Source organism: Microbacterium sp. che218 (assembly GCF_040436305.1).
Lineage (GTDB): Bacteria > Actinomycetota > Actinomycetes > Actinomycetales > Microbacteriaceae > Microbacterium > Microbacterium algihabitans.
On sequence record NZ_AP031501.1, the window covers coordinates 229,613 to 285,377 of the forward strand.

At 70.0% G+C, this 55,765-nt stretch carries 55 protein-coding genes, 3 tRNA genes, 1 other RNA gene and 1 pseudogene (1 of these 60 only partly in view); 42 read left to right on the forward strand and 18 right to left on the reverse strand.

Translation table 11 applies throughout. The features are described from left to right. Both ABXS86_RS00985 and ABXS86_RS00990 read right to left on the reverse strand, forming a co-directional pair. On the reverse strand, positions 1–223 hold the start of the coding sequence (locus tag ABXS86_RS00985; protein WP_353665344.1) for a M20/M25/M40 family metallo-hydrolase. The gene continues 1,583 nt to the left of window position 1, outside the view; the window shows 223 of its 1,806 coding nt (coding positions 1–223); the start codon lies at positions 221–223; its stop codon lies off the left edge, out of view. 262 nt (positions 224–485) lie between these two features. Continuing rightward, positions 486–1,724 (reverse strand): MFS transporter, encoded by a 1,239-nt coding sequence (locus tag ABXS86_RS00990; protein WP_353666215.1) that lies wholly within the window; start codon positions 1,722–1,724, stop codon positions 486–488. Positions 1,725–1,795: 71 nt separating this feature from the next. Here ABXS86_RS00990 and prfB point away from each other — a divergent pair, with 71 nt between their 5' ends. From prfB to smpB, 4 genes are all read left to right on the forward strand, one after another. Next, positions 1,796–2,908: a peptide chain release factor 2 gene (gene prfB, locus ABXS86_RS00995; protein WP_144834772.1), complete on the forward strand. Its 1,113-nt coding sequence runs from the start codon at positions 1,796–1,798 to the stop codon at positions 2,906–2,908. 128 nt (positions 2,909–3,036) lie between these two features. Next, positions 3,037–4,113 carry a cell division ATP-binding protein FtsE gene (gene ftsE / locus ABXS86_RS01000; protein ID WP_353665345.1) on the forward strand — a complete coding sequence of 359 codons (1,077 nt, stop codon included), beginning with the start codon at positions 3,037–3,039 and terminating at the stop codon, positions 4,111–4,113. Then, the gene (ftsX, locus tag ABXS86_RS01005; RefSeq protein ID WP_154096439.1) at positions 4,110–5,027 is read left to right on the forward strand and encodes a permease-like cell division protein FtsX; all 918 of its coding nucleotides are present in this window, start codon (positions 4,110–4,112) and stop codon (positions 5,025–5,027) included. The genes ftsE and ftsX overlap by 4 nt, the downstream gene beginning before the upstream one ends. Positions 5,028–5,103: 76 nt before the next feature. After that, positions 5,104–5,580 carry an SsrA-binding protein SmpB gene (gene smpB / locus ABXS86_RS01010; protein ID WP_144834778.1) on the forward strand — a complete coding sequence of 159 codons (477 nt, stop codon included), beginning with the start codon at positions 5,104–5,106 and terminating at the stop codon, positions 5,578–5,580. A 21-nt stretch (positions 5,581–5,601) separates the two neighbouring features. Here smpB and ABXS86_RS01015 read toward each other — a convergent pair whose 3' ends face one another. Beyond that, positions 5,602–6,258, reverse strand: a complete 657-nt coding sequence (locus ABXS86_RS01015) for an SIMPL domain-containing protein (RefSeq protein WP_353665346.1) — start codon at positions 6,256–6,258, stop codon at positions 5,602–5,604. A 1,046-nt stretch (positions 6,259–7,304) separates the two neighbouring features. Between ABXS86_RS01015 and ssrA the strand changes: the two genes are divergently transcribed. Then, positions 7,305–7,674: a transfer-messenger RNA gene (gene ssrA, locus ABXS86_RS01020) on the forward strand. Positions 7,675–7,750: 76 nt separating this feature from the next. Here ssrA and ABXS86_RS01025 read toward each other — a convergent pair. After that, positions 7,751–8,290: a YaeQ family protein gene (locus ABXS86_RS01025; protein ID WP_307211878.1), complete on the reverse strand. Its 540-nt coding sequence runs from the start codon at positions 8,288–8,290 to the stop codon at positions 7,751–7,753. 63 nt (positions 8,291–8,353) lie between these two features. Here ABXS86_RS01025 and ABXS86_RS01030 point away from each other — a divergent pair, with 63 nt between their 5' ends. Beyond that, the gene (locus tag ABXS86_RS01030) at positions 8,354–8,620 is read left to right on the forward strand and encodes a hypothetical protein (RefSeq protein ID WP_353665347.1); all 267 of its coding nucleotides are present in this window, start codon (positions 8,354–8,356) and stop codon (positions 8,618–8,620) included. A 64-nt stretch (positions 8,621–8,684) separates the two neighbouring features. Here the strand turns inward: ABXS86_RS01030 and ABXS86_RS01035 are convergent, their stop codons facing one another. Together ABXS86_RS01035 and ABXS86_RS01040 are read right to left on the reverse strand one after the other, a co-directional pair. Beyond that, a complete protein-coding gene (locus ABXS86_RS01035) occupies positions 8,685–9,275 on the reverse strand; it encodes a hypothetical protein (RefSeq protein WP_353665348.1) in 591 nt (196 codons plus the stop codon). Beyond that, positions 9,272–10,114, reverse strand: a complete 843-nt coding sequence (locus ABXS86_RS01040) for an inositol monophosphatase family protein (protein ID WP_409988229.1) — start codon at positions 10,112–10,114, stop codon at positions 9,272–9,274. The genes ABXS86_RS01035 and ABXS86_RS01040 overlap by 4 nt, the downstream gene beginning before the upstream one ends. A gap of 103 nt (positions 10,115–10,217) precedes the next feature. On the opposite strand from ABXS86_RS01040, the gene ABXS86_RS01045 reads away from it, so the two are divergent. Both ABXS86_RS01045 and ABXS86_RS01050 read left to right on the forward strand, forming a co-directional pair. Beyond that, a tRNA-Lys gene (locus ABXS86_RS01045) sits at positions 10,218–10,293 on the forward strand. Between the two features lie 145 nt (positions 10,294–10,438). Then, positions 10,439–10,630 carry a hypothetical protein gene (locus ABXS86_RS01050; protein WP_307211685.1) on the forward strand — a complete coding sequence of 64 codons (192 nt, stop codon included), beginning with the start codon at positions 10,439–10,441 and terminating at the stop codon, positions 10,628–10,630. Positions 10,631–11,084: 454 nt separating this feature from the next. Here the strand turns inward: ABXS86_RS01050 and ABXS86_RS01055 are convergent, their stop codons facing one another. Continuing rightward, on the reverse strand, positions 11,085–11,519 hold the full coding sequence (locus tag ABXS86_RS01055) for a hypothetical protein (RefSeq protein ID WP_307211683.1): 435 nt from the start codon (positions 11,517–11,519) through the stop codon (positions 11,085–11,087). 113 nt (positions 11,520–11,632) lie between these two features. On the opposite strand from ABXS86_RS01055, the gene ABXS86_RS01060 reads away from it, so the two are divergent. Next, on the forward strand, positions 11,633–11,935 hold the full coding sequence (locus tag ABXS86_RS01060; protein WP_353665349.1) for a hypothetical protein: 303 nt from the start codon (positions 11,633–11,635) through the stop codon (positions 11,933–11,935). Between the two features lie 616 nt (positions 11,936–12,551). Here the strand turns inward: ABXS86_RS01060 and ABXS86_RS01065 are convergent. Then, positions 12,552–12,725, reverse strand: a complete 174-nt coding sequence (locus ABXS86_RS01065; protein WP_353665350.1) for a hypothetical protein — start codon at positions 12,723–12,725, stop codon at positions 12,552–12,554. A 427-nt stretch (positions 12,726–13,152) separates the two neighbouring features. Here ABXS86_RS01065 and ABXS86_RS01070 point away from each other — a divergent pair, with 427 nt between their 5' ends. Beyond that, positions 13,153–13,689 carry an NUDIX hydrolase gene (locus ABXS86_RS01070; RefSeq protein ID WP_307211673.1) on the forward strand — a complete coding sequence of 179 codons (537 nt, stop codon included), beginning with the start codon at positions 13,153–13,155 and terminating at the stop codon, positions 13,687–13,689. Positions 13,690–13,741: 52 nt separating this feature from the next. Next, positions 13,742–14,632, forward strand: coding sequence for an alpha/beta fold hydrolase (locus tag ABXS86_RS01075; protein WP_353665351.1), 891 nt, complete (start codon positions 13,742–13,744; stop codon positions 14,630–14,632). Between the two features lie 5 nt (positions 14,633–14,637). Here ABXS86_RS01075 and ABXS86_RS01080 read toward each other — a convergent pair whose 3' ends face one another. From ABXS86_RS01080 to ABXS86_RS01090, 3 genes are all read right to left on the reverse strand, one after another. Next, positions 14,638–15,885 (reverse strand): MFS transporter, encoded by a 1,248-nt coding sequence (locus ABXS86_RS01080; protein ID WP_353665352.1) that lies wholly within the window; start codon positions 15,883–15,885, stop codon positions 14,638–14,640. Continuing rightward, positions 15,882–16,400: a MarR family winged helix-turn-helix transcriptional regulator gene (locus tag ABXS86_RS01085; RefSeq protein ID WP_353665353.1), complete on the reverse strand. Its 519-nt coding sequence runs from the start codon at positions 16,398–16,400 to the stop codon at positions 15,882–15,884. The genes ABXS86_RS01080 and ABXS86_RS01085 overlap by 4 nt, the downstream gene beginning before the upstream one ends. Positions 16,401–16,481: 81 nt before the next feature. Then, entirely contained in the window at positions 16,482–17,330 is an 849-nt protein-coding gene (locus ABXS86_RS01090; protein WP_409988230.1) for an IclR family transcriptional regulator, read from the reverse strand. Positions 17,331–17,433: 103 nt separating this feature from the next. Here ABXS86_RS01090 and ABXS86_RS01095 point away from each other — a divergent pair, with 103 nt between their 5' ends. The 3 genes from ABXS86_RS01095 to ABXS86_RS01105 all read left to right on the forward strand — a co-directional run bounded on the left by ABXS86_RS01095 (position 17,434) and on the right by ABXS86_RS01105 (position 20,285). Further along, entirely contained in the window at positions 17,434–18,207 is a 774-nt protein-coding gene (locus ABXS86_RS01095; RefSeq protein ID WP_353665354.1) for a CoA transferase subunit A, read from the forward strand. Between the two features lie 222 nt (positions 18,208–18,429). Then, a complete protein-coding gene (locus tag ABXS86_RS01100) occupies positions 18,430–19,083 on the forward strand; it encodes a CoA transferase subunit B (protein ID WP_307211662.1) in 654 nt (217 codons plus the stop codon). Further along, entirely contained in the window at positions 19,080–20,285 is a 1,206-nt protein-coding gene (locus tag ABXS86_RS01105) for an acetyl-CoA C-acetyltransferase (protein ID WP_353665355.1), read from the forward strand. Before ABXS86_RS01100 ends, ABXS86_RS01105 begins: the two co-directional genes overlap by 4 nt. 70 nt (positions 20,286–20,355) lie before the next feature. On the opposite strand, the gene ABXS86_RS01110 is transcribed toward ABXS86_RS01105, so the two are convergent. Continuing rightward, the gene (locus ABXS86_RS01110; protein WP_307211659.1) at positions 20,356–20,610 is read right to left on the reverse strand and encodes a hypothetical protein; all 255 of its coding nucleotides are present in this window, start codon (positions 20,608–20,610) and stop codon (positions 20,356–20,358) included. A 154-nt stretch (positions 20,611–20,764) separates the two neighbouring features. Here ABXS86_RS01110 and otsA point away from each other — a divergent pair, with 154 nt between their 5' ends. The 9 genes and pseudogenes from otsA (at position 20,765) to serA (ending at position 31,471) form a co-directional block, all read left to right on the forward strand. Beyond that, positions 20,765–22,252, forward strand: coding sequence for an alpha,alpha-trehalose-phosphate synthase (UDP-forming) (gene otsA / locus ABXS86_RS01115; protein ID WP_307211655.1), 1,488 nt, complete (start codon positions 20,765–20,767; stop codon positions 22,250–22,252). Positions 22,253–22,301: 49 nt separating this feature from the next. Next, on the forward strand, positions 22,302–23,081 hold the full coding sequence (otsB, locus tag ABXS86_RS01120; protein ID WP_353665356.1) for a trehalose-phosphatase: 780 nt from the start codon (positions 22,302–22,304) through the stop codon (positions 23,079–23,081). 93 nt (positions 23,082–23,174) lie between these two features. Beyond that, positions 23,175–24,893 carry a dihydroxy-acid dehydratase gene (gene ilvD / locus ABXS86_RS01125; RefSeq protein ID WP_144834816.1) on the forward strand — a complete coding sequence of 573 codons (1,719 nt, stop codon included), beginning with the start codon at positions 23,175–23,177 and terminating at the stop codon, positions 24,891–24,893. Between the two features lie 46 nt (positions 24,894–24,939). Then, positions 24,940–26,748, forward strand: a complete 1,809-nt coding sequence (locus ABXS86_RS01130) for an acetolactate synthase large subunit (protein WP_154096454.1) — start codon at positions 24,940–24,942, stop codon at positions 26,746–26,748. A 1-nt stretch (position 26,749) separates the two neighbouring features. Further along, a complete protein-coding gene (gene ilvN, locus ABXS86_RS01135; protein ID WP_144834820.1) occupies positions 26,750–27,259 on the forward strand; it encodes an acetolactate synthase small subunit in 510 nt (169 codons plus the stop codon). A 133-nt stretch (positions 27,260–27,392) separates the two neighbouring features. Further along, a pseudogene (ilvC, locus tag ABXS86_RS01140) lies at positions 27,393–28,439 on the forward strand (ketol-acid reductoisomerase); the annotation flags it as partial. Between the two features lie 142 nt (positions 28,440–28,581). Beyond that, on the forward strand, positions 28,582–29,169 hold the full coding sequence (locus tag ABXS86_RS01145) for a hypothetical protein (RefSeq protein WP_353665357.1): 588 nt from the start codon (positions 28,582–28,584) through the stop codon (positions 29,167–29,169). Continuing rightward, on the forward strand, positions 29,166–29,504 hold the full coding sequence (locus ABXS86_RS01150; RefSeq protein ID WP_316001217.1) for a bacitracin resistance protein: 339 nt from the start codon (positions 29,166–29,168) through the stop codon (positions 29,502–29,504). Before ABXS86_RS01145 ends, ABXS86_RS01150 begins: the two co-directional genes overlap by 4 nt. Before the next feature lie 362 nt (positions 29,505–29,866). Next, on the forward strand, positions 29,867–31,471 hold the full coding sequence (gene serA / locus ABXS86_RS01155; protein ID WP_353665358.1) for a phosphoglycerate dehydrogenase: 1,605 nt from the start codon (positions 29,867–29,869) through the stop codon (positions 31,469–31,471). A 118-nt stretch (positions 31,472–31,589) separates the two neighbouring features. On the opposite strand, the gene ABXS86_RS01160 is transcribed toward serA, so the two are convergent. Continuing rightward, positions 31,590–32,132: a TetR/AcrR family transcriptional regulator gene (locus tag ABXS86_RS01160; protein ID WP_144834830.1), complete on the reverse strand. Its 543-nt coding sequence runs from the start codon at positions 32,130–32,132 to the stop codon at positions 31,590–31,592. Positions 32,133–32,213: 81 nt separating this feature from the next. On the opposite strand from ABXS86_RS01160, the gene ABXS86_RS01165 reads away from it, so the two are divergent. The 5 genes from ABXS86_RS01165 (at position 32,214) to ABXS86_RS01185 (ending at position 38,265) form a co-directional block, all read left to right on the forward strand. Next, complete coding sequence (locus ABXS86_RS01165) at positions 32,214–33,752, forward strand: MFS transporter (RefSeq protein ID WP_144834833.1); 1,539 nt, start codon at positions 32,214–32,216, stop codon at positions 33,750–33,752. 24 nt (positions 33,753–33,776) lie between these two features. Continuing rightward, a complete protein-coding gene (locus ABXS86_RS01170) occupies positions 33,777–34,826 on the forward strand; it encodes a 3-isopropylmalate dehydrogenase (protein ID WP_316001215.1) in 1,050 nt (349 codons plus the stop codon). 54 nt (positions 34,827–34,880) lie between these two features. After that, positions 34,881–35,987 carry a branched-chain amino acid aminotransferase gene (locus ABXS86_RS01175; protein ID WP_307211630.1) on the forward strand — a complete coding sequence of 369 codons (1,107 nt, stop codon included), beginning with the start codon at positions 34,881–34,883 and terminating at the stop codon, positions 35,985–35,987. Positions 35,988–36,248: 261 nt separating this feature from the next. Next, positions 36,249–37,016, forward strand: a complete 768-nt coding sequence (locus ABXS86_RS01180) for a fumarylacetoacetate hydrolase family protein (protein ID WP_144834839.1) — start codon at positions 36,249–36,251, stop codon at positions 37,014–37,016. After that, the gene (locus ABXS86_RS01185) at positions 37,009–38,265 is read left to right on the forward strand and encodes an MFS transporter (RefSeq protein WP_353665359.1); all 1,257 of its coding nucleotides are present in this window, start codon (positions 37,009–37,011) and stop codon (positions 38,263–38,265) included. The genes ABXS86_RS01180 and ABXS86_RS01185 overlap by 8 nt, the downstream gene beginning before the upstream one ends. A 307-nt stretch (positions 38,266–38,572) precedes the next feature. Here ABXS86_RS01185 and ABXS86_RS01190 read toward each other — a convergent pair whose 3' ends face one another. Continuing rightward, positions 38,573–39,661: an aminotransferase class V-fold PLP-dependent enzyme gene (locus ABXS86_RS01190; protein ID WP_353665360.1), complete on the reverse strand. Its 1,089-nt coding sequence runs from the start codon at positions 39,659–39,661 to the stop codon at positions 38,573–38,575. An 80-nt stretch (positions 39,662–39,741) separates the two neighbouring features. Here ABXS86_RS01190 and ABXS86_RS01195 point away from each other — a divergent pair, with 80 nt between their 5' ends. From ABXS86_RS01195 to ABXS86_RS01215, 5 genes are all read left to right on the forward strand, one after another. Further along, complete coding sequence (locus ABXS86_RS01195) at positions 39,742–40,704, forward strand: LysR family transcriptional regulator (protein ID WP_353665361.1); 963 nt, start codon at positions 39,742–39,744, stop codon at positions 40,702–40,704. 10 nt (positions 40,705–40,714) lie between these two features. Next, complete coding sequence (gltX, locus tag ABXS86_RS01200; protein ID WP_353665362.1) at positions 40,715–42,229, forward strand: glutamate--tRNA ligase; 1,515 nt, start codon at positions 40,715–40,717, stop codon at positions 42,227–42,229. 261 nt (positions 42,230–42,490) lie between these two features. Then, positions 42,491–42,562: transfer RNA gene (locus tag ABXS86_RS01205), tRNA-Gln, on the forward strand. Positions 42,563–42,695: 133 nt separating this feature from the next. Further along, entirely contained in the window at positions 42,696–42,890 is a 195-nt protein-coding gene (locus ABXS86_RS01210; protein WP_251506635.1) for a hypothetical protein, read from the forward strand. Further along, positions 42,887–43,312, forward strand: coding sequence for a hypothetical protein (locus ABXS86_RS01215; RefSeq protein ID WP_353665363.1), 426 nt, complete (start codon positions 42,887–42,889; stop codon positions 43,310–43,312). The genes ABXS86_RS01210 and ABXS86_RS01215 overlap by 4 nt, the downstream gene beginning before the upstream one ends. Positions 43,313–43,325: 13 nt before the next feature. On the opposite strand, the gene ABXS86_RS01220 is transcribed toward ABXS86_RS01215, so the two are convergent. After that, a complete protein-coding gene (locus ABXS86_RS01220) occupies positions 43,326–44,027 on the reverse strand; it encodes a GntR family transcriptional regulator (RefSeq protein ID WP_353665364.1) in 702 nt (233 codons plus the stop codon). 130 nt (positions 44,028–44,157) lie between these two features. Between ABXS86_RS01220 and ABXS86_RS01225 the strand changes: the two genes are divergently transcribed. The 7 genes from ABXS86_RS01225 (at position 44,158) to ABXS86_RS01255 (ending at position 51,357) form a co-directional block, all read left to right on the forward strand. Beyond that, a complete protein-coding gene (locus ABXS86_RS01225; protein ID WP_353665365.1) occupies positions 44,158–45,246 on the forward strand; it encodes an urea carboxylase-associated family protein in 1,089 nt (362 codons plus the stop codon). After that, positions 45,239–45,886, forward strand: a complete 648-nt coding sequence (locus ABXS86_RS01230; RefSeq protein ID WP_353665366.1) for a flavin reductase family protein — start codon at positions 45,239–45,241, stop codon at positions 45,884–45,886. The genes ABXS86_RS01225 and ABXS86_RS01230 overlap by 8 nt, the downstream gene beginning before the upstream one ends. Positions 45,887–45,914: 28 nt before the next feature. Next, positions 45,915–47,090 (forward strand): ABC transporter substrate-binding protein, encoded by a 1,176-nt coding sequence (locus tag ABXS86_RS01235; protein ID WP_353665367.1) that lies wholly within the window; start codon positions 45,915–45,917, stop codon positions 47,088–47,090. A gap of 127 nt (positions 47,091–47,217) precedes the next feature. Beyond that, positions 47,218–48,003, forward strand: a complete 786-nt coding sequence (locus ABXS86_RS01240; RefSeq protein ID WP_353665368.1) for a DeoR/GlpR family DNA-binding transcription regulator — start codon at positions 47,218–47,220, stop codon at positions 48,001–48,003. Then, positions 48,000–48,965 carry a 1-phosphofructokinase family hexose kinase gene (locus ABXS86_RS01245; RefSeq protein WP_353665369.1) on the forward strand — a complete coding sequence of 322 codons (966 nt, stop codon included), beginning with the start codon at positions 48,000–48,002 and terminating at the stop codon, positions 48,963–48,965. The genes ABXS86_RS01240 and ABXS86_RS01245 overlap by 4 nt, the downstream gene beginning before the upstream one ends. A 17-nt stretch (positions 48,966–48,982) precedes the next feature. Further along, a complete protein-coding gene (locus ABXS86_RS01250) occupies positions 48,983–51,058 on the forward strand; it encodes a fructose-specific PTS transporter subunit EIIC (RefSeq protein ID WP_353665370.1) in 2,076 nt (691 codons plus the stop codon). 29 nt (positions 51,059–51,087) lie between these two features. After that, positions 51,088–51,357: an HPr family phosphocarrier protein gene (locus ABXS86_RS01255; protein WP_144834863.1), complete on the forward strand. Its 270-nt coding sequence runs from the start codon at positions 51,088–51,090 to the stop codon at positions 51,355–51,357. A 94-nt stretch (positions 51,358–51,451) separates the two neighbouring features. Here ABXS86_RS01255 and ABXS86_RS01260 read toward each other — a convergent pair whose 3' ends face one another. Continuing rightward, entirely contained in the window at positions 51,452–52,090 is a 639-nt protein-coding gene (locus tag ABXS86_RS01260; RefSeq protein ID WP_353665371.1) for an MBL fold metallo-hydrolase, read from the reverse strand. A gap of 186 nt (positions 52,091–52,276) precedes the next feature. Between ABXS86_RS01260 and ABXS86_RS01265 the strand changes: the two genes are divergently transcribed. After that, positions 52,277–52,352, forward strand: a tRNA-Glu gene (locus ABXS86_RS01265). 227 nt (positions 52,353–52,579) lie between these two features. On the opposite strand, the gene ABXS86_RS01270 is transcribed toward ABXS86_RS01265, so the two are convergent. Both ABXS86_RS01270 and ABXS86_RS01275 read right to left on the reverse strand, forming a co-directional pair. Further along, entirely contained in the window at positions 52,580–53,671 is a 1,092-nt protein-coding gene (locus ABXS86_RS01270) for a DUF4349 domain-containing protein (RefSeq protein ID WP_353665372.1), read from the reverse strand. After that, a complete protein-coding gene (locus ABXS86_RS01275) occupies positions 53,668–54,222 on the reverse strand; it encodes an RNA polymerase sigma factor (RefSeq protein ID WP_251506653.1) in 555 nt (184 codons plus the stop codon). Before ABXS86_RS01275 ends, ABXS86_RS01270 begins: the two co-directional genes overlap by 4 nt. A 178-nt stretch (positions 54,223–54,400) precedes the next feature. Between ABXS86_RS01275 and ABXS86_RS01280 the strand changes: the two genes are divergently transcribed. Continuing rightward, a complete protein-coding gene (locus tag ABXS86_RS01280) occupies positions 54,401–55,465 on the forward strand; it encodes a TerC family protein (RefSeq protein ID WP_353665373.1) in 1,065 nt (354 codons plus the stop codon). Positions 55,466–55,765 lie beyond the last annotated feature (300 nt).

Here is a 55,765-nt window from a genome sequence, read left to right on the forward strand (position 1 = left end):
AGCCGTCGTCGGCGAACGACTCGCTGATGCGCGCCAGCTCGGTCAGGTGGGTCATGACGTCGGCGCCGGTGAGGCCGAGGTCTTCCGGGGAATCGCCCGGCGCGGCGGCAGCGAACGCGGCCGGCGCCGACAGCAGGGCGCCGCCGACGAGGGCACCCGCGGCGAGCACCGCGGAGGCGCGACGGGCGCGGGAGGGAGGGGAATGCAGGGTGTATCGGGGCACGTCGAAGGCACCTCTCTGCGGGCGTCGACGCCCGCATCATCCAGGGGGAATGACACGCTGCTTCAGAGGGAAGCGAACGTTCGATGATTCTCATAGGGAATCGACAGATCCGGCAAGAGTCGCCGGAATGTTTACGGCGACGTAACACGAGCGGGACTCCGCGGAGGGTCGTCGCGGCGCGCGTGAGGGGTCACTTCGTGTCGCCTGGACGGGTCCGGAAGCGACCAAAAGTGACCCCTCACGCGATGAGAGGAAAGGCGGGTCAGCGGCTGCGGGGGACGTACCGAGGGACCCAGCGGATGAAACCCGCCGCGCCCAGTACGGCGATGACACCCATCGCGCCCACGCCCACCGACAGCGAGACCGCGGCCGTCAGGGCCGACACGATCAGCGGGGCGATGGCGCCGCCGGCATCCGTCAACGTGCGCCACGATCCGAGGAACGCGGCGGGTTCGGTGGGCGGCGCGATGTCGGCGCCGAGGGTGAGCAGAATGCCGCTCGACAGGCCGTTGCCGACCCCCAGTACCGCCGCGAACATGGCGTACCACATGGCCGCCGAGCCCAGCTCGTGCGTGAAGGACAGCGCGAGGAAGCCCGCACCCATCAGCACCATCGCGGGCAGGGCCGCCCACAGGCGTCCGAAGCGGTCCATCACCTGGCCGCTCGCGTAGAACAGGGCGAAGTCGATCGCGCCCGAGACGCCGACGACCACGGCGATCGTGCCGGCGTCGAGCCCGAGCGACACGCCCCACAGGGGCAGCACCACCTGGCGGGCCGAGCGCACGGCCGACAGCGACGCCGCCGCGAGGCCCAATCGCGCGAGCACGCCGCGGAAACGCCACATCGTGCGGAACACCCCCTCGCGTTCGACGGTCGGGATCGCGCCGGTGACGGGTTCGCCGGTGTCTTCGGCATCGCGGGAATCGCCGGCGCCGCGGCGCGTGGGGGAGCCCGCGCCCACCGGCACGGCCTTCTCGGGATCGGGTCCGAAGAACACCAGCAGGATCGTGGCGACCTGGCACACGGCGAAGAAGACGATGGATGCCGTCTCGTCGCCGAAGATCGCCAGCAGGCCCGCCGAGATGAACGGGCCGACGAACATGCCGAGGCGGAACGTGCCGCCCAGCAGCGACAGCGCGCGGGCTCGGAAGGTCAGCGGCACGCGCGTGGTCATGAACGAGTGACGCGCGAGCGCGAACGACGCCGCGCAGAAGCCGATGAGGAACACCGCCGCGGTGAAGAACGCCAGCGACTGCGCGAACACGATGCCGGTCAGGCCGGCCAGCACGACGATGCCGGCCACGCCCATCGTGATGCGCTCGCCGAAGCGGGCGACCGCCCACCCGGCGGGGATGTTGCCGCAGAGCTGGCCGACGACCAAGGCCGCGGCCACGAGGGCGGCGAGTGCGACGTCGGCGCCGAGGCGGTTCGCGATCACCGGGATGAGCGGGATCACCGCGCCCTCGCCGAGGGCGAACAACAGGGTGGGGCCGTAGATCATCGGTGCGAAGCGCACCAGCACGTTCCGGGGAGAGTCGGCTGTCACTGTCTCCACGATAGGCTTGATGTCAAATGCTCGAACTCGATTTGACCGCCGACATCCAGGCGCTGCGCTCGACCTTCGCCGATATCCAGGCCGTGGTCGACGTCGACGCACTCAAAGCCGACATCGATCGCCTCAGCGAAGAGGCCGGTGCCCCCGACCTCTGGGACGACGTCGACAAGGCCCAGAAAGTCACCAGCAGCCTGAGCCACAAGCAGGCCGAGCTCAAGCGCGTCTCGGAGATCGAGCAGCGCCTCGACGACCTCGAGGTGCTCGTCGAACTCGCCATCGAGATGGAAGACGACGAGTCGGCCGACGAAGCGCGCCGCGAGCTCGCTTCGCTGAAAGACGTGATCGGCCAGCTCGAGGTGCAGACCCTCCTCGACGGCGAGTACGACCCGCGCTCCGCGGTCGTCACGATCCGCTCCGGCGCGGGCGGCGACGACGCCACCGACTTCGCCGAGATGCTGCTGCGCATGTACCTGCGCTGGGCCGAGCGTCACAAGTACCCCGTCAAGGTCATGGACACCTCCTACGCCGAAGGCGCCGGCATCAAGTCGGCCACCTTCGAGGTCGACGTGCCCTACGCCTACGGCACGCTGTCGGTCGAGGCCGGCACGCACCGCCTCGCGCGCATCAGCCCCTTCGGCGGCGCCGACAAGCGCCAGACGAGCTTCGCGGCCGTCGAGGTCATCCCCGTCATGGAAGAAGCCGTCGAGGTCGAGGTGCCCGAGGGCGACATCCGCGTCGACGTCTTCCGTTCGTCGGGCCCCGGTGGCCAGTCGGTCAACACGACCGACTCCGCCGTGCGCATCACTCACCTTCCGACCGGTCTCGTCGTCTCGATGCAGAACGAGAAGTCGCAGATCCAGAACCGCGCGGCCGCCATGCGCGTGCTGCAGACCCGCCTTCTGCTGCTCAAGCGCGAAGAAGAAGCGGCCAAGAAGAAGGAGCTCGCGGGCACGATCACCGCGAGCTGGGGCGACCAGATGCGCTCGTACTTCCTGTACGGACAGCAACTGGTGAAAGACCTCCGCACCGGGTACGAAGTCGGCAACCCGGCTGTCGTGTTCGACGGTGACCTCGACGGGCTGATTGCGGCCGGCATCCGCTGGCGCAAGCGCAAGGACGACGACGACTGAGCGGTCTTTCCGCGCGAGCCTGAGCCCTGCGGATGCCGATGACCTCGGCATCCATAGGGCTCTCTCGGTTTCACGACACGGCGCGTCCTGACGGCCTGCTCGAAGCCCGCGCTTAGGCTCATCGAGCCATGATCCGGTTCGAGAACGTCACCAAGCGGTATCGCGGCACCGCGAAGCCCGCCCTCAACGCCGTCGACTTCGAGGTGCAGCGCGGGGAATTCGTCTTCCTCGTCGGAGCCTCGGGCTCGGGAAAGTCGTCGTGCCTGCAGCTCATCCTGCGCGCCGAGACCCCTAGCGAGGGGCGCGTCGTCGTGCTCGGTCGCGACCTGCGCCGCCTGTCGAACCGCAAGGTGCCGTATTTCCGGCGCCACATCGGTTCGGTCTTCCAGGACTTCCGTCTGCTGCCGAACAAGACCGTGCACCATAACGTCGCCTTCACGCTGCAGGTGACCGGCGCCTCGCGCGGGTTCATCCAGCAGGCCGTGCCCGAGGTGCTGGCGCTCGTCGGTCTCGACGGCAAAGAGAAGCGTCTGCCGCACGAGCTCTCCGGCGGTGAGCAGCAGCGCGTGGCGATCGCCCGTGCGCTCGTCAACCGTCCGCAGGTGCTGCTGGCCGACGAGCCGACCGGAAACCTCGACCCCGGCACCTCGATCGACATCATGCGCCTGCTCGCGCGCATCAACGCCGGCGGCACGACCGTTGTCATGGCCACGCACGAGGCCGGCTTCGTCGACCAGATGCAGCGCCGCGTGATCGAGCTGCGCGGCGGCGAGATGGTGCGCGACGAGCGTCACGGCGGCTACGGCGACACGTCGAGCCTTCCGCGCCTCGCCCCCGAGGTCGAGCGCGGAGCTGCGGCCGTCGCCGCCCTCACCGCGGTGCTCGAAGTTCAGCGAGAGGTGACGGGGCTCACGGGCCCGGTCGAGCCGCTTCGCGTTCCGGATGCCGAGCGGCCCGCCGCAGGGCAGGCTCCGGCCGCCGCTGCGCCGACGTCGGCGGCACGCGAGAACGCCGAGCCGCGCGAAGAGGCCGCGCCCGCGGCATCCGCCCCCGCCGTCACGCAGCAGAACGCCGAGCGCGAGCCGGGCACCAACACACGTTCCATTCCGGTCACCCGCCCCGACGTCGACGCCCTCGGTCTCGCCGACCGGCTCGGACTCGGAGGATCGAAAGACCGCCACGACGAAGTAGGACCCACGTCATGAGGTTCGGTCTTATCCTCTCCGAGGCCTTCACGGGCCTGCGGCGCAACGCGTCGATGGTCATCTCGGTCATCCTCGTGACCTTCGTGTCGCTGACCTTCGTCGGCGCCGCGATGCTCATGCAGATGCAGATCGGCAAGATGCAGTCGTACTGGGCCGACCGCGCCCAGGTGGCGGTGTTCATGTGCGCCTCGGTGTCGGACGTGCCGACCTGCACCACCGGGCAGGCGGCCACACAAGACCAGATCGACGCCGTCAAGGCGACGCTCGACGGTGAGGCGCTCGCGCCCCTCATCCGCGACTACACCTTCTCGACCAGCGAGGAGGTGTTCGACAGCGCCAAGAGCCAGCTGCCCGACAGCATCCTCGGCGTCGTGTCGGCCGACTCGTTCAACGCGACGTTCAACATCAATCTCGTCGACTCGAGTCAGTCCGACGTGATCTCCGAGGCGTTCAGCGGCCAAGCGGGCGTCGAGGAGGTGACCGATCAGATGCAGTACCTCGAGCCCCTGTTCCAGGCGTTGACGGTCGCGACCTACGTCGCCGTCGGCATCGCCGGTCTCATGCTCATCGCGGCGGTGCTGCTGATCGCGACCACCATCCGCCTGTCGGCGTTCGCGCGACGGCGGGAGCTCGGCATCATGCGCCTGGTCGGTGCCTCGAACCGCTTCATCCAGACGCCGTTCATCGTCGAGGGCGTGCTCGCCGCGCTCATCGGCTCGGCGCTCGCGAGCGTCGCGGTGTGGGCGATCGTCGGCGTCGGGGTCAACCAGTACCTGCGGGACCGCATCAGCTTCATCACCTCATGGGTCACCCTGGGCGATGTCGCGTTCGTGATCCCCGCGATCGTGGTGATCGGCGTTCTGCTCGCGGCGCTCAGCGCGAGCTTCGCGATCCGCCGCTGGCTGCGCGCCTAGCACGCAGCCGTCTCGGCGTCTGCCGTGCGATAGACTGTAGGGCTCTGTGTGCCCTTGATCATGAGGAGGTGGCACCATGCCTCGTGAGCAAGGTGAAAAGCTCATCGCGTCGAACAAGAAGGCGCGTCACGACTACGCCATCGAGAAGACGTACGAAGCCGGTCTCGTGCTGACCGGCACCGAAGTGAAGTCGCTGCGCCAGGGGCGTGCGAACCTCACCGACGGGTACGCCTACATCGACGGCGGTCAGGCGTTCCTCGACGCCGTGCACATCCCCGAGTACTCGCAGGGTCACTGGACCAACCACTCGGCCAAGCGCACGCGCAAGCTCCTCCTGCACAAGGAAGAGATCGTGAAGCTCTCGCACGCCGTCTCGGCCGGCGGATACACGCTGGTGCCGCTGCGGCTGTACTTCCTCGACGGCAAGGCCAAGGTCGAGATCGCGGTCGCCAAGGGCAAGCGCGAGTTCGAGAAGCGTCAGACGATCCGCGAGCGCGAAGACAAGCGCGAGGCCGAGCGCGCGATGCGCACGAAGAACCGCCTGGGCGACTGAGCTCGAACGCGGCTCTCGCCGTCACTCCGCGCGGAAGCGTCCCTCGACGACCGAGGTCACGACGATCTCGGACGGCTGCAGGCTGAACGAGGGTCCGCCGGCGTGGTCGGCCGACATCATGCGCGCCGCCAGCGGGTGCTGTGCCTCGGGCCGGGTCGCGAGCAATCCGGCATCCGCCACCTCCACCGGAGACACGGATGCCAAGCCCAGGGCATCCGCATACGCACTGGCGCGCTCGACGGCGACGCCGACCGCGGCCGCGGCCACCTCGCGTTCGACGCGGGCGCGCGTGGTGGGGGAGAGGCGCCACTCGACAGCGGTGACCTGCACGTCGTCGGACTCGGCGACATCGCCGAGCCACCACGACAGGGCGCCCGCGTCGATGAAGGTCGCGGAGAGCTCCACGCTGGCGTGATGCACGAGGGGGAGCTGCGCGCCGTCGTGGTTCCACGGGCGGTCGGACCACACCGACACGCGCGCGCTCGACCACTCCGACACCTCGCCCGAACGCAGGTGCGCGACCAGTCCGTCTTGCACGACGGCGGCGCGTTCCTGCGCCCGCTCGACGACCTGCCCGCGGGCGGGGCCGTCGGTGGTGACGGTGACGCGGACGGCGGCCTCCTCGGCGCGCACGCGCGCCTCGCTCTCGCCTCGGACGGTGATGACGACGGCAGTCATGGCGCGAGCATACGGGACCGACCCAGGTCTCTGAGCTTGTCGAGGGGCCGGTAGCCGCGGCGTGCCGGTGGCTTCGACAGGCTCAGCCACCTTTCCGAGGTACCCGCGGCGTGCCGGTGGCTTCGACAGGCTCAGCCACCTTCCGGAGGTACCCGCGATGTCGCGGTGGCTTCGACAGGCTCAGCCACCTTCCGGAGGTACCCGCGGCGTCCCGGTGGCTTCGACAGGCTCAGCCACCTCGCCCCCCAGGTCCCTGAGCTCGTCGAAGGGACCGGTACCCGCGATGTCCCGGTGGCTTCGACAGGCTCAGCCACCTCGCCCCCCAGGTCCCTGAGCTTGTCGAAGGGACCGGTACCCGCGGCGTCGCGGTGGCTTCGACAGGCTCAGCCATCTTCCCGAGGTACCCGCGGTGTGCCGGTGGCTTCGACAGGCTCAGCCACCTCGCCCCCCAGGTCCCTGAGCTTGTCGAAGGGACCGGTACCGACGATGTTCCGGTGGCTTCGACAGGCTCAGCCACCTTCCGGAGGTACCCGCGGTGTTCCGGTGGCTTAGACAGGCTCAGCCACCTTCTTGAGGCACCCGCGGCGTCGCGGTGGCTTCGACAGGCTCAGCCACCTTCCGGAGGTACCCGCGGTGTGCCGGTGGCTTCGACGGGCTCAGCCACCTCGCCCCCCAGGTCCCTGAGCTTGTCGAAGGGACCGGTACCCGCGATGTCCCGGTGGCTTCGACAGGCTCAGCCACCTCGCCCCCAGGTCCCTGAGCTTGTCGAAGGGACCGGTACCCGCGGTGTGCCGGTGGCTTCGACAGGCTCAGCCACCTTCCGGAGGTACCCGCGGCGTGCCGGTGGCTTCGACAGGCTCAGCCACCTTCCGGAGGTACCCGCGGTGTCCCGGTGGCTTCGACAGGCTCAGCCACCTTTCCGCTTCCCGTGCGACGGCGGGAATCACCGGGCCACGCGATCCGTTATAGACTGGGACGCTCGGGTGCTTCGGCCCCGAGGTGGTAACTCAACAGCGTGACGATGGTCGCTCCTTCACGGAGTTCCCGGGGCTGATCGGTTTCGACAGCGCCTGCGAACCCGCGAGAAGCGGGCCGAGGATGTGGGGTTATCTCGTAAACGCTCCCTGCAAAACAATAAGTGCCAATGCTAAGCGCACTGACTTCGCCCTCGCTGCGTAAGCGAGCCCGATAGTCCGTCAGGCCGTGTGCGACCCCGCCACGGAATCTGGCGTCATTTAGGGGTCTTGCTGTGTGACGGCGTCTGGACGTCACGCGGGACTTTTCCCAGGCTGGGCTTGTCGACTTAGGTGTCTGTGACAAAGGTCGGAGCCGAGTAGAACGTCTGCACAGACTGCGCCCGGAGAAAACGCGGAGACCCAGCGTTGGACGGGGGTTCGATTCCCCCCAGCTCCACGAACCATCGTCACGTGAGAAAGCCCCCATCTTCGCCCGTTTCGGCGAGGGTGGGGGCTTTCTTGGTTTCTGTGCAGGCTCAGCCGGCGGTGCGCGTGAAGACGTCGGTCTCGCCCGAGACGCCGTTGAGCTCGAGGTAGATGCGGCCCTCGGTGCGGGTGAGGGTGGCGGTGTTGCGGCGCTCGATGGCATCCGCGAGCTTCTCGACGAACCCGGGCTCGAAGCTGTGCAGCAGCACCTCGTCGGCGCGGTGGATGCGCTTGCCGGCCCACGGGGCGGCGACCTTCTCGGGGTCTCGGTGCGTGTAGATCGCGACGCGCTCGGCCTTCATGCTGCCGGTGTGCAGGCGCGCGGCATCCGGAGCCCCGACCTCGACCCACGCCACCAGGGCGCCGGTCAGGTCGCGCACCATCACGGCGGGCTCGTCGGTCGCGGCGACGCCCTCGCTGAAGCCGATGCCCTCTTCGTACTCGAGGCAGTACGCGAGCACGCGCGTCAGCATGTACGGAGCGGTCTCAGACGGATGACGAGCCACGCGCAGCTGCAGTTCGTCGTAGACACCGCGGTCGACGTCGGAGAGTTGCACCGTGAAGGTGTGAATGGTCGAGCCGATAGCCACGATCCTCGAGCCTACGCGAGCGGATCGTGGCGCGACGCCGGGCGGTGCGTCTAGCGTCGAGGGATGCCTGATCCTCGCGCGCGGCGCATCGACGTCGGTCCGTTCCACCTGCTGCCGACGCCGGATGCCGAGACGTGGACGGCGACGGCACGGGGCGCCTCCGACGCGGAGCCGGTCGAGATCACGGCGCAGTGGACCGCCTGGGTCGCCTTCGCGCAGCGCGTATTGCAGGCCGACGCGCTCTGGCGCGACGTCGAGGCGCGCGGCGACGCGTGGGACGAGGGATTCTCTGCAGCGCGCGACGCCGGGGCGACGAACCCGTACCGGTGAGTCCCGAGCCTCGCATGAGGTGAGGTCTCGGCATCCGGGATCTTCTTCTCCGGATGCCGGTGGCTCAGGACGCGCGCGGGCTGTCGACCAGCAGGAGGCTTTGGCGGGTGTCGGCGAACTTCACGAAGCCGTCGCCGAAGAGGTAGGTGAGGCCGTAGCCGTCGACGCCGCGTCCGTTCAGCCAGTCGGGGTTCTCGGTGACGTACGTGCCGTCGGAGTCCTTCTCGACCTTCCAGCCGGCCGCGGTGAGGTCGCTCACGGCCTGGGCGGCGGTCGAGTCGTCGATGGGTGCCCAGCCGAAGATCTGCACGCGGTCGGACGCGATGCTCTGGTCGCCCCACTTGCACTGGATGCCGCCGTCGAGCGGCGTCGCGCCGACGCGGAGTTGATCCTCCTGCGATGTCCACCCGACGCTTGTGAAGTTGTCGACCAGAGTCTTGGGAATGATGTTCTCGCAGGTCGGTGCGATCGAGGGTTCGTCTTCGGGCTCCGGCGAGTCGGTAGGCGCGCTGCCGTCGACCGCCGGTCCGCTCGCGGTGGCGGCGACGCTGGGCGCGGTCTCGGGGGCGCCGGATGCCGAGCACCCCGCCAGAGCGAGGGCGGTGGCGACGGCCAGGGCGGTGATCGCCGCGGCGTGCGGTGCGCGGCGGGTCATCGGGCGTCGTCCTCGTGCAGCAGGTCGAGGAAGGCGTCGTGCAGCACGCCGTTGGTCGCCAGCGACGACTCGGCGTCGAGACGGTCGGACCCGTCGAACGCGCTGAAGGTCCCGCCGGCCTCGCGCACGATCGGGGCGATCGCGGCGATGTCGTACTCCTTGACGCCGAACTCCGCGACGAGCTCGAGACGCCCCTCGGCGAGCCACATGTAGGGGAGGGCGTCGCCGTACCCGCGATCGCGCCACACCGCGCGAGCGAGCTTCTCGAGGGTGGGGAGGAGGTCGACGTCGTCCCACTGCTCGATGCTCTGGAAGCTGATGCTCGAGGCCGAGACGTCGTCGATCGCCGAGACGTGGATGCGGCGGGTCTCACCGGTCGTCGTGGTGGTCCAAGCGCCCTGACCGGTGGCTGCCCACCAGCGTCGGCCGAGGGCCGGCTGGCTGACGACGCCGACCTGCGGCACGCCGTCGACCGTGAGGGCGATGAGGGTCGCCCAGACGGGGATTCCGCGCATGTAGTTGTGCGTGCCGTCGATCGGGTCGATCACCCAGCGGCGCGCGGTGTCGCCCGAGGTGCCGTACTCCTCACCGAGCACGGAGTCGGCGGGGCGCTCGGTCTCGAGGATCTGGCGGATCGCACGCTCGGTCGCGAGGTCGGCCTCGGTCACGTGCGTGCGGTCGGGCTTGGTGTCGATGCGCAGGTCGGACGCGTCGAAGCGCTGCATCGCCACCGCGTCGGCGGCGTCGGCGATGCGGAGGGCCAGGGCGAGGTCGTCGGCGAAGGCACCGGTGGGGGTGCTGTCGGGGGAGGACGCGGCGGGCTGATCAGAGCGGGACACGGCCCCAGGATAACCGGCGATGCTGAGCCGATTTGGTGTGCTCGCGTCACGCCTGGTAACGTCATTCCTCGGCGCGGGGAGCGAAACTCCGGCCGAAAGATACGCACCTCTAGCTCAATCGGCAGAGCAACTGACTCTTAATCAGTGGGTTCTGGGTTCAAGTCCCAGGGGGTGCACCAGCTAGATCCCCGGTTTCTCCGAGCACTTCGGAGGGCCGGGGATCTTCTCGTTTCACGGCGTGGGTGGGGACGACAGCGCAACCCCTCCCACCTCGCCCTGTGCGCTGGTAGCTTCGGCGACCGGGGGGCAGAGAAGAGGCACGTTGTGCACGAATCCGAGCCCATCAGCTGGAGCAGCATCTCAGGACTGACGGACCGCGAGCGAGAGCTCGGCAGGTTCATGTTCGGCGACGTCGATCTGCGCGGAATCGCGTTGGTCGGTGTCACGGTCAACGGGCAGCAACTCCCCGACATCGTTCATGGCCAGGTCCAGCGGTCGGAGCGGCGCGCCAGTTAGCACGTCGAACGACCCCGGCGTCCCATACCCAGGGGCGTCGGGGGCGTTTCGTCTTTTCAGGGCGGCCAATGGCCTATTCTCAGCACAACGGCTCGCGGGGCCTTTCTCGCCTGGAATGGCGCGGGTGCAAGGGGGGCCACATGTGGGGAATGCCGAAACCGCCGCCCCAGGCGACGTGGAAGAAAGTCGAGGACGACTTCGTTCTCGGCGCGTGCACTTATCGATTGTTCGGTTTCATGTCGCGCGGGGCAGACGGTATCTGGACCGCCTTCGACGACGATTCCGAACCCCTCGGATCATTTGTCGATCAGCGTGACGGAATGGCCGTTCTCTGGACTCACCACGAACCCGAGCATCTCGCGACGTGTGCCGCGGTCAGAGCGCCGAATTGGCGAGCGCCGCACCTGAGAAAGCGCGCCAGCGAAACGCTCCCCACGAACGCCCCGCTCGAGTCCTAGCCCGCTGCCGGCTTTCGCGTCGTGGCGTGGCTCGTCCGCGAACCGCCCTCGGGCGCCCGGTGTTGGCCACTTCGACGATCCCAATCGAGGGACTTGTACTGGAGGAAGGTACACAGGTTGCTCGCGATGACGAGCTCCGCGGCCAGGCTGGCGATGTCGTGTACGGACAGCGCGAGATCGGTCGGCTGCTCGGTGACCGTTAGCTCCCAGGTCGGATCGTCGTATCCGCGCGGCCTCATGTAGATGGACGGTGACGCGTTTCGCAGGTTCAGGATGACCAGACCGGTGTCGTCTACGCCGTTGTCTTCTTGCGGCGGGATGGTGATCTTCCCGGCGATGCAGTGTTCCTGCTCCTCGAACTCACGGACCCACGATTCGAGCTGAGCTCGCGAGCGTCGAGGCGGGGACTCTTCGATAGGTGCATCGGTCACGCTGCGAGCATACGACTGACCGGTTCGTCGGCGTCGGCCACGTAGTGTCCCTCGTGGGGTCTCCCCGAACAACCCCGGCCCCACCCGCAGCGTCGCAGCCTAGCGTTCATCCCATGGCGCACTCTATAGAGCGAGTACACGTCACCATCGACGGTGTGACGCACGCGCTCGCGCCGCTCGAGAACGCCGACGACCTGCGTCGCCAGATCCTCTCGGCGGTTCACGCTCAGGGTGGGTTCCTCACCGTCACCACCGACGACGGGCGGAAGATGAGCATCCTCGTCACCTCCGCGACATCGGCCACGATCGCTGTCGAGACCGTGCATCTGAGCTCCCCCTCTGCGGAGCCGCAACGCGTCGACCGGCCGACGCCGCGGACGCACGACGAAGACGACATGCCCTTCGACCTCATCTGACGGTGAACTCTCTCGGAGGATGTCCCGCCGTCGCGATCGGGTGACCACGTCGGCGGACCGCCCGCGTCGTCCTTGACCGTGGCGTCGGGGGTTCACCCGCTCTCCCGGGGCCGCCGCACTGACGGGCCCATGTGCCCGAGCGTGGTCGAATGTCGCCCATCGCCGCGACGGCTCGGACGAATCGTCCACCGCGCCGCGGCATCCGGATATCCGTGGAGAGGACCACCACGGACGATCTCATCCTCGCGGCGTTGCGCGACAACTCCCGGGCGAGCGCCGCCGCCATCGCCCGACAGCTCGGCCCGCCCCCTCGACCGTCACGCGTCGCATCGAGGCGCTGAACTCCGAGGGGACGATCACGCGATTCACGATCGAGACCGCCACACGGCCTCTCGACGCGCGGGCGATCGTGGCCCTCGCCGTCACCGTGGCGGGGCAGCCGACGCGGTGATCGTGGTCGAAGGGGCGACGAGCGCGCAGGTCTCGTCGACGATCGAGACGCTCCGCATGTCACCCCGCATCGAGCGCACGCGCACCTCGATGGTGTTCCAAGACCTGCTGACATGACGCGGAGGCGGTGCGCCCGGGGACCAGTACCCGGACGCACCGCCTCCGCTCACCTCACGCGCGCTGTCGCGCCCGTCACGGTGACGGTGTCACCATCGGGCCACGACCCGATGGGGTTGCCGTCGGCGTCGAAGTACGCGTTCGCGTCGTCGTGGAGGTCGACCGCCTGATGGGCGTGGAACGAGAGGGAGTCGGGGTAGTACGACCAGGTGGCGCCGTACACGTCTAGACGGAACATGAGGCTCGCGAGCGAGGTCCATCCTCCCGTCGAACCGCCCTCCTGCACGTCACATCGACGTGGAGCTTGGGGGTCTCACTCGGCGATGCGGCGACGGCGCCACCGGCGGCGGTCAGCGGGGCCACGACAAGGACGGCGGCGGTGGCCGCTGCGGCCACCCAACGCGCGACGCGGGGAACGGGGGAGGGCAGATGCATGGGCAGCCTTTGCGATCAGGGTTCGACTCGGTGTTCGGGACCGTAGCGGCGCCGTGTATCGGGCCGATGACGCCGCCCGACTTGTGGGCGCGGCGGGTGAGTTCGAGTGATCGGGTGGGCGATTCGACCGGTCCGTCTTCCGCGGGCGAGGGGATCGCCCACGATCTCGGCGAGCGGACCTCGCGTCCGCGGCGTGCGCGCGGAAGGATGGGACCATGGCCGACGACGAGATGTGGGACGTGACCGATATCCAGGGCACGCCCACGGGCACCCTCCACCGACGCGGTGACGGCCCGGTGCCGGCCGGGTCGTTCCACATCGTGGCATCCGTCTGCCTCGTGTCGTCGACCGGCCGGGTGCTGATGAGTCGACGGGCCGAGGGCAAGGACTACCCGCTCGCATGGGAGTTCCCGGCGGGGAGCGCCCTGCGCGGAGAGACGAGCCGGACCGGCGCGGTGCGCGAGCTCGCCGAAGAGACCGGGATGCAGGTCGCCCGCGACGACCTCGTGCTGGTCGGGCGGGTGATCGAGGAGCGGGCGCTCTTCGACCTATGGGTCGCGCGCGTCGACGGGGAGCCCGTACCGGTGCCGGATCCGGAAGAAGTGCTGGAGTCGGAGTGGGTCACTCTCGACGTCGTGCGGCGTCGGTGGGAGGACGGCGGGTTCGCGACGCCGTGGAACGCGCGCTTCGAACAGCTCTGGGAGACGCTCCAGGAGCGGGTGGCAGACATGGGAAAACGCGCCGCCCGCTGAGCCGAGCGCCCGGACGGGGACCAATGTCGGACCCCCGTGCCACCATGTCGCCATGCCGATCGAGAACGCCTCGCCCGCCACGTACGTCACCCATGACCTCGCGGTCGAAGAGGGGGCCCTGCGCGTCGGGGAATGGCATCCGGATGCCGAGGGCACCCCGTGGCTGCTCGTGCACGGCGTCACCGCGTCGCACCTGGCGTGGGCATGGGTCGCGCAACAGACCTCGGCACGGTTGATCACCCCCGATCTGCGCGGGCGGGGCCGCAGTACGGCCTCGCCGCGACGGACCGGGCTGGCGCAGCACGCCGACGACCTGGTCGCGGTGCTGGATGCCCTCGGGGTCGAGAGGGTGGTCGTCGTGGGGCACTCGATGGGGGCATTCATCTCGGCGGTTTTCGGCGACCGTCACCCCGAGCGGGTCGAGCGGATCGTCCTCGTCGACGGCGGCCTGCCCCTGGCCTTGCCGCGCGGAATGGACCCGCGCGCGGCCGTGCGCCACGTGCTCGGTCCGACGGCGGCTCGGCTCGACATGCGGTTCGAGAGCGAGGGCGCGTACCGCGACTTCTGGCGGGCGCATCCGGCCTTCGTCGGGCGCGAAGACCCGTTGCTCGACGCCTACTTCGCCTACGACCTGGTCGGGGAGCCACCCGCGCTCCGCCCGGCGACGACGTTCGCCACGGTCGAAGCCGACTCCATCGATCAGAACGCCGGCGAGGCGATCGCCGGAGCCCTCGAACGCCTGCGCCGCCCGACCCGGCTGCTCGCGGCCGAACGGGGACTGCTCGGCGAGGTGCCTCCGCTGTATCCCGACCTCGACGGCATCCGCGCGCGATTCCCGCAGCTCGCAGGGACGCGCCGGGTGCCGGATGTCGATCACTACTCGATCGTCATGTCGGCACCCGGCGCGCAGGCTGTGGTGCGAGAGGTTTTCGCGGGGGAGTGATGGCGTTACGCGGCGTCTCCGACCAGCACGGCGGCACCCTCGTCGGCGGCGTCGGGGTGCGAGCCGTCGACGTGGGCCAGCAGGCGGCGGCCGAACAGGATGCAGGCGGCGGCGATGAACACCGATGCCGCGGCCATGAAGTACGGCACGTCGGCGCCATAGGCGTGCCACAGCCACGCCGCGAGCGGCGGAGCGACGGCGCCGCCGAGGAAGCGCACGGCGGAGTACGCCGACGACGCGACCGAGCGCGGCAGATCGGTGGCCTCCATGACGGCCTCGGTGAGGGCGGTGTTGACCACACCCAGCACCAGACCACCCACGATGATGCAGACGACGAGCGCTGTCGCGGACGCCACCGTGAACGCGGCGACCACGAGGTCGATCGCGAGCAGGGGAAGGGCGATCAGCAGCACGGTGGTCAGCCGCAGCCGACGCAGCAGCAGGGGCGCGACCCACACGCTCGTGATCGCCAGACCCAGACCCCACCCGAAGAAGGTGAGACCGATGCCCATGGCTCCGAATCCGAGGGGGAACGGCGAGAACGCCAGCAGAGTGAAGAAGCCGATGTTGTAGAACAGCGCGGTCGCCGCGAGGATCGCGAGGGCCGGCCGACCCAGCGCGCGGAAGGGGGCGCTGAAGGGCAGGGGAGTACGTTCGGGCTTCGGTCCGCGCAGCAGGACCGCCACCGCGATGAACGCGATCGCCATGAGCACGACGACGCCGAAGAACGGCCCGCGCCAGCTGACCTCGCCGAGAACGCCACCCAGCAGCGGACCCACGGCGATACCGAGGCCCAGTGCGGCCTCGTACAGAATGATGGCCGACGACGTGCCGCCCGAGGCTGCTCCGACGATGGTCGCGAGAGCCGTCGAGATGAACAGCGCGTTGCCCAGACCCCACCCGGCGCGGAAGCCGATGACGGCGTCGACGCTGCCGCTCAGCGCGCAGAACAGCGCGAACACGACGATCAGGCCGAGGCCGACCAGCAGGGTGGCCTTCGCGCCGATGCGGCTCGAGATCCAGCTGGTGATGAGCATCGCGAGGCCGGTCACGACGAGGTAGCTGGTGAAGAGCAGTTCGGTCTGCACAGGGCTCGCCTGCAGCGAATCGGCGATCGCGGGGAGGATCGGATCGACGAGCCCGATGCCCATGAACGCCACCACCGACGCGAAGGCGACCGCCCAGACTTGTGCGGGCTGTTTCCAGACGCTGGGGGCCTTCTCGGCCGGGTTAGCTGCGGTACCGGCGCTCACCGGACCACCTCCCTTTCTTCTTCGGAACGACGCGCGGCGCCGCGCGAGGCGGGCGCATCGTCGTTCGGGTTCTCGGTGAAATCGTTCGACCCGACGGGCGCCATCCCGACCTGGCGCGACAGGGCGGAGGCCGACGTGCGCACGGCCTCCCACTCCGCGTCGGACAGGTCGGCGACGTGCGGCGCGAGAGCGGAACGGAAGAGCTCGTACCACCGCTCGAGGGCGTCGAGACCGTCCTCCGTCGCCGCCACCACGCTGACGCGGGAGTCGGCCGGATGACTGCGGCGCGAGACGAGCCCCGCGGCATCCATCTGCCGGATCAGCCGGGTCATGCCCGGCTGCGTGACACGGCTGAGCGTCGCGAGGTCGCCCAGGCGCTGCGGGCCGTGGTCGCGCAACAGGGTCAGCGTGCGCCACTGCGCCGCCGGCGCATCGGAGTTCGTGTCGAGAGCGGCCACACGCGTGAGCGCGTGCACCGCGAGCAGCAGGCGCTGGAGGTCGTCGTCACGGGTCATACACAGAAGTATACCCCTGTTATATACCGTTGGTATCTAAATGGGGGATGCCGCGTGCGGCGGGGGTCTCGCGTGCTGCGACTACCGCGCGGCGATCCGCGTCGACAGCTGGTGGGCGTGCGCCAGAAGGATCCGCCCGAGTTCGGCGAGTCGCTCACCGACGAAGCGGAACTCGACCCCGGTCAGGCTCAGCGCCCACTGCGGGTCGCCGGTGCGCGTGAAGACGGCGGCGCCCACGCCCCAGCTGCCCTCGACGATCAGGCCGGGGTTCACGGCGTAGCCCCGGGCCTGCGTGTCGGCGATGCGCGCGCGCAGTCGAGCGGGGGAGTGGGAGGCTCCCCATCGCTCGACGAGCTCCGGGTGGCGCTCGAGGTAGGCGTCCACATCCTGGGGCGGGAGGAACGCGAGGATCGCCAGCCCCGCCGACGCGACGCCGAGGGGGAACCTCATGCCCTCCGAGAGCACGAACGAGCGGATGGGGAAGCTGCCGTCCTCGCGCACGAGGCAGACGGTCTCGTCGCCGCGCCGCACCGAGAGGAAGGCACTCTCCTCGGTGCGCACGGCGAGCGAGCGCACGATATCGCGCGCGGTCGCCGTGATGTCGAATCGGGATGCCGCGACGCTGCCCATCAGGTAGAGCTCCGGCCCCGGGAGCCAGTGCCCGGTCGCATCCTCGCGGTCGACGAGACCCTCGGCGCGGAGCGCGCTGAGCAGGCGATGAGCGGTCGGGCGAGTCAGGTCGGCGTCGTGGGCGAGGTCTCCGACCGAGGCACCGGCGTCACCGGCCGCCGTCACCAGCCGCAGCAGGTGCGCCGCGCGCGCGATCGCCTGCGCTCCCGGAACGGGGGTCCCCGCCTTCCGAGCAGATCCGTGTGCGGCGTGGGGGGCGCCTGCCGCGGCGACGTCGACGCTGGGGTTCGGTGTGTCCACGATGTGGACGCTACGCCCCGCGGCATCCACATGACAAGAACCGACTCGCGGCCGCATCCGGCCGCACCGCAAGGTGGAGGGACGCCGCTACGAAGGAGTTCGCGTGATCGACAAGACCGTCGCCTCAGCCGCCGAGGCCGTCGCCGACATCCCCCACGGGGCGTCTCTCGCCGTCGGCGGGTTCGGCCTCTCGGGCAACCCCATCGCCCTGATCGAGGCGCTGCTCGCCCAGGGGACCCGCGACCTCTCGGTCGTCTCGAACAACTGCGGCGTCGACGACTGGGGGCTCGGCATCCTGCTCGGGGCCGGTCGCATCCGCAAGATGACCTCGTCGTACGTCGGCGAGAACAAGGAGTTCGAGCGGCAGTTCCTCTCCGGCGAACTCGAACTCGAGCTCACCCCGCAGGGCACCCTCGCCGAGAAGCTCCGGGCCGGCGGCTCGGGCATCGCAGCTTTCTACACGCAGACCGGTGTGGGCACCCAGGTCGCCGAGGGCGGCCTGCCGCGTCGCTACGACGGCGCCGGCGGCATCGCCGTGGCATCCCCGGTCAAAGACGTGCGCACCTTCGACGTGAACGGCGAGCAGCGCGAGTTCGTGCTCGAAGAAGCCATCACCACCGACTTCTCGCTCGTGCACGCCTACAAGGGCGACCGCCACGGCAACCTCGTCTTCCGCAAAGCCGCGCGCGCCTTCAACCCCCTCGCCGCGATGGCCGGACGCATCTGCATCGTGCAGGTCGAGCACCTCGTCGAACCCGGCGAGCTCGACCCGGATGCCGTGCACCTGCCCGGCGTGTACGTGCACCGCATCGTCGAGGGCGGCCCCGACATCCCCAAGCGCATCGAGAAGCGCACTGTTCGGGAGGGGAACCGGTGATGGTGCAGAGCTGCTGCCCCCGGTCCCTTCGACAGGCTCAGGGACCTCGCGATCAGGGACCTTGCTCGCGCGGCGCCCGGTCCCTTCGACATGCTCAGGGACCTTGCTCGCGTGGCCCCCGGTCCCTTCGACAGGCTCAGGGACCTCGACAGGCTCAGGGACCTCGACAGGCTCAGGGACCTCGCCTCGCACCGCGCACGACCGTCACGGAGGAGAACTGACATGCCCCTGTCCCGCACCGAGATGGCCGCCCGCGCCGCTCGCGAGCTCGCCGACGGCGCCTACGTCAACCTCGGCATCGGCCTGCCCACCCTGGTCCCGAACTACGTGCCCGACGGGGTGACGGTCGTGCTCCAGTCCGAGAACGGCATCCTCGGCGTCGGTCCCTACCCGACCGAAGACGCGGTGGATGCCGACCTCATCAACGCCGGTAAAGAGACCGTGACCACCCTCCCGGGGTCGGCGTTCTTCGACTCGGCCCTGAGCTTCGGGATGATCCGCGGCGGCAAGATCGACGCCGCCATCCTCGGGGCGATGCAGGTGTCGGCATCCGGAGACCTCGCCAACTGGATGATCCCCGGAAAGATGGTGAAGGGCCCCGGCGGGGCGATGGACCTCGTCCACGGCGCCGCCCGCGTGATCGTGCTGATGGAGCACGTCGCCCGAGACGGCTCGCCGAAGATCGTCGACGAGTGCTCGCTGCCGCTCACCGGCCGCGGCGTCGTCGACCGCATCATCACCGACCTCGCCGTGATCGATGTGACGGACGATGGCCTTGTGCTCGTCGAGCTCGCCCCCGGGGTGAGCGTCGACGAGGTGCGGGCCGCCACCGAACCCGCCTTGACCGTCCGACTCGCTGAGGAGCAGCACGCATGAGCGCACAGAACGACGTCGTCATCGTCGCCGCCGCCCGCACCCCGCAGGGCCGCCTGAAGGGACAGCTCGCCCCGCTCACCGCCGTGCAGCTGGGCGCTGCCGCCATCCGCGGGGCACTCGAGCGCGGCGGCATCCCGGCCGACGCCGTCGACGCCGTGCTCGTGGGGCAGGTGCTCCAGGCCGGAGCGGGGCAGAACGCCGCACGCCAGGCCGCGATCGAAGCGGGCATCGGATGGGACGTGCACAGCGCCACCATCAACAAGGTCTGCCTGTCGGGCCTCACCGCGATCATCGACGCCGCGCGCATGCTGCGCCTCGGCGATGCGACGGTGGTCGTCGCCGCGGGCATGGAGTCGATGACCCGCGCCCCGCACCTGCTGATGAACTCGCGCGACGGATACACCTACGGTTCCGTCGAGGTGCTCGACCACATGGCGTACGACGGCCTCACCGACGCCTACGACCGCGAGAGCATGGGCGCCTCGACCGAGCGCGCGAACGCCCGGTACGAGGTCACCCGCGAAGCCCAGGACACCGTGGCCGCACGCTCTCACCAGCGCGCCGCCGCCGCTCAGGCCGAGGGGATCTTCGACGCCGAGATCGTGCCGGTGTCGATCCCGCAGCGGAAGGGCGCCCGGCGACAGGCTCAGGGACCGGTTGTCATCAGTGCTGATGAGGGCATCCGCGCCGACACGACGGTCGAGACGCTCGCGAAGCTGCGTCCCGCCTTCGCCGAGGGCGGCTCGATCACCGCGGGCAACGCCTCGCAGATCTCCGACGGCGCCTCGGCGGTGGTCGTCACCACCCGCGCGATCGCCGACGAGCGCGGCTGGGACGTCCTCGCCGTGGTCGGGGCGTCGGGTCAGGTCGCCGGCCCCGACAACTCCCTGCACGCCCAGCCCGCCCGCGCGGTCGCGAAGGCGCTCGAGAAGCAGGGCATCTCGGCATCCGATCTCGACCTCATCGAGATCAACGAGGCCTTCGGGGCCGTGGTCGCGCGGTCGCAGGCCGAGCTCGGCGTCTCCGACGAGGTCGTCAACCCGCACGGTGGTGGCATCGCGATCGGTCACCCGATCGGCGCCTCGGGCAACCGGCTCGTCGTCCACGCGGTGCACGAGCTGGTGCGGCGCGGGGGCGGCACGGCCGCGGTGGCGCTGTGCGGCGGCGGCGGTCAGGGCGACGCGCTGATCCTCACCCGCTAGGGCCCGCCCGAAACGAACGGATGCCGCGACCTCGAGGCCGCGGCATCCGGAAACCGATGGTGGGGAGCTCTCAGCGCGTGAGGCGCTTCTTCAGGAGCTTGCCCTGCTTCTTCTGGACAGGGGAGTCGCCCGCGATGACCCGACCGCGGCGTGCGCGACGGGTGTCGACCACAGCGCCGACGGCGAGGGCGAGAGTGATTCCCCAGCTGAGCCACGCCAGCGCGGTGCGCCACGTGAACGGCTCGTCGTTCTTGAGGCCGCGCAGGAGCGTGACGCCGCCGGTGATGGCGCTGAGGAGACCGGTTCCGAAGATGTACTGCCGCATGCGCCCAACCTATCGACAGGTGTGATCCGGCGCCGCACCTTGACAGCGGAGTGCCGCACGACCGCGTTCGAGAACGCACGTATCGCATCCCGTCCACCCCCGTGCGCGGATCGGGCCCGCTGTTAGCCTGAGGACGATCCCCCGAGGAGGACCTGTGACCCAGGCCGATTTCGTCGTCGTCGCCAACCGTCTGCCCGTCGATCGCACCCCCGACGGCGAGGGGTGGAGACGCTCACCGGGCGGTCTCGTCACCGCTCTCGAACCCGTCATGCGCAGCGCCGAGGGCGCGTGGGTGGGGTGGGCCGGGCAGGCCGACGTCACCGTCGACCCCTTCGACTTCGACGGCACCCATCTCGTTCCGGTGACCCTGTCGGCCTCCGACGTGCAGCTGTACTACGAGGGCTTCTCGAACGACACGATCTGGCCGCTGTACCACGACGTGATCGCCGAGCCCACGTACAAGCGCGCCTGGTGGGACGCCTACGTCAAGGTCAACCAGCGCTTCGCCCAGGCCGCCGCCGACGTGACCGCCGACAGCGGCATCGTGTGGGTGCAGGACTACCAGCTGCAGCTGGTGCCGAAGATGCTCCGCGAGATGCGCCCCGACCTCACGATCGGCTATTTCCACCACATCCCGTTCCCCGCCTACGGGCTGTACGCGCAGCTCCCGTGGCGCAAGCAGGTGCTCGAGGGACTGCTCGGCGCCGACGTGATCGGTTTCCAGCGGGTGGCGGATGCCGGCAACTTCGCCCGCGCGGTGCGCCGCCAGCTGCGCTACGAGACCAAGGCCAGCGGCATCCTCGTTCCGGATGCCGAGGGCGGCACCCGCGTCGCCCTGGCGAAGGCGTTCCCGATCTCGATCGACGCCGAGTCGTACATCGAGCTCGCGCAGAAGCCCGAGATCCAGCAGCGCGCCAAGGAGATCCGCGAGGGACTCGGAAACCCGCGCAAGATCCTCCTCGGCGTCGACCGACTCGACTACACCAAGGGCATCCGCCACCGCCTGAAGGCCTGGGGCGAACTGCTCGAGGACGGACGCGCGAGCGTCGAGGACGCGACCCTCGTGCAGGTCGCCAGCCCCAGCCGCGAACGCGTCGAAGCGTACGTGCAGCTGCGCGACGAGATCGAGATGACCGTCGGTCGCATCAACGGCGACTACGACACGACCACGCACACCGCGATCCGTTACCTGCACCAGTCGTATCCGCGCGAGGAGATGGTCGCCCTCTTCCTCGCCGCCGACGTCATGCTGGTCACGGCCCTGCGCGACGGCATGAACCTCGTGGCGAAGGAGTACGTGGCCAGTCGCATCGACAACCGCGGCGTGCTCGTGCTGAGCGAGTTTGCCGGTGCCGCCGACGAGATGGGCAGTGCGCTGCTCATCAACCCGCACGACATCGACGGTCTGAAAGACCAGATCATGCGGGCGATCGACATGCCCGCCGCCGAGCAGGGGCGTCGCATGCGGGCGCTGCGTAAGCGCGTGCGCGACCACGATGTCGAGGACTGGTCGCAGGACTTCCTCGAGGCGCTCTCGGTGTTCCACGAGAAGTCGTCGCGCGCCGCCGCCGAGCAGATCACCCGCGACGACGACGGCTCGACGCCCGAGCGCGAGCCCATCGACGAGACGGACGCCGGATGACCGCCGCACTCGTGAGCACCCCGAATACGCGCAGGGGGGTGGATGCCGCGTGACCGCCGCCGACGCCACGATCGAGGCCGTCGCCACGACCGACACCCTGCTGATCGCGCTCGACTTCGACGGCACCCTCTCGCCGCTGGTCGACGAGCCGATGTCGGCGCGGATGACTCCGGACGCGCGTGCGGCCCTCGATGCTCTGGCCGCCCTGCCGCGCACCACTGTCTCGCTGGTGTCGGGCCGCACGCTCGCCGACCTGCGCGAGATCGCCGAGCACGACGACTCATCGCCCTGGTGGCTCATGGGCTCGCACGGCGCGGAGTCGTGGGAGCCCGGCACGGGCGCGGGGGAGTCGACCGACGACGCCGTCGAGCTCGCCCTGCGCGACAGGCTGACCGACGAGATCCGTGACGCCGTCGCCGACCTGGCGGGGGTGCGCGTGGAGCCGAAGCAGTTCGGTCTCGGCATCCACACCCGCACGGCGGATGCCGCGGCCTCGACCGCCGCGCAGCAGAGGGCCGACGAGCTGCTCGCCGCCGAGGCGCCGTCGTGGCGGCGTCGCACCGGGCACGACATCCTCGAGTTCTCGTTCCGCCACGAGGGCAAGGACTCCGCCGTCGCGCACCTGCGCGAACGCGTCTCCGCGACCTCGGTGCTCTTCGCGGGCGACGACGTCACCGACGAAGACGCCCTCGGCTCGCTCGGCCCGGGCGACCTCGGCGTGCGCATCGGTGGGGGAGAGACCGCCGCGACGCTGCGGGTCCCCGACATCGACGCGTTCGTCGAGGTGCTCGAGAACGTGGAACGACTGCGCCGGGCCCACATCTCGTAGACCGATCGTCCGCGCACCCGGCGGCGCCGATTAATCGAGTGTTCACGGGTCTGCGGAGCAACGGGTGTCGTACCCGCGCAATAGACTTCGAGAATGCCCGCACCGCAGAATCCGAACACCGGCGAATTCGACATCAAGCCCCGCAGTCGCGTCGTCACCGATGGCATCGAAGCCACCACGTCGCGCGGAATGCTCCGCGCCGTCGGCATGGGTGACGAGGACTGGGATAAGCCCCAGATCGGCATCGCGTCGAGCTGGAACGAGATCACCCCCTGCAACCTCAGCCTCGACCGTCTCGCTCAGGGCGCGAAAGAGGGCGTGCACGCCGGCGGCGGCTACCCGCTGCAGTTCGGCACCATCTCCGTCTCCGACGGCATCTCGATGGGCCACGAGGGCATGCACTTCTCGCTCGTGTCGCGCGAGGTCATCGCCGACAGCGTCGAGACCGTCATGATGGCCGAGCGCCTCGACGGCTCCGTGCTGCTCGCGGGCTGCGACAAGTCGATCCCCGGAATGCTCATGGCATCCGCGCGCCTCGACCTCTCGAGCGTCTTCCTGTACGCCGGCTCAATCGCCCCGGGCTGGGTCAAGCTCAGCGACGGCACCGAGAAGGACGTCACGATCATCGACTCGTTCGAGGCCGTGGGCGCGTGCCTCGCGGGCAAAATGAGCGAGGCCGACCTCAAGCGCATCGAGTGCGCGATCGCCCCCGGTGAGGGCGCGTGCGGTGGCATGTACACCGCCAACACCATGGCATCCGTGGCCGAGGCCCTCGGCCTCAGCCTCCCCGGCTCCGCCGCCCCGCCCTCGGCCGACCGCCGCCGCGACTACTTCGCGCACCGCTCGGGCGAGGCCGTGGTCAACCTGCTGCGCCAGGGCATCACCACGCGCGACATCCTCACCAAAGAAGCGTTCGAGAACGCCATCGCCCTCGCCATGGCGCTCGGCGGCTCGACCAACGTCGTGCTGCACCTGCTCGCCATCGCGAACGAGGCCGAGGTCGAGCTCAACCTCCACGACTTCAACCGCATCGGCGACAAGACGCCCCACGTGGCCGACATGAAGCCCTTCGGCCAGTACGTCATGAACGATGTCGACCGCCACGGCGGCATCCCGGTGATCATGAAGGCCATGCTCGACGAGGGCCTGCTGCACGGCGACGCGCTCACCGTCACGGGCAAGACCCTCGCCGAGAACCTCGCCGACCTGAACCCCGATCCGGTGGACGGCAAGGTCATCCACTCGTTCAACGACCCGATCCACGCCACCGGCGGCATCACGATCCTGCACGGCTCGATGGCCCCCGAGGGTGCCGTCGTGAAGTCGGCCGGCTTCGACGGAAACGTCTTCGAGGGTCCGGCCCGCGTGTTCGAGCGCGAGCGCGGGGCGATGGACGCCCTCGAGGCGGGCGAGATCGCCGCCGGCGACGTCGTGGTCATCCGCTACGAGGGCCCCAAGGGCGGTCCCGGCATGCGCGAGATGCTCGCGATCACCGCGGCCATCAAGGGCGCGGGCCTCGGAAAAGATGTACTACTGTTGACGGACGGACGATTCTCAGGCGGCACAACCGGCCTGTGCATCGGCCACATAGCTCCCGAAGCGGTGGACGCAGGTCCCATCGCCTTCGTGCGCGATGGTGATCTGATACGGGTCGATATCGCCGCTCGCACTCTCGACTTGATCGTCGATGACGCCGAGCTGAGTTCCCGCCGCGAAGGCTGGGAACCGCTTCCCCCGCGCTATACCCGTGGCGTTCTGGCCAAGTACTCCAAGCTCGTGCACTCCGCCGCCGAGGGCGCTGTCACGGGCTGACGGCCGTCCCCCTTCTCACCTTTCTCCCGGTTCTCGAGGTACTCCCATGTCCATCGATTCCTCCACGGCAGCCATTCCCCGGCCGCCCGCCCGCGCCGCCGCTGCGCCCGTGATGACGGGAGCGCAGGCGGTCGTCCGCTCGCTCGACCTGCTCGGCGTCACCGACGTGTTCGGCCTGCCGGGCGGGGCGATCATGCCCGTCTACGACCCGCTCATGGACGACGAGCACGTGCGTCACATCCTCGTGCGTCACGAGCAGGGCGCCGGTCACGCGGCCGAGGGCTACGCCGCCGCCTCGGGCAAGGTCGGCGTCGCCATCGCGACGTCGGGCCCCGGCGCGACCAACCTCGTCACCGCGATCGCCGACGCCTACATGGACTCGGTGCCGCTGGTCTGCATCACCGGCCAGGTGTTCTCGACCCTCATGGGGACGGACGCCTTCCAGGAGGCCGACATCGTCGGCATCACCATGCCGATCACCAAGCACTCGTTCCTGGTGAAGTCGGCCGACGAGATCCCCGGCGCGATCGCCGCAGCCTTCGAGATCGCCTCGACCGGGCGCCCCGGCCCCGTGCTCGTCGACATCACCAAGGACGCGCAGCAGGCCGAAGCGCCGTTCGTCTGGCCGCCCAAGATCGAGTTGCCCGGTTACCGGCCGGTCACCAAGGCGCACGGCAAGCAGATCCAGGCCGCGGCCCAGCTGCTCGCCACCGCGAAGAAGCCCGTGCTGTACGTGGGTGGCGGCACGATCCGCGCCAACGCTGCGGCCGAGCTGAAGGTGCTGGCCGAGGCGACTGGTGCCCCGGTGGTCACGACGCTCATGGCCCGCGGCGCGTTCCCCGACTCGCACGAGCAGCACCTCGGCATGCCCGGCATGCACGGCACCGTGCCCGCGGTGCTCGCCCTGCAGGAGAGCGACCTGCTGGTCTCGCTCGGCGCCCGCTTCGACGACCGCGTGACCGGCAAGGCGGCGCTGTTCGCCCCGAACGCGCAGGTGGTGCACGTCGACATCGACCCCGCCGAGATCTCGAAGATCCGCACGGCCGACGTGCCGATCGTGGGCGACCTCAAGGACGTGCTCGTCGACCTCGACGCCGCTTTCCGGGCCGCCGACGCCGAGAACCCGCACGACTACACCGAGTGGTGGACCTACCTGAACGGACTCCGCGAGGAGTTCCCGCTCGGATACACGCCGACCACCGACGGGCTGCTCTCGCCGCAGTACGTGATCCAGCGCATCGGCGAGATGACCGGTCCCGAGGGCGTCTACGCCTCGGGCGTGGGCCAGCACCAGATGTGGGCGGCGCAGTTCATCAAGTACGAGCGCCCGAACGCGTGGCTCAACTCGGGCGGCGCCGGCACCATGGGCTACGCGGTTCCGGCGGCCATGGGCGCCAAGGTGGCCCAGCCCGAGCGCGCCGTCTGGGCGATCGACGGTGACGGCTGCTTCCAGATGACCAACCAGGAGCTCGCGACCTGCGTCATCAACGACATCCCGATCAAGGTCGCGATCATCAACAACTCCTCGCTGGGCATGGTGCGCCAGTGGCAGACGCTGTTCTTCGACGGCCGCCACTCCAACACCGACCTGAACACGGGACACGGCACGCGTCGCATCCCCGACTTCGTGAAGCTCGCCGAGGCCTACGGATGCCTGGCGATCCGCGTCGAGAAGGAAGACGAGATCGACGCGGCGATCCAGCTCGCCCTCGACACGAACGACCGCCCGGTCGTGATCGACTTCGTCGTGAGCGCCGACGCGATGGTGTGGCCGATGGTGCCGCAGGGCGTCAGCAACAGCTACGTCCAGTACGCGCGCGACCACTCGCCCGCCTTCAACGAGCAGGAGGACTGAGATGTCTCGTCACGTTCTGAGCCTCCTCGTCGAGGACAAGCCGGGTCTGCTGACCCGCGTCGCGGGCCTGTTCGCCCGTCGCGGCTTCAACATCGAGTCGCTCGCCGTGGGCGTCACCGAGGTGCCGGGTCTGTCGCGCATCACGGTCGTCGTCGACGTCGAGGGTCTGCCGCTTGAGCAGGTGACCAAGCAGCTGAACAAGCTCATCAACGTCATCAAGATCGTCGAGCTCGACGCCGCCAGCTCCGTGCAGCGCGAGCACGTGCTCGTGAAGGTGCGCGCCGACAACGCGAGCCGCTCCAACGTGCTCGAGGTCGTCAACCTGTTCCGCGCGTCGGTCGTCGACTACGCCCCCGACGCCATCGTGATCGAGATCACCGGCGACTCGGGCAAGGTCGCCGCCTTCCTCAAGGCGATCGAGCCGTTCGGCGTAAAAGAGCTCGCGCAGTCGGGCCTGCTCGCCGTCGGCCGCGGCGGCAAGAGCATCACCGAGCGGGTCCTGCGCGGCTGAACCCGTCGGTCCCTGAGCCTGTCGAAGGGCCCGACACCCCGAACCCGTCGGTCCCTGAGCCTGTCGAAGGGCCCGACACCCCGAACTTCACACGTCCACAAACCCCCGGTCCCTTCGACAAGCTCGGGGACTTCACACAAGGAGAAACATCCTCATGGCAGAGATCTTCTACGACGACGACGCCGACCTCTCGATCATCCAGGGCAAGAAGGTCGCGATCGTCGGCTACGGCTCGCAGGGTCACGCCCACGCGCAGAACCTGCGCGATTCGGGCGTCCAGGTCGTCATCGCGCTCAAGGACGGCTCCAAGTCGGCCGCCAAGGCGCAGGAAGACGGCTTCGAGGTCAAGAACGTCGCGGATGCCGCGGAGTGGGCCGACCTCATCATGATCCTGGCGCCCGACCAGCACCAGCGCTCGATCTTCGCCGACTCGATCAAGGACAAGCTCACCGAAGGCAAGACGCTCGCCTTCGCGCACGGCTTCAACATCCGCTTCGGCTACATCGACGCCCCCGAGGGTGTTGACGTGATCCTCGTCGCCCCCAAGGCCCCCGGTCACACCGTGCGTCGCGAGTACGTCGCGGGCCGCGGCATCCCCGACATCATCGCCGTCGAGAGCGACGCCTCGGGCTCGGCCTGGGACACCGCCCTCTCGTACGCGAAGGCCATCGGCGGCACCCGCGCCGGCGTCATCAAGACGACCTTCACCGAAGAGACCGAGACCGACCTGTTCGGCGAGCAGGCCGTGCTCTGCGGTGGCATGAGCCACCTCGTGCAGGCCGGCTTCGAGACCCTCGTCGAGGCGGGCTACCAGCCGCAGATCGCCTACTTCGAGGTGCTGCACGAGCTCAAGCTCATCGTCGACCTCATGTGGGAGGGCGGCATCGCCAAGCAGCGCTGGTCGATCTCCGACACGGCCGAGTACGGCGACTACGTCTCGGGCCCCCGCGTCATCTCGTCCGACGTCAAGGCCAGCATGAAGGCCGTCCTCAGCGACATCCAGTCGGGTGCCTTCGCCGAGCGCTTCATCGCCGACCAGGACAAGGGCGCCCCCGAGTTCCTCGAGCTCCGCGAGAAGGAGCAGGGTCACCCCATCGAGGCGACCGGCAAGGAGCTGCGCGGCCTCTTCGCGTGGAAGCAGCAGGACACCGACTACGTCGAGGGCTCCGCAGCGCGCTGAGTCTCGTCGTCTCGAATGCCCCGGGTGCCCCTGGCCCGGGGCATTCGGCGTTTCCGCGGCGTCTCGAGGTTCCGGATGCCGTGCCCTCCGGCGACCGGCGGGGCGCGACGAAGCGGCGGGGGAGCCGCGCTAGCGTGGTCGCGTGAGCACTCCGCGCGATGACGACGCCCTCTCGTGGGGCGGTGACGACGACCCGACGCTCGACGTCGGCGAGAAGCACGCTCCCGGCCGGGGGAGCGCAGCCAGGCCCGCAGCGTCCGGAGCCTCAGCGCCCGAGGCGCTGCAGCCCAAGCCGCTCGAGCCCGAGCCGCTGCAGCCCGAGCCCGAGCCCGAGCCGCTGCAACCGGCTGCCGCGCAGACCACGCCGGCCGCTCGGCATCCGGAAACCCTCGTCGAACCCGCACCCGACGCCGAAGAGGCGCACGCGGGGCCCTCGGCTCCCCTCGGCAACGTCGGTCTCGTGGGCATCGGCATGATCGCGATGGCCTTCATCCTGTTCGCCGTGGGCTGGTTGCTCGCCGGGTTCCGCCTCGTCGATCTCGGACTCCCTGTCCCCCAGGTCACGATCGTTGCGCTGACCATCGGCGCCGGTCTCGCCCCTCTCGTGTGGTTCGTCACGGTCCTCGTGCTCACGCGCAACTGGCGCACCTGGCAGCGGTTCCTGCTGCTGCTGCTCGGGATCGTCCTGCTCATCCCGTGGCCGTTCCTGTCGTTGGGAGCCTTCCTGTGAGCACCGCCGCCCGCACCCGTGTCCTCCCGACGTGGCTGCTCGTCACGATCGCCGGCTTCTTCGGCCTGTTCTACGCCTACGTGGTGTGGAGTTCGGTCGCGCTGCTGATCCAGCAGGTGAACGGTCCGCTCGGACTCAACGGTCTCGGGTGGTTCGTCTACATCCTTCCGATCGTCTTCCCCCTCGCCGCCTTCGGCGTCTCGTTCGCGATCGGGCAACGTCGCAAGGCCGGAGAGCTTGCGATCGTGCTGCTCGCGGGCCTGACGCTGTCGGCCGCGTTCTGGCTCGCGATCGTCGGGTACGGCACGACCTCGTACGGCCTCTACGGCGGCTGAACGCCGGGGTCCCGGCATCCGGGATCACGGTCTTCTCGCGCGGGTCGGTCTGGCACCCCTGAGACCGCGAGACTGCATTTCGCTGACATCCGTGCGTCAGGCTGACGCGGGTTCGTCAGCGAGATGCAGTCTCGCGGTGTTCACACGCCCGGTGGGTGTCGGCGCGAGGTCTGCCCGGTTCGGTGCTGATCGGGCGAGTCGCGGTGTGCGCCCGAGCGCCGTCGTGCGGCGTCACACGGTCAGGGCGCCGCACGGCTCCGCGCTAGGCTGACAGACGGCCCGCACGGGTCGCGCGCCCGGTTCGCGCCGGCGGTGTGCGACGGTGCGCGTCAGTCCCCAGCACCGTTTCGAAGGACGTATCCGTGACGAAGCCCGTCGTGCTCATCGCCGAAGAACTCTCTCCCGCCACGATCGACGCGCTCGGCCCCGACTTCGACGTGCGCAACGTCGACGGGACCGATCGCCCCGCGCTGCTGTCGGCCCTCGCCGACGCCCACGCGGTGCTCGTGCGCTCGGCCACCCAGATCGACGCCGAGGCCCTCGCCGCGGCACCGTCGCTCAAGGTCGTCGCCCGCGCCGGTGTCGGCCTCGACAACGTCGACATCAAGTCGGCCACCTCGGCCGGCGTGATGGTCGTCAACGCTCCGACCTCGAACATCATCTCGGCGGCCGAGCTCACCGTCGGTCACGTGCTGAGCCTCGCGCGCCGCATTCCCGCCGCGCACGCCTCGCTCGCGCAGGGCCTGTGGAAGCGCAGCTCGTTCACCGGAACCGAGCTGTACGAGAAGACGATCGGCATCATCGGCCTCGGCCGCATCGGCGCCCTCATCGCCGCGCGCCTGCAGGGCTTCGACATGCGCGTGATCGCGTACGACCCCTACGTCACAGCCGCCCGCGCACAGCAGCTCGGCGTGCAGCTGGTGTCGCTCGACGAGCTTCTCGAGCAGAGCGACTTCGTCACGATCCACATGCCGAAGACGCCCGAGACGACCGGCATGATCGGCGCCGAGCAGCTGCGCCGCATGAAGAAGACCGCCTACGTCATCAACGTCGCCCGCGGCGGCCTCATCGACGAAGAGGCGCTGTTCGACGCCCTCACCACCGGCGAGATCGCCGGAGCCGGCCTCGACGTGTTCTCGACCGAGCCCCCCGCCGAGGGCGGCCCGGCCCGCAAGCTCCTCGACCTGCCGAACGTCGTCGTCACCCCGCACCTCGGCGCCAGCACCGAAGAGGCGCAGGAGAAGGCGGGTGTCTCGGTCGCGCGCAGCGTCAAGCTCGCCCTCGAGGGCGATCTCGTTCCGGATGCCGTGAACGTCGCCGGCGGTGCGATCGACCCGTTCGTGCGCCCCGGTATCGCGCTGGTCGAGATGCTCGGTCAGTTCTTCAGCGGCCTCGCCGACAGCGCCCTGACCAGCCTCGAGATCGAGGTGCGCGGAGAGCTCGCGCAGTACGACGTCAGCGTCTACCGCCTCGCCGCGCTCAAGGGATACTTCAGCCGCATCGTCAGCGAGAGCGTCTCGTACGTCAACGCCCCGCTCTTCGCCGAGCAGCGCGGCGTCGAGGCCCGCCTGGTCGTCGAGGCCGAGAGCCCGCTGTACCGCAACATCACGATCCTGCGCGGCACGCTGGCCGACGGCTCGACCCTCGAGGTCGCGGGCACGCTCGCCGGTACGCGCATGGTGCCCAAGGTCGTCTCGATCAACGGCTACGAGATCGAGGTGCCCATCGAGCAGCACCACGTCGTCATGCGGTACGCCGACCGTCCCGGCATCGTGGCGATTTACGGCCAGAAGCTGGGTGAAGCCGGCATCAACATCGCGGGTCTGCAGGTGGCGGCTCCGGATGCCACCGGCCGTGCCCTCTCGGTGCTCACGGTCGACTCGCCCGTGCCCGACGAGATCCTCGTCGCGATGCGCGAGGCCGTCGGCGCCGATCTGTTCCGCCAGATCGACATCGTCGAGGGCTGATGCCCTGAGCTGTACCGGGGGAGGGGGTCGCGAGAGCGGCCCCCTTCATCGTTCGCCGGGCGGGTTCTGGCGCTGCGCGGCCGGAATCGGCGGGATCGCGGCTGCGGCCGTGGCGGTCTCAGGTGGTGGCGGCGACCACGGCGTCGATGAGCTTGTCGAGGTCGGCGCCCTCGATCGTCGGGCCGGGCACGGCGTTGAGGTCGAGCACCGCGTTGAAGTACAGCCCGTCGCTGACCAGCAGCACCATCTGCAGCGCCGTCTCATCGCGGGTGTGCGCGCGGAGGCTCTCCTCCCACAGCTCACGCACGCGGCGCAGGCACGCGGATGCCGCGTCGCTGCCGTTCTGCGCGAGGCGCGACACCGCGAGGATCGTGACGTCGAGCGGCGAGCCGGTGTTCTGCGATGACCTCAGGTGCGCGGCGACCACGCCCTCGTCGGAGTTCTCGATCTCGGCGACGTCGTCGCGGGCGAGCTGCTCGAGGCGGGCGACGAGGGCCTCTTCGAGGGCGCTCTTCGAACCGAAGTGGTAGAGCAGTCCGCCCTTGGACACTCCCGCGGCGCGGGCCGTGGCGTCCATCGTCGCCGCCCGTTCGCCCTCGTCGACGAGGATGCGGGTGAACGCGTCGAGGACGGCGTCGCGGGCGAGAGGGGGACGACTCATGGTTCCTCGATCGTACTGGCGGGCGTCTGTTCTCCTCTGATACTATACCGGCTAGACGGTTTAGAAACGGAACTCGAAAACATGCTCACCTCGTCGTTGCCCACCCATGAGATCACCGTGACCCGCGCCGGCTGGCGCGGATGGTTCGCGCTGGCCGTGCTCATGCTGCCCGTGCTGCTCGTCTCCGTCGACAACACGGTGCTCAGCTTCGCGCTGCCCGAGATCTCGTTGGCGCTGCAGCCCTCGAGCATCGAGCAACTGTGGATCATCGACGTCTACCCCCTCGTGCTCGCCGGTCTCCTCGTCACGATGGGTGTTCTGGGCGACCGCTTCGGGCGCCGTCGCATGCTTCTCATCGGCGCCACCGGGTTCGCCGTGGTGTCGGCGCTGTCCGCCTTCGCGCCGACGGCGGCTCTGCTCATCACGGGTCGCGCCCTCATGGGTGTCTTCGGCGCGATGCTCATGCCGTCGACGCTGTCGCTCCTTCGCAGCATCTTCCGCGACCGTGATCAGCGCCGGTTCGCGATCGCCGTGTGGGCCTCGGGCTTCTCCGCCGGTGCGGCCCTCGGCCCGATCGTCGGCGGATTCCTGCTCGAGCACTTCTCGTGGGGCTCGGTCTTCCTCATGGCGGTGCCGGTGCTCGTGCCGCTGTTGATCCTCGCGCCGTTCTTCGTCCCCGAGAGCCGCGACCCCGCGCCGGGCCGCTTCGACCCGACCAGTGTGGTGCTCTCGCTCGCGACGATGGTCCCGATCGTCTACGGCATCAAGAAGCTCGCGGTCGATGGTCCGATGTCGCTGGCTCCGGTGCTGTTCGTCGTCGGCATCGTGTTCGGCTGGCTGTTCGTCCGCCGTCAGCGCGCCCTCACCTCGCCGATGCTCGACATGTCGCTGTTCCGGCGCGGCACCTTCTCGGGTGCGATCCTGGTCAACCTGTTGAGCGTGGTCGGGCTCGTGGGGTTCCTGTACTTCGTCGCCCAGCACCTGCAGTTGGTGGTCGGCCTGTCGCCGATGGTCGCCGGTCTCGCGCTGCTGCCGGGGCTCGTGCTCATGATCATCGCCGGTCTCGCCGTCGTCCCCGTCGCCAAGCGCTTCGCTCCGCGGGTCGTCGTGCCCACGGCGCTGGCGTTCTCGGTCGTCGCCTACGTGATGGTGGCGTTCTCGACCGCCGACCTCGTCCTGCTGATCGTGGCGTTCGGGCTGCTCGGCATCGGCATCGGCGCGGCCGAGACGGTGTCGAACGAGTTGATCCTCTCGAGCGCGCCGTCGGCGAAGGCCGGGGCCGCGAGCGCCGTGTCCGAGACCGCCTACGAGGTGGGCGCGGTGCTCGGAACGGCGGTGCTCGGCGGCATCCTGGCCGCGTTCTACCGGGCGCAGCTGGTGCTGCCCGCGGGCCTGCCGGATGCCGCGGCCCAGGCCGCGCGCGAGACCCTCGCCGGCGCCGTGGCGGTGTCGAACACGCTCGACGATCCGACGCTGGCCGAGGCGCTCCGCACCGCCGCCGCGCACGCCTTCGACTCCGGTGTTGTCGTCACCGCCCTCATCGGTGCCGGACTCATCGTCGTGGCCGGCGTGATCGCTGCCACTACCCTGGGAGGATCCCGCAGCACGTCGAAGCAGTGACGTGCCCGAGCTCTGAGGAGAGCGATGTCGCGTGTCGTGAAACTGGCCGTCATCCCCGGTGACGGAATCGGTCCCGAGGTCGTCGCAGAGGCCGTCAAGGTGCTCGATGCGGTCACCGCCGCCTCCGACGTCACGTTCGAGAAGACGCCCTTCTCGCTCGGTGCCGGTCGCTACCTCGAAACCGGCGACACCCTCACCGACGACGACCTCTCGGCGATCGCCGGCCACGACGCGATCCTGCTCGGCGCCGTCGGCGGAGTGCCCGGTGACCCGCGTCTGAAAGACGCGAACATCGAACGCGGCCTGCTGCTCAAGCTCCGCTTCGAGCTCGACCACTACGTCAACCTGCGTCCCTCGAAGCTGTACCCCGGCGCCGCGGGTCCGCTGGCAGAGCCCGGCGACATCGACTTCGTCGTGGTGCGCGAAGGCACCGAAGGCCCGTACGTCGGCAACGGCGGTTCGATCCGCCGCGGCACTGCGCACGAGGTCGCCAACGAGACCTCGGTCAACACCGCCTACGGCGTCGAGCGCGTCGTGCGCTACGCCTTCGCCCTCGCGGAGCGCCGTCGTCACAAGCTGACGCTCGTGCACAAGACGAACGTGCTCGTCCACGCGGGCGGCATGTGGAAGCGCATCGTCGATGCCGTGGCGCAGGAGTTCCCCGGGGTCGACGTAGACTACCTGCACGTCGACGCGGCAACCATCTTCCTGGTCACGAACCCGAGCCGCTTCGACGTGATCGTCACCGACAACCTCTTCGGCGACATCCTCACCGACCTGGCCGGCGCCGTCACCGGAGGCATCGGCCTCGCCGCATCGGGCAACATCAACCCCGACGGCGCTTTCCCCTCGATGTTCGAGCCCGTGCACGGATCGGCGCCCGATATCGCGGGAACCCAGAAGGCCGACCCCACGGCCGCGATCCTCTCCGTCGCCCTCCTGCTCGACCACCTCGGGCTGACCGACGAATCCGCCCGCGTCACCCGCGCGGTCGAAGACGACATCGCGAGCCGCGACGGGGTCCGCACCACCGCTCAGATCGGCGACGCCATCGCCGAACGCGTCCAGGCGTAACCTGGACCGATCGGCGAGCATCGCCTCCGGCACTCGAGAAGCTTTGGAAAACGAATGACCACCATCGACACCGATCCCGACACCGGACTCGACCCGCTCGAGTTCTCCGTCACGCGCAACCTCGCGGCCAAGAGCACGACCGACCGCGACGCGATCCTCGCCAACCCCGGCTTCGGGCAGAGCTTCACCGACCACATGGTCGACATCTGCTGGTCGGTGCGCGGCGGCTGGCACCGCCCGCGCGTCTCGCCCTACGGCCCCATCTCGCTCGACCCGGCGGCAGCGGTACTGCACTACGGCCAGGAGATCTTCGAGGGCATCAAGGCCTACCGTCACGCCGACGGCTCGGTCCACACCTTTCGCCCCGACCAGAACGGGCGCCGCCTGCAGCGCTCGGCCCGTCGCCTGGCGCTTCCCGAGCTGCCCGTGCCGTACTTCCTGCAGTCGCTGCGCGAGCTCATCGCCGTCGACGGTGCGTGGGTGCCGTCGGGCGACGACCAGAGCCTGTACCTGCGCCCGTTCATGTTCGCGAAAGAGGCGTTCCTCGGCGTCCGCCCCGCGCACAAGGTCGCCTACTACCTGATCGCCAGCCCCGCCGGTGCCTACTTCAAGGGCGGCGTGCAGCCGGTGTCGATCTGGCTCAGCGAGGACTACTCCCGCGCCGGCAAGGGCGGCACCGGAGCGGCCAAGACCGGTGGCAACTACGCCGCGAGCCTGCTGCCGCAGTCCGAGGCGTACGAGAACGAGTGCGACCAGGTCGTCTTCCTCGACCAGGACCGCAACGTCGAAGAGCTCGGCGGCATGAACGTCGTGTTCGTCTACAAAGACGGCACGATCGTCACCCCGCAGTCCGACTCGATCCTCGAGGGCATCACGCGCGACTCGCTCCTGCAGCTCGCCCGCGACCGCGGCCACCACATCGAAGGACGCAACGTCTCGCTCGACGAGTGGCGTCAGGGCGTGGCATCCGGAGACATCGTCGAGGTGTTCGCGTGCGGCACCGCCGCGGTCGTGACCCCGATCGGCGTGCTCAAGGGCCGCGACTTCATCGACGAGCAGCCCTCGGGCACCCTCGCCCTCGAACTGCGCGAAGAGCTGACGAACATCCAGTACGGCCGCGCCGAAGACAAGCACGGCTGGCTGTACCGCCTCGACGCCTGACCCGCGTCGTCTCACGGAGGGGTTCCCGGATGCCGGGGGCCCCTCCGTCGTTCGTGCGGGGAGTGTCGCGGCCCGCGCGTCGCGTGCGCGGCGGATCGCGCCGTGTCCTGCGCGGGGGCGCGGCCCCGAACCTCACGCATAAACGCGATCCGCGCGCGTAAACGCGTGCTGCTCGCGTTTCTGCGCGCCGATCGCGTTTATGCGCGGGAGAGGGCGGAACTGGACCCCGCCGGTGTCGGAGGCCGCGGATAGGCTGGCTCCGTGAAGATCGCTCGTTTCAGCCACCAGGACGCCCTCCGCTACGGCATCGTCGACGACGACCACCTCGTCGTGCTCGAAGGCGACCCCATGTTCGCCGGCTTCGGCACCACGGGGGAGCGCATCCCCCTGTCCGAGGTCGCCCTGCTCGCGCCGGTCATCCCGCGCTCGAAGGTCGTCTGCATCGGCAAGAACTACCACGACCACGCCGCCGAGATGGGCGGGGAGGCTCCCGCCGAGCCGCTGATGTTCCTCAAGCCCAACACCTCGGTCATCGGCCCGAACGACCAGATCGTGCGCCCGACGAAGCTCAGCTCGCGCACCGACTACGAGGGCGAGCTGGCCGTCGTCATCGGCCGCATTGCCAAAAACGTCCCCGCCGAGCGCGCGGGTGAGTACATCTTCGGCTACACCGTCGCGAACGACGTCACCGCTCGCGACCTGCAGGCCACCGACGGTCAGTGGTCGCGCGCGAAGGGCTTCGACACGTTCTGCCCCGTCGGCCCGGTGATCGAGACCGACCTCGACCTGAAGACCGCGTCCATCACGACGCGCGTCAACGGCGAGGTGCGGCAGCAGGGTCCCGTGTCCGACATGATCCACGACATCCCCGCGCTCATCGCCTACGCCAGCGCCGTGTTCACGCTGCTCCCGGGCGACCTGATTCTCACCGGCACGCCGGCGGGCATTGGCTCGTTCGACGCCGGCGACGTCGTCGAGGTCGAGATCGACGGCATCGGGGTGCTGCGCAACACCGCGCGCGATGCCTGAGACCGCCGCACCCGCGGGCATCGACCTCGCCGCCGCCCAGCGCCGCACGGTGCGGGTGCTTGCGGCGGGGCAGGTGCTCACGGGTGTCGCGTTCGGGGCGACGCTGTCGCTCGGAGCCCTGCTCGCAGCCGATCTGTCGGGGCAGGAGGCGCTCTCGGGCTTCGCCACGGCATCCGTCACCCTCGGCGCGGCGCTGACCGCGATCCCGCTGGCGCGGCTGGCGGGCCGTCGCGGACGCCGCGTGGCGCTGACGACGGGCAACGTCGCGGCTCTCATCGGCATCACCGTGGTGATCGCCGCGGCAGCGCTGCGCCTCTTCCCGCTGCTCCTCGTCGGCATCGCCCTCATCGGCGCGGGCAACGCCGCGACCCTGCAGTCGCGGTTCGCCGCGACCGACCTGTCCACCACCACGCGCCGCGGGCGCGACCTGGCGACGGTGGTGTGGGCGACGACCGTGGGTGGGGTGGTCGGGCCCCTGCTGCTGGCTCCCGGCGAGCTCATCGGCGCGAGCATCGGCATGCCGCCGCTCACCGGGGCGTACTTCTTCTCGTTCGCCGCGCAGGTCTGCGCGTTCGCGCTGTACGTGCTCGTGCTGCGCCCCGACCCGCTGCTGCTCGCCCAGCGCCTCGACCGCGAGCGGACGGCATCCGCCCTCGCGCCCGCCCCCGAGGTCGACCGCCCGCGCACCGCGCGCTTCGCGATGCTCGCCGTCGCTGCCTCGCACGTGACGATGGCCTCGGTCATGGCGATGACTCCGGTGCACCTGTCGCACATCGTCGCTCCGGATGCCGTGACCCTCGCTGTCGGCGTCACGATCGCTCTGCACGTGTTCGGCATGTACGGCCTGTCTCCGGTCTTCGGCGTGCTCGCCGACCGGTGGGGACGCGTCGCCGTGATCGTGCTGGGACAGGTGCTGCTGGCCGCCTCCCTCGCCGTCGCATCGGCTTTCTCCGAGAGTCAGGTGGGCGTGCTCGTCGCCCTCGTGTTGCTCGGGCTGGGGTGGAGCGCGGCAACCGTGGCAGGCTCCGCGCTGCTGACCGAGGCGACGCCGCTCGCCCTGCGCCCTCGGCGTCAGGGCCGCAGCGACACCCTCATGACGGCCTGCGCGGCGGTCGGCTCGGTGCTCGCGGGAGTCATCCTCGGCCTCGTCGGGTACGGCGGGCTCGCGCTGTGGGCGTTCGTGCCCGTCGCGCTCGTGTGCGTCGGTGCTGTGGTCGTCGGAGCCCGGCGCTCCTCACCCTCCGTGTGATCAGCGTCGATGCGCGCCCTATCGAAGGAGGCGTCCGGGCGGTTCTCGCGTCACCGGTCGACCGGCGGGCCGACCGGCGTGGCGCGACTCACGCGCGGAGAGCCCGACGCGCGAGTGACCGGCCAACGGGATGTGCGGCGATGCGCGCGAGCAGGACGTCGGGCGCGCGGCGATGCGCGCGTGACCGGCCACCGGGACGCGCGACGATGCGCGCGTGACCGGCCAACGGGATGTGCGGCCATGCGCGCGTGACCGGCCAACGGGATGCGCGGCGATGCGCGCGCGACCGGTTCGCGAAACGCGCCTCTCAGATCGCGTAGACCAGGCCGTCGAAGGCCGACAGGTCGGAGGCCCCGCGCACGCCGAGGGCGTGCAGGGCACGGTCGACGTCGAGCTCGTCGTTGAAGACGTGGAACGCCACGCGGGCGCGGCCCGCGCGACCCGACGCCGTGATGCCGTGCGCCGTCAGCTGCGCGAGCGCCTCGCCGGTGGCATCCGGCCACGTCACGATCGCCGACGGGCGCTCGGGCTGCGCGAGCCCCAGGCCGTCGCGGAAGCGCGCCGCCAGACCCGTCGTGTGCACGTACGCGGCGGTGATGTCGGCATCGGCGAACAGGGCCAGCGCGGGCGCCGCGCCCACGAACGCCTGCCACGCGGGCGAGACGTCGAAGCGGCGGGCGTCGGGAGCCAGCACGTCACCCGTTCCGTAGCAGGACGACCACGGGTCGTCGCCGGAGTACCAGCCGGCCTGCACCGGGCGGATCTCGCCCGCGAACGCGGGGGAGAGGGTGAGGAACGCCACTCCGCGCGGGCAGCACAGCCACTTGTAGGCGTGGCAGACGGTCGCGTCGAACATCGTCGCGTCGACGGGGAGCCAGCCTGCGGCCTGCGTGAGGTCGCACAGGGTGCGCGCACCGGCACGGGCGGCAGCGGCGGCGATGCCCGCGGCATCCGCGACCTCGCCCGTCGCGGACTGCACGAGCGAGAACGCCACGAGCCACGTGTCGGGCGAGACGGCGTCGGCCAGTCGGTCGAGGGGAGCCGTGCGCAGACGCACGCCCCGGCCCGCGTGGGCGAAGGGCGCGACGAGCGAGGCGAAGTCGCCCTCGGCGCACAGCACCTCGGCGCCGTCGGGCACCGAGGCGGCGAGGAGCGAGACCAGCACCGAAGTCTGCGAGCCGATCGCGACGTCCCGCATGGGCGTGCACACCAGGCGGGCGTACGCGGCCCGAGCGTCTTCGACGGCTAACGAGGCGCCGACGACGTCGGGGCGACCGGATGCCGCGGACTCGAGGTCGGCGCGGACGGCGGACACCGTGGCGCGCGTCGGCAGACCGAGGGTGCAGGCCGCGAGGTAGTCGCGGCCGCCGGCGAAGTGCGAGGCGAGGCTGCTCATGGATCCAGGATCCCGTCGTACCTGACATTGCACTAGAGCAGGTGTTGCATGGGACCTATGCATTCTGCTTATGTATCTGCATGGCCGACACCGACGACCCACTCGACGCCCACGGACTGAGGGTCGTCAAGGCGATCGCCGACACCGGCTCGATCACGGCCGCCGCGCGCGCCCTCGGCTACAGCCAGCCCGCCGTCAGCCAGCAGCTGCGCCGCCTCGAGCGCCGCGCCGGTCTGCCCATCGTCGAGCGCGTGGGCCGGGGCGTGCGGCTCACCGAGGCGGGGCAGGTGCTCGCCCGACACGCGGCGACGGTCACCACCGCCCTCGACGCCGCCGCCGGCGACCTCGCCGAACTACGGGGACTGCGCGCGGGACGCGTGCGCATCGCCGCGTTCCCTTCCGCGTCGTCGATCGTCGTGCCCCGCGTGATCGCGGCGGTCACCGCGCGTCGCCCGGGTGTCTCGATCAGCTTCGTCGAGGCGGAGCCGCCCGAGGCGATCGCCGCCGTGCGCGAAGACCGCGCCGACATCGCCCTCACCTACAGCTACCCCGGGGATCGACGCGAACACCTCGAGTCCGCGGCATCCGGTCTCTCGTCCCGGGTCATCGGCGACGACGACACGGTCGTGGTCGTCCCCACGGGTCACCCCGCGGCCGCTCACGACCCGATCGATCTGTCGCAGCTCGCGGGGGAGCGGTGGATCGCCGGGTGTCCCCAGTGCCGCGGGCACCTGCTCGAGGCGTGCGGTCGTGCCGGATTCACGCCCGACATCGCGTTCGAGACCGACAACTTCATCGCCGTGGAAAACCTCGTCGCACAGGGGGTGGGCATGGCGATCCTTCCGCGCATGGCCGTCGTCTCGCTGCCGATGCTCTCGGGCATCGCGGCGCCGCGCCTGCCGAGTGCGGAGGCCCGAACGCTCCACGTCGTCACTGCTCGCGGCGCCGAGCACGTGCCCGCGGTGGGGGCGGCTCTCGAGGTCGTCGGCGAGGTGCTGGCCCGCCATCTCGACTCCACGGGCATGGGTACCGCCCGCCGGTAGGATCGAGGGGATGTCTGCCACGCCCGATCCCCGCACCACGACCGCCACCGGCGCCGACGTTCGCGTCCGCTTCTGCCCCTCACCCACGGGGTTGCCGCACGTCGGTCTCATCCGTACCGTCCTGTTCAACTGGGCCTACGCCCGGCACAACGGCGGCAAGCTCGTCTTCCGCATCGAAGACACCGACGCCGCGCGCGACAGCGAGGAGAGCTACCAGCAGCTCCTCGAGGCGCTGCGGTGGATGAACATCGACTGGGACGAGGGTGTCGAGGTCGGAGGCCCGCACGCTCCGTACCGCCAGTCGCAGCGCCACGAGATCTACCGCGAGGTTCTCGACAAGCTCATCGCCGCGGGTGCCGTGTACGAGAGCTACTCGACCGCCGAAGAGATCGACGCGCGCAACGAGGCGAACGGCCGGGCGAAGCAGCTCGGCTACGACAACTTCGACCGCGACCTCACCGACGAGCAGAAGGCCGCCTTCCGCGCCGAGGGCCGCGAGCCCGCGTGGCGCGTGCGCGTGCCCGACGAAGACCTCACCTTCGTCGACCTCATCCGCGGCGAGGTCACCTTCCCGGCCGGGTCGTTCCCCGACTTCGTGATCGTGCGTGCCGGCGGCATCCCGCTGTACACGTTCGTGAACCCCGTCGACGACGCGCTCATGGGCATCACCCACGTCATCCGCGGCGAAGACCTCATGCCCTCCACCGCTCGTCAGCTCGCGCTGTACCGGGCGCTGCTCGACGCCGGCGTCACCGACTTCCTGCCGCGCTTCGGCCACATGCCGCTCGTGCTGGGCGAGACCGGCAACAAGAAGCTCTCCAAGCGCGACCCGCAGGCCGACCTCTTCCTGCAGCGCGAGAAGGGCTTCATCCACGAGGGTCTGCTCAACTACCTCTCGCTGCTCGGCTGGTCGCTCGCGAGCGACCGCGACGTGTTCTCGCTCGACGAGATGATCGCCGCCTTCGACATCGCCGACGTGAACCCCAACCCGGCGCGCTTCGACCAGAAGAAGGCCGAGGCCATCAACGGCGACCACATCCGCATGCTGGATGCCGATGACTTCGCCGCCCGCATCGTGCCCTACCTCGCGGGGGCGGGCTTCATCGCGGAGCAGCCCAGCGAGGAGCACCGCGCGATCATCGCTCAGGCGGCGCCGCTCGTGCAGGAGCGCGTGCAGCTGCTGGGCGAGGTCCCCGGCATGCTCGGCTTCCTCTTCGTGTCGGAGGTCGACTACGCCGACGACGCGATGAAGGGGCTCCCCGCCAACGCGGGTGAGGTGCTCGTGGCATCCGTCGGCGCTCTCGAGCTCGTGCCCGACGGCGAGTTCACCGCTGCAGCCGTGCAGGAGGCCCTGTCGAAAGCCCTCGTGGAGGAGCTCGGCCTGAAGCCCCGCGTCGCGTACGGTCCGCCGCGCGTCGCCCTGACCGGTCGCCGCATCTCGCCGCCGCTGTTCGAGTCGATGGAACTGCTCGGCAAGACCGAGACGCTCCGCCGCCTCGGCGCCCTCGTGGCGCACCTGGGCTGAGATGCTCCGACGATCCCCGCGACTCTCCGGTCGCGGGGATCGCGCGTTTCCGGCGTGCGGGGGAGTTGAACGCGGAGAAGGCGACGCGAATCGGAGATTCTCGCGCGGGATCTCCGAGATTCGTGCGATTCTCCGGCGTCGGCGCCCGGGCGACGGGCCGCCCAGGACGCGCCCGGGACGCGCGGGGCGGGGCCCCGGTTTGGCGCATGGCTCCGCGTCACGTAAGCTTGATCCTCGGCACGAGTTACGGCTCGAAGCCATTGGGGTATGGTGTAATTGGCAACACGGCGGTTTCTGGTTCCGTTGTTCTTGGTTCGAGTCCAGGTACCCCAGCTTCACGAAAAGGCCCGGTGATCGCACAGATCCCGGGCCTTTCGCGTACCCGTCGACGGCGCTCAGCCGTGAACCCGCTATGACGCCGCCGGTCGGTCACGTTCCTCGGTGACGACAGGGGCACAATGTCGGCATGGGACTGTTCGTACAGCGACCGGAAGAACCCGGTGAGTGGGCCGGCCTGCCCGGCGAGCCCGCCCGCCCGAAGACGCGAGCCGAGATGTTGCCCGACGACGAGCAGCCCGAGGCGTCGCCCGGCGGTCTGCTGGGCCTGGTCGACGCTCCCGTGACCTCGATCGAGATCCCGCTCGACGGCGATCCGTCGTGATCCGTCGCACCGCGACGCACGCGAGCCTGATGCTGGTGTCCGCGGCCGTCGTGGCTCTTCTTGCGGGGTGCACGCAGGAGACTCCGGATGCCGTGACCCCGACCGCCGTGGTGCCGAGCCCCACGGCATCCGCTGATCAGGCCCTGGCCCCCTCGGTGGTCACTCCCGGCGATCTCGACGGCACGGACGTCTCCGTCGTCATCGCGACCTCTCTGGTGCTGGCCGTGCCCGACGGCACGGAGGCGGAGTGGACGGGTACCACCGACGACGTCTCGATCGCCGAGTTCTCGGGGGGAGGCCCCTCGGAAGGAGCGGTTTTCCGTCCCGGCTTCACCGCCCGCGCCCTCGGGACCACGGCCGCGACCCTCACCGCACCCGACGGGAAGACGGAGTCGTTCCGCATTTCGGTCGTCGCGCCGTAGCGCGGGGGCAGGCTCAGTAGCGCGAGAGCACCGCGAGCAGCTCCTCGCCGGAGTCCGCCTCTCGCCCGAGGCTCTTGCGCTGCACATCAGCGAGGTGATGCTCGACCAGAGCGCACGCGGCGTCGACGTCGCCCGCTTCCAGCATCTGGAGCAGCTGCTCGTGCTCGGCGATCGAGACCTCCTGGTCGATGTCGCGTCCGTAGATCGAGAGGATCAGAGCCGTCCGCGACACGACCTCCGACATGTAGCGCACGAGCAGGGCGTTCTCGCTCTCACGTGCGATGAGCAGATGGAACTCGCCGCCGAGCCGCGCCGACACGGTCGGGTGTCGGGCCTCCCAGGCCTCGCGCTCCGCCCGCACGTGGGTGCGCAGCCGTGCGAGGGCGGCGGGGTCTCGGCGTTCGGCGACCAGGCGCACGCCCTCGCGCTCGAGGGCGGCTCGCACGGTGAACGCGTCGCGCGCCTCGTCGATGGTCGGTCGGGCGACGGCGGCCGAACGACCCGGGGGAGAGTCGACCACGCCGTCTCCGACGAGGCGTTGCAGGACCGTCCGCACGAGCGTGCGGCTCACGCCGTAGTGCGCCGCGAGGGCTTCTTCGCCGAGCTTCGTGCCGGGCGTGAGCGCTCCCTCGATGATCGCGGCGCGCAGAGCCTCGTAGGCGCGTTCCGCGCGCTCCGACGGGCGAGGGTCGTCTGCGGGCGTCGATCGTGGCATGGCTCGACTGTATACGGATGGTGACCCTCTCTCACCCCTCCAGAGGGCCGAAACCTATTCGACGCATGAGTGAAACCCGTGAGGTCTGTATACGAGATAGGAATGCATCTGTATACAGAAAGGACGCCACGTGTACGTCACCCTCACCGCCCAGCAGCGCGAACTCTTCGACCGCTCCCTCCTCGCCGGCGAAGCACTCGACCTCGACGACCTCGCACGCACGGCTCTCACCGAAACGGCATCCGGGATCCGTCGACGCCCCCTCCCGGGCGTCGAGCCCACGGAGTGGACGTGGCGCGACGACCTCGCCTTCACACCGTCGACTCAGCGCGTCGTGCGCGAGCAGCATCGCCTCGAGCCCGGCACGGGCAAGGCCTTCGAGGTGCGCGCCGGCCAGATCCTGCGCGTGTCGCAGGTGTCGGGCGACCAGTGCGCCGACCTGAACGTCTTCAACCTGCACGACTACCGCGAGGCGATGCACGTCGGCCGCACGCGCACCCTGCACGGCATCCATCCGGACCAGGGATCGTTCCTGTGGTCGGCCCCTCCGCGCGAGCGGGCGATGATGTACCTGCTCACCGACGACGCCGGGCTCAACGACACCCTGTTCCCGCGGTGCAGCGCCGCGATGTACGAGTCGATGTTCGGCTTCGACGAACACACGAACTGCGCCGACATGCAGGCCGAGGCGCAGCGCGAGTACGGGCTGACCCCCGACGACGTGCACGACTCGTTCAACCTGTTCATGGCGACGCGGGTGAACCCCGACGGCACCTGCGAGGTCGTGCACCAGCACACCCCGGCCGACGCGTTCGTCGAGCTGATCGCGCTCATGGACGTGCTGGCCGTGCCGAACGTCTGCGGCAACGACATCTTCCGCACGAGCAACTACGCGCTGCGTCCACTCGATGTCACGGTGACGGATGCCGCGGAGGCCGACCTCGCCGCGGTCCCCGGCCTGCGCGCGCACCGCTCCCAGCGCACGCCCGCCGCGTTCGCGCAGCCCCTCATCCGCACCGAGCGCTCGCTGCGGCGCGACCCCGAGTACTCTCCGACGTTCGCGCGCACGCCCGTCACCACCGAGCGGATCGAAGTGTCGCTCGATGCGACGGGGGCAGCGCTCCTCGATGCGCACGCGCGCCGCGACCTGTACGGCGACGACGATGAGGCGGCTCTGCGCGACCTGCTGATCAGCTGGTGGGTGGCCAGCCATGCCTGAACCCTCGACCCTGCACGAAGTCGACGACTTCGACACCCTGCCGCCGTACGAGCGCTACAAGCTGCTCGCCGGTCTCATCGTCCCGCGCCCGATCGCCTGGATCACGACGGTCGACGCCGACGGGGTGGTCAACGCCGCGCCCTTCTCGATGTTCGCGATGGTGGGGGAGGACCCGCCCCTGCTGATGGTGAGCATCGACCGCCCCGCCGACGGTGGTCGCAAGGACACGGCGGCCAACATCGACGCGACGGGGGAGTTCGTCGTGCACCTGGTCGACCGCCCGCTCGCCGAGCAGATGGATGCCACGAGCACTCGGCATCCGTCCCACGTCGACGAGCTCGCCCTCGTCGGCGTCGACACGGTGGCCGCGGAGACGGTACGCCCGCCGGTCATCGCCGCCGCCCCCGTCGCCCTGGAGTGCGAACTCTGGCAGCGGCTCGAGATCCCCAGCCGCGAGATCTTCTTCGGCCGGATCCGGCGGTTGCGGACGCGGTCCGGGCTCATCGACCGCGAGCTCATGCGCGTGCGCCTCGCCGACTACGCCCCGATCGGACGGTTCGGCGCGAGCTTCTACACGACGACGATCGACCGTTTCACCCTCGCCGGCCAGTCGGCATCCACCTCCCTCGACACCCTCTGAGCACCACCCGAACCCGCAAGGAGCACCCATGTCCCCGTATCGCCGCGGCCCCGCCGCCGTCGTCACCCTCGCCGCCGCCGCCTTCGCCCTCAGCGCCTGTGCCGGCGCGGGAAGCGCTGCCGGCCCCGCTGCCCCGCCGTCGTCGGGCGCCGAGATCGGCTCCGTCGACCTTTCCAGCGTCTGCCCCTCGACGGTCGTCATCCAGACCGACTGGAACCCCCAGGCCGAACAGGGCGGGCTCTTCAACCTGCTCGGAGCGGACGCGAAGATCGACGCCTCGCGCAAGAGCGTCTCGGGTCCGCTGATGTCGAAGGGCGAGTGGACCGGCGTGAACGTCGAGATCCGCGCCGGCGGCCCCGCGATCGGGTTCCAGGGTGTGCCCTCGCAGATGTACACCGACGCCGACATCCTGCTCGGGTGGGTCAACACCGACGACGCGATCTCCGCCTCGGACGCACTGCCGACGACCGCCGTCATGTCGACGTTCGAGAAGGCGCCGTGGGCGATCATGTGGGATCCGCAGACCTACCCCGACGCGCGCACGATCGCCGACATCGGCCGCACCTCGGCGACCGTTCGCTACTTCGACGGCACGACGTACATGGACTACCTGGTCGGATCGGGACAGCTCCGCGCCGACCAGCTCGACGGCTCGTACGACGGCACGCCCGCCGGCTTCGTCGCGGCCGACGGAAAGGACGCGCAGCAGGGCTTCGCGACCGTCGAACCGTGGGTGTACGAGAACGCGATCGCCGAGTGGGGTCGCCCCCTGTCGTACCAGCTGGTCGCCGATACGGGGTACCCGATCTACGCGGTGGCGTTGTCGGTGCGGACGGAGGACGTGACGGCGAAGAAGGATTGCCTCGAGAAGCTCGTGCCCGTCGTGCAGCAGGCGAGCGTGGACTACTTCGCCGATCCCGCCGCGGCCAACGACCTGCTCGTGCGCGCGGTCGAGGCCTACGACAACGGGTGGGTGTACCCGGCGGCCGAGGCCGAGAACTCCACCAAGCAGCAGCGGGAGCTCGGCCTGGTCGCGAACGGGGCCGACGGCGTCTTCGGGTCGTTCGACGCGGACCGGGTGGCGAAGGTGCAGCAGATCGTCTCGCCCATCCTCGCCGACAAGGGCGTCGAGGTGAAGCAGGGTCTGACGCCCGAAGACCTGGCGACGAATCAGTTCCTGGATGCCGGGATCTCGCTGCCCTGACCAACGCGAAGAACGGCGGGGCCGGGGCGCATGACGCCGCGGCCCCGCCGTCGTCTGCGGATTCGTCTTTCTGTTGCTCTGTGTTGTTTCGTGTTGTATCGTGTGGGAATCCTCGAAGGAGACCCCCGTGTACGCAATGGAGCGCCAGCAGCTCATCGAGCGCGAACTGCGCGACGTCGGACGCGTCAGCGTCGTCGACCTCGCCCGTCGCTTCGACGTCACGACCGAGACCGTGCGTCGTGACCTCGACCGCCTCGAGGGCCTCGGAACCCTGCGCCGCGTGCACGGCGGCGCCGTCGACGTCGGACGGGGGAGCACCGCGGAGTCGCCCCTGACCGAGCGCCGCGAGCGTCACCGCGACGCCAAGCGCGCGATCGCGGCCGCCGCCGCCTCGCTGCTCACCCCCGACTTCCGCGGCTCGATCTTCATCGACGCCGGAACCACCCCCGCCGCCGTCGCAGGCCTGCTGCCCGAGGCTCTGGGTGCGGGAATCGACGGAGTCGAGGTCGTCACGCACTCGCTCGAAGCCGCGCACCTGCTTGCCGGTGAGGAGCGCCTGTCGCTCACCACCATCGGCGGGCGCGTTCGCGGCGTCACCGGCGCCGCCGTCGGCGCGCACACCGTTCGCGCGATCGGCGAACTGCGCCCCGACATCGCGTTCGTGGGGACCAACGGACTGAGCGCCGGGTTCGGCCTCAGTACGCCCGACCCCGAAGAGGCCGCGGTCAAGGCCGCCATCATCCAGTCGGCGCGGCGCATCGTGCTCGTGGCCGACGCCGCCAAGTTCGGCGAGGAGCTGCTCGTTCGCTTCGCCCGCCTCGACGAGCTCGACGTGCTCGTCACCGACGCGGCCCCGCCCGCTCCGCTCGCCGAGGCCCTCGCCGACGCCGACATCGAGGTGCGCATCGCATGATCGTCACACTGACCGCCAACCCCTCGGCCGACCGCGCCGTCGTGCTCTCCGACGCCCTCGCGCCCGGTGAGGTGCAGCGCGCGCTGTCGTCGCGCGAAGACGCCGGTGGGAAGGGCGTCAACGTCGCGCGCGTCGTCGCCGCCGCCGGAGCCCCCGCCCGCGCCGTCGTCCCCGTGGGCGCGCACGATCCCTACCGGGTGCTGCTCGAAGACACCGGCATCGCCCTCGACCTCGTCGACGTCGCCGGTCGCGCCCGGGCCAACCTCACCATCACCGACCCGGCGGGCGAGACCACCAAGCTGAACCTGCCGGGCGCCGAGCTCTCGCCGGCTGAGGCGCAGGCCGTGACCGACGGTGTCGTGGCCGCGGCCGAGAGCGCGACCTGGCTCGTGCTCGCGGGGTCGCTCCCTCCCGGCGTCCCGGCCTCGTTCTACGCCGACCTCGTGGCGGCCGTCCGCGAACGCTGGGGAGCAGCCGCCCCCCGCATCGCCGTCGACGCCTCCGGCGCAGCCCTCGCCGAGGTCGTCGCCACCGCGCGACCCGACCTCATCAAGCCCAACCACGAGGAGCTCGCCGAACTGGTCGGCGAAGACGCCGCGGGCGACCTCGACGTGATCACCGAAGCCACCCGACGCGCGCACCAGCTCGTGCCCGAGCACGTGGCATCCGCCCTCGTCACCCTCGGAGCCGACGGAGCGCTGCTCTTCACGGCCGAGGGAGCCTGGCGCGGATACGCCCCCACGATCCAGGTCGCGAGCACGGTCGGCGCGGGCGACAGCTCGCTCGCCGGCTACCTGCTCGCCGACCTCGAGGGGGCCTCCGCCCCCGACCGCCTCGCCCGCAGCATCGCCTACGGCGCCGCCGCTGCGACCCTGCCGGGCACGCAGCCCCCGACCCCGGCCGATCTGCCCGCGGGCCCGATCGCCGTTTCCGTTTTCTCCACCCCCACCGCAACATCCTGACCACGGAGGTCACGACAATGTCCGACATCATCACTCCGGAGCTCGTCAGCCTCGACGCGCCCCTGGGCGCCGACAAGCAGTCGGTGATCCGTGCCCTGGCCGAGCGCGTCGTCGCGCAGGGCCGCGCGACCAGCGCGCAAGAGCTCTTCGACGACGCGTGGGCCCGCGAGCAGAAAGACGAGACGGGCCTGCCCGGCGGCATCGGCATCCCGCACGCGCGCAGCGCCTCGGTCACCGAGCCCACCCTCGCCTTCGCCCGCCTGACGCCCGGCGTCGACTTCGGCGCCCCCGACGGCCCGGCCGACATCGTGTTCCTCATCGCCGCGCCCGCCGGTGCCGACGAGGCGCACCTCTCGGTGCTGTCGCAGCTCGCCCGCAGCCTCATGAACAACGACTTCATGTCGGGACTGCGCGCGGCGCAGACGCCCACCGACGCCGTGAAGATCATCACGGATGCCATCACCCCGGCCGCCGCGCCCGCCGCAGCCGCCGCGCCCGCAGCCGCAGCCGCACCCGCCGCGACCCGCGCCGAGTCGCGCGGCGCCACGACCACGACGACGAAGAAGATCGTCGCGGTCACCGCGTGCGCCACGGGCATCGCCCACACCTTCATGGCCGCCGACGCGCTCACCGCCGCCGGAGCCGAGGCGGAGGGCGTCGAGCTGATCGTCGAGCCGCAGGGCTCGAGCGGCTACAAGGCGCTCCCTCAGAGTGTGATCGACGACGCCGACGCCGTGATCTTCGCGGTCGACGTCGACGTGCGCGAGCCGCAGCGCTTCGCCGGCAAGCCGGTCGTGCGCTCGGGCGTCAAGCGGGGCATCGAGCAGCCGAAGCAGCTCATCGCCGAAGCCCTCGCCGCCAGCGAGAACCCGAACGCCGCGCGCGTGCCGGGCGCCGGCGCCGCGGCATCCGCCTCGGAGGTCCCCGTGGCGCAGCAGTCGGTGGGCCGCCGCATCCAGCGCTGGCTGCTGACCGGTGTCAGCTACATGATCCCGTTCGTCGCCGGTGGCGGTCTGCTGATCGCCCTCGGCTTCCTGCTCGGCGGCTACAAGGTCACCGAGAACGCGGCCAACATCATCATCCAGAACTCGCTGTGGGACCTGCCCACCGAGAACCTGACCTCGTCGTTCGGCCCGCTGGGGCAGTACCTCGGCTCCGTCGCGTTCATGATCGGCGCCACCTCCATGGGCTTCCTGGTCGCCGTGCTCGCCGGGTTCATCGCCTACGCGATCGCCGACCGCCCGGGCATCGCGCCCGGCTTCGTCGCCGGTGCCGTGGCCGTGCTCATGAACGCCGGCTTCATCGGCGGCATCATCGGCGGTCTGCTGGCCGGTTTCATCGCCTGGTGGCTCGGACGCTTCAACGCCCCGCGCTGGCTGCGCGGCCTGATGCCCGTCGTGATCGTGCCCTTCCTCGGGTCGATCTTCGCCTCCGGTCTGATGATCCTCTTCCTCGGTCGCCCGATCGCCGCCCTCATGGCGGCGCTGACCGACGGCCTGACCTCGCTCGCCGCGAGCGGCGCCGGCGCCATCCTGCTGGGCGTGATCCTCGGCCTGATGATGTGCTTCGACCTCGGCGGACCGGTCAACAAGGTCGCCTACGTCTTCGCCACGACCGGCCTCGCCGCAGCCACCCAGACCAACACCGCGCCGTACCTCATCATGGCCGCGGTCATGGCCGCCGGCATGGTGCCCCCGCTCGCCATGGCGCTGGCCTCGACGATCCTCGCCCGGGGCAAGTTCACCCCCGTCGAGCGCGAGAACGGCGCTGCCGCCTGGCTGCTCGGCGCCTCGTTCATCTCCGAGGGCGCGATCCCGTTCGCCGCGGCCGACCCGCTGCGCGTCATCCCCGCGTCGATGGTCGGCGGTGCGATCACCGGTGGCCTGAGCATGCTGATCGGCGTGCAGTCCTACGCCCCGCACGGCGGCATCTTCGTGCTGTTCGCGATCAACCCGGTGTGGGGTTTCCCGCTGGCGATCATCGCGGGTACCGTCGTGACGGCGCTCATCGTCGTCGCTCTCAAGGGCATCGGCCGTAGCACCAAGGACGCCGCCGTCACCGAGGCTGCGCCCGCAGCCACGGTCGCCGCGTAAACACCCCCGTCGAATCGGAAGGATTCACCATGGCAGAACGTCAGGCCACCATCGCCAGCAGCTCCGGACTCCACGCCCGCCCCGCGAAGCTCTTCGTGCAGGCCGTGCAGGAGAAGAAGGTGCCCGTCACCATCTCGGCCGACGGCGGTGCCGACCTCAACGCCGGCAGCATCCTCTCGCTCATGGGTCTCGGCGCCGGTCACGGCACGGTCGTGACGCTCAAGGCCGAGGGCGAGGGTGCCGAGCAGGCGCTCGACGAGCTCGTCGCCCTGCTCGAGACGGATCTCGACGCGCAGTAAGCACGTCGCATCAGAACACCGGGTGCCGCGGGCCTTAGGGCTCGCGGCATCCGGTGTTCTCGTTCGTCCGGGATGACTTGGCCGAACGGCGCCGTCAGACCTCCGTCGAATCGCCCGGCTTGAGATCGACGAACGACCCGCCGTGCTGCTCTACCGCCCAGGTGAGGCGCGCGTCGCCCATCTGCTTGCCGGCGACCGACAGGGTCATGTCGTGCGTGGCGAACACCCGCTCGGGCTTGACGTCGAGCACGTAGTCGATCGCGTCGCCGATCTTCAGCCACGGGGCTCCGACGGGGGCTGCGAGCAGCGCGACCTTCTTGTGCTTGGGGACGGCGTACGAGTCGCCGGGGTAGTAGAGGGACTCGTTGACGAGGACGCCGACGTTGTCGACCACCGGGATCGACGAGTGGATGACCTCGTGCTTCCCGCCGAAGAACTCCAGGTGGAACGGGCCCAGATCGAGCGTGTCGCCGGGGTTGACCACCGACACGTCGAAGCCGGCGGCGGCCTCGCGGACGCCCTCGGGGCCGTAGACGGGCACGCCGGGGTGGGCCTTCTGCAGACGGGTGAGGTGCTCGGGGGTCCAGTGGTCGGCGTGCTCGTGCGTGATGACGATGCCGACGAGCCCGTCGAGGTCGTCGAGCGGCGAGGTGAAGCTGCCCGGATCGATGACCAGGCTGTGTCCGGCTTCGGAGACGACGAGGGCGGCGTGTTCGTGCTTGGTGAGACGCATGAGTCGAGTCAACTCCCGGCGGCGGGGGCACGGCAAGCGCTGGCGTATCGGGTGAACAGCGTCTAATGCCTCTTCCGTCGCGCCTGCTCGCGCGGTACGGTGGCCGGACACGCCCGGGAATTCGGTGGCTCGGCCCCGATTTTGCGTGCGCGTCAATCGTGATGCATACTTGAACGGTTGCGACGCGGCCCCATCGTATAGCGGCCTAGTACGCCGCCCTCTCACGGCGGTAACGCGGGTTCGAATCCCGCTGGGGTCACCAACACGACGAAGAGCCTCGACCGGATGGTCGGGGCTCTTCGTCGTTGTCGGCGACCGTGGCCGGACGAGGAGCCGCGTGCGCGGGTGGGGCCCCACCCCCGACCCACGCATAAACGCGATTCACGCGCATAATCGCGAAGAGAGCGCGTTTCTGCGCGCAGATCGCGTTCATGCGTGAAGAAGCGCAGCCGCGAGCGGGGGCGTACTGTCCGACGGGCGGCCCGCTGCTCAGCCTTCGCGCGCCGCGCGGCGACGCCGGATCACGCGCCGCACGCCCCACACGATCGCCCACGCCACGCCGGCGACGACGACCCAGGGCAGGAGGAACCCGAGGCCGATCACGAGCCCGTTGAGGGTCGCGACGAGGCCGTTCCACCCGGCGACGAGGCCGTCGCCAAAGCCCGCGGGATCCGCGGTGACCGTGGCCGTGCGCGCGTTCAGCTGCACGCTGAGCGATGACAGGGCGACCTGCGACTCGATGCTCTGCAGCACCTGGCGGTCGCTGTCGAGCTGCGCCTGCCGATCGGCGAGCGCGGACTCGGCGGTGACGAGGTCGGACACCGATGCGGCCTGAGCGAGCAGTTCGGTGAGGCGGGCGACCGAGGCTTCGCCGGCGGCGACGCGGGCGCGGAGGTCGACGCTCTGCTCGGTCACGTCGGAGCGCGTCACGCTCGTGGCCGTGACGTCGCCGACGGAGCCGAGGCCGTCCATCACCTGCGTCAGGGTGTCGGCGGGCACGCGCACCGTGATCCAGCCCGAGGAGGTGGGCGTCGCGCTCGACGCGGCGCCGTCGATCGGCATGACCACCTGCCCGCCGCCGACCTGCGACGACTCGACGTAGCCTCCGACTCCGGTCGCCGTCGCACTGATGGCGGCGATCGCCGCGGCGACGTCGTCGACCTCGACGGTGCTGGATCCGGTGGCGACGATGTCGCGCCCCGCGGTGGCGGTTCCGGATGCCGCGGACCCCTGTTCCGTCGAGCTCGCACCGGCAGAACCCGAGGTGCCGGCATCCGGACCCGGGGCGACCGGCGCGGTGTCGGCGACCGAACCGCCCGCGGACTGATCGCGCGATCCGGACTCCGGGGCGCTTCCGGCCTCAATCGCGGTGCTCGAGGCGCCGGTGCCCTGCGTGACGCCGAGCGAGGGCCCGACGATCGCGGCCACCACGACGACGGCCGCGGCCGCGGCGACACCGGTCCAGACGCCGCGGCGTCGCCGACGCCGCCGGTCGCGCTCACCTGCGATGCGACCGAATACGGCGGCTTCGATGGCCTCCACGCGGTCGTGGGAGAGAGGGGGAAGGGTCGGGGTGGTCATGGGGTCTCCGTCTCCATCGCGGTGGCGCGCACCCGGGAACGGATGCGGGAGAGGCGATTGCGCACCGTGCCGTGCGAGACGCCCAGCGACGCGGCGGCCGCCTCGTAGCCGTAGCCTTCGGCGGCGCACAGGCGGAAGATCTCGCGATCCAACTCGCTGAGACGTTCCACGGCGGCGAGGATCGCGGCGACCGTCTGCGCCTGCACGACCTGCGCCTCGACATCGACGGCCGAGGGGATCTCGTCGTCCAGTGCCGCGTGCGAACCGTGGCGGCGTCGGGCGCGCAGTTTGTTCTGCGCCTGCAGTCGGCACACCGTCACGAGCCACGGCAGGAGCGACGCGCCCTCGAGACGCAGCGACGGGATCTTCCGCCACGCGACGACGAAGGTCTCCTGCGCGACGTCCTCGGCATCCGCCGTCTCGCCGAGCAGGCCGAACGCGACCCAGTACACGGGCCGCACGTACGCGCGGTACAGCGTGCGGAACGCCGCCTCGGAGCCGGCCGCGGCGCGCGCGACGAGCGCCCTGTCGTCGATCACGTCGTCGGTCATCGGCATCCACTTCCCGATCGGGCGAGGCTCTGCGAGCACTCTCTCACTACAGAAGTGTCCGGTTCGAGCGGATCGTCTCACGGATGTACGCACGTTATGAGCACTACTTGCATAAGGGCGGTGGCCGATGGGGGCCAGCGGATAAACTCGAGCGTTTCCCCCGACGAAAGGCCCCGCGATGGAGCTGCAGCTCGACCCGCTCTTCCAGACGATCACGCTGGTGGTGCTGGTCGTCATCCTCATCGCCGACCTGCTCATCATCCTCAAGCGCCCGCACATCCCGGCGCCGAAGGAATCGACGCTGTGGGTCGTCTTCTACGTCACCCTCGCGCTGATCTTCGCCGGGGTGCTGTGGATCGTGGCCGGGGGAGAGGTCGCCGGTCAGTTCGTCGCCGGCTGGCTCACCGAGTACAGCCTGTCGATCGACAACCTGTTCGTCTTCGTGCTGATCATGGGCCAGTTCTCGGTGCCGCGCCGGTACCAGCAGGAGGTGCTGATGGTCGGCATCATCATCGCGCTCATCCTGCGCGGGGCGTTCATCCTGGTCGGCGCGACGATCATCGAGAACTTCAGCCCGATCTTCTACCTCTTCGGCGCCTTCCTCATCTACACCGCGATCCGCCAGGCGTTCCCCGGCGACGACCACGACGACGACTCGCAGAAAGAGAATCTCATCGTGCGGACGCTGCGTCGCGTGCTGCCGATGAGCGACGAGTACGACGGCAAGAAGGTCATCACGCGCATCAAGAGCAAGAAGGTCTTCACGCCCATGATCATCGTGTTCGTCGCGATCGGCGTGACCGATCTGCTGTTCGCGATCGACTCGATCCCCGCGATCTTCGGTATCACGCAGAGCCCGTTCATCGTCTTCACCGCGAACCTCTTCGCGCTGATGGGTCTGCGCCAGCTGTACTTCCTGCTGGGCGACCTGCTCGACCGCCTGAAGTATCTGCACTACGGCATCGCCTTCATCCTCGCGTTCATCGGCGTGAAGCTGATCCTGCACGCGATGCACGTCAACGAGCTGTCGTTCCTCAACGGCGGGGAGCCCATCGAATGGGCGCCCGAGATCTCGACGTGGGTCTCGCTCGCGGTGATCGTGCTGTCGATGGCGGTCGCGACCCTCGCGAGCCTCGCGTCGTCGCGCAAGGAGTCCTCGGCGAACGACCGTCACGAGGCCGCGGCGGAAGTCGCCGACGAGAAGGGCACGCCCGCGACCGTGGAGCAGCCCGAGCGCGACTGACGCCGAGGGCTGGTCGTCGAGGACCGTGAGCCTGTCGAAGGGTCCGGGGCCTGTGAGTTCCGGTGGCTTCGACAGGCTCAGCCACCTGGGTCGGGGCCCGCGGGTTCCGGTGGCTTCGACGGGCTCAGCCACCTGGGTCCGGGGCCTGTGCGTTGCGGTGGCTTCGACGGGCCAGCCACCTAGGTGGGGGCCCGCGGGTTCCGGTGGCTTCGACGGGCTCAGCCACCTGGGTCCGGGGCCTGTGGGTTCCGGTGGCTTCGACGGGCTCAGCCACCTGGGTCGGGGGCCTGTGGGTTCCGG

Coding starts and splice junctions, on each gene's coding strand:
- ABXS86_RS01130 (WP_154096454.1), top strand. CDS start 24,940: ATGTCCATCGATTCCTCCACGGCAGCCATTCCCCGGCCGCCCGCCCGC.
- ABXS86_RS01210 (WP_251506635.1), top strand. CDS start 42,696: ATGGGACTGTTCGTACAGCGACCGGAAGAACCCGGTGAGTGGGCCGGC.
- ABXS86_RS01220 (WP_353665364.1), bottom strand. CDS start 44,027: ATGCCACGATCGACGCCCGCAGACGACCCTCGCCCGTCGGAGCGCGCG.
- ABXS86_RS01060 (WP_353665349.1), top strand. CDS start 11,633: ATGGCGCACTCTATAGAGCGAGTACACGTCACCATCGACGGTGTGACG.
- ftsX (WP_154096439.1), top strand. CDS start 4,110: ATGAGGTTCGGTCTTATCCTCTCCGAGGCCTTCACGGGCCTGCGGCGC.
- ABXS86_RS01160 (WP_144834830.1), bottom strand. CDS start 32,132: ATGAGTCGTCCCCCTCTCGCCCGCGACGCCGTCCTCGACGCGTTCACC.
- ABXS86_RS01190 (WP_353665360.1), bottom strand. CDS start 39,661: ATGAGCAGCCTCGCCTCGCACTTCGCCGGCGGCCGCGACTACCTCGCG.
- ABXS86_RS01245 (WP_353665369.1), top strand. CDS start 48,000: ATGATCGTCACACTGACCGCCAACCCCTCGGCCGACCGCGCCGTCGTG.
- ABXS86_RS01165 (WP_144834833.1), top strand. CDS start 32,214: ATGCTCACCTCGTCGTTGCCCACCCATGAGATCACCGTGACCCGCGCC.
- ABXS86_RS01235 (WP_353665367.1), top strand. CDS start 45,915: ATGTCCCCGTATCGCCGCGGCCCCGCCGCCGTCGTCACCCTCGCCGCC.
- ABXS86_RS01085 (WP_353665353.1), bottom strand. CDS start 16,400: ATGACCCGTGACGACGACCTCCAGCGCCTGCTGCTCGCGGTGCACGCG.
- ABXS86_RS01270 (WP_353665372.1), bottom strand. CDS start 53,671: ATGACCACCCCGACCCTTCCCCCTCTCTCCCACGACCGCGTGGAGGCC.
- ABXS86_RS01275 (WP_251506653.1), bottom strand. CDS start 54,222: ATGACCGACGACGTGATCGACGACAGGGCGCTCGTCGCGCGCGCCGCG.
- ABXS86_RS01280 (WP_353665373.1), top strand. CDS start 54,401: ATGGAGCTGCAGCTCGACCCGCTCTTCCAGACGATCACGCTGGTGGTG.
- ABXS86_RS01075 (WP_353665351.1), top strand. CDS start 13,742: ATGCCGATCGAGAACGCCTCGCCCGCCACGTACGTCACCCATGACCTC.
- ABXS86_RS01070 (WP_307211673.1), top strand. CDS start 13,153: ATGGCCGACGACGAGATGTGGGACGTGACCGATATCCAGGGCACGCCC.
- ABXS86_RS01015 (WP_353665346.1), bottom strand. CDS start 6,258: ATGACTGCCGTCGTCATCACCGTCCGAGGCGAGAGCGAGGCGCGCGTG.
- ABXS86_RS01170 (WP_316001215.1), top strand. CDS start 33,777: ATGTCGCGTGTCGTGAAACTGGCCGTCATCCCCGGTGACGGAATCGGT.
- ilvD (WP_144834816.1), top strand. CDS start 23,175: ATGCCCGCACCGCAGAATCCGAACACCGGCGAATTCGACATCAAGCCC.
- ABXS86_RS01195 (WP_353665361.1), top strand. CDS start 39,742: ATGGCCGACACCGACGACCCACTCGACGCCCACGGACTGAGGGTCGTC.
- ABXS86_RS01250 (WP_353665370.1), top strand. CDS start 48,983: ATGTCCGACATCATCACTCCGGAGCTCGTCAGCCTCGACGCGCCCCTG.
- ABXS86_RS01100 (WP_307211662.1), top strand. CDS start 18,430: ATGCCCCTGTCCCGCACCGAGATGGCCGCCCGCGCCGCTCGCGAGCTC.
- ilvN (WP_144834820.1), top strand. CDS start 26,750: ATGTCTCGTCACGTTCTGAGCCTCCTCGTCGAGGACAAGCCGGGTCTG.
- smpB (WP_144834778.1), top strand. CDS start 5,104: ATGCCTCGTGAGCAAGGTGAAAAGCTCATCGCGTCGAACAAGAAGGCG.
- ABXS86_RS01105 (WP_353665355.1), top strand. CDS start 19,080: ATGAGCGCACAGAACGACGTCGTCATCGTCGCCGCCGCCCGCACCCCG.
- ABXS86_RS01035 (WP_353665348.1), bottom strand. CDS start 9,275: ATGACCCGCCGCGCACCGCACGCCGCGGCGATCACCGCCCTGGCCGTC.
- ftsE (WP_353665345.1), top strand. CDS start 3,037: ATGATCCGGTTCGAGAACGTCACCAAGCGGTATCGCGGCACCGCGAAG.
- ABXS86_RS01030 (WP_353665347.1), top strand. CDS start 8,354: ATGCCTGATCCTCGCGCGCGGCGCATCGACGTCGGTCCGTTCCACCTG.
- ABXS86_RS01185 (WP_353665359.1), top strand. CDS start 37,009: ATGCCTGAGACCGCCGCACCCGCGGGCATCGACCTCGCCGCCGCCCAG.
- ABXS86_RS01230 (WP_353665366.1), top strand. CDS start 45,239: ATGCCTGAACCCTCGACCCTGCACGAAGTCGACGACTTCGACACCCTG.
- ABXS86_RS01110 (WP_307211659.1), bottom strand. CDS start 20,610: ATGCGGCAGTACATCTTCGGAACCGGTCTCCTCAGCGCCATCACCGGC.
- prfB (WP_144834772.1), top strand. CDS start 1,796: ATGCTCGAACTCGATTTGACCGCCGACATCCAGGCGCTGCGCTCGACC.
- gltX (WP_353665362.1), top strand. CDS start 40,715: ATGTCTGCCACGCCCGATCCCCGCACCACGACCGCCACCGGCGCCGAC.
- ABXS86_RS01255 (WP_144834863.1), top strand. CDS start 51,088: ATGGCAGAACGTCAGGCCACCATCGCCAGCAGCTCCGGACTCCACGCC.
- ABXS86_RS00990 (WP_353666215.1), bottom strand. CDS start 1,724: ATGATCTACGGCCCCACCCTGTTGTTCGCCCTCGGCGAGGGCGCGGTG.
- ABXS86_RS01260 (WP_353665371.1), bottom strand. CDS start 52,090: ATGCGTCTCACCAAGCACGAACACGCCGCCCTCGTCGTCTCCGAAGCC.
- ABXS86_RS01175 (WP_307211630.1), top strand. CDS start 34,881: ATGACCACCATCGACACCGATCCCGACACCGGACTCGACCCGCTCGAG.